The organism is Streptomyces sp. NPDC048411, assembly GCF_040704695.1.
GTDB lineage: Bacteria > Actinomycetota > Actinomycetes > Streptomycetales > Streptomycetaceae > Streptomyces.
In genome coordinates, this window is record NZ_JBEZKL010000054.1 from 1 (window position 1) to 47,796 (window position 47,796).

The window sequence follows — 47,796 nt, forward strand, 5'->3', positions numbered from 1 at the left end:
GCGTGCAGCTGCAAGGCGGAGGATTGAGACATGGCGGAGCCATGGTGATTGACGACAACGCGGCAGATGTGCGTGCCCAGCCCCGCGACGCCGCCCCCCATGTGCCGGTCGGTCTAAGCGGGAGCGGCCAGCTCCGCCCATACGGTCTTGCCGGGCTCGCCCGGCACCCGCTGGACACCCCAGTCCAGACAGAGCCGCTGCACGATGAACATGCCGTGTCCGCCGGGCCGGCCCGCCCGGTGCGGGGTGCGCGGCGCGGGCTGTCCCGCACCGCCGTCGACGACCTCCACCCGCAGCACCTTCGAGGTGCAGGCGATGCGAAGCTCCTCGGGTCCCTCCGCGTGCAGGCAGGCGTTCGTGACCAGTTCGGAGACAACCAGCAGGACGTCCTCGGCGGCTGCGCGCCGGTCGGCGCTCGACGCGGGGAGCCAGTCCCAGTCGTGGAGTGCCTGACGGGCGAAATCGCGGGCTGTCGGCACGATGCCGCTGACCTCCCGCAGGGGCAGCGTGCGCCACCGCCGGTCGACGGGCCCGGAGGAGGCTGCGTCGGCGCCGTCGCCATCGCCCTCCGGCTCCCGGCCGAGGTCGCCCGGCGGTTGCTGCCGGGTGGTGCTCATCAGCGCTTCACCTCACCGATTCACCATGTCGCCATTGAACAGTTACAGATACAGATACGGGCGCAGCTGCCGATACGGATACCGGCCGCATACAGAGTGTGCGGGCCACCCGGAGTGTGCGGGCCACCCGGGTCACAGGAGGTTCGCCGGGATGTCTCCTGCCCGGCCGTATCGTGACAACACCCACTTCACCCATGCGGAATGCGTGAGGCACGCAACACCCGGGACGGGTGAGGCGGCGCTCCGGGCCACGATCAGGTGTCCAGCGCCGATTCGAGGGAGTCATGGACGGTGAAGACCGCCTCGGCCCCGGTGATCTCGAAGACCCTCGCCACCATCGGCAGCATTCCGGCCAAATGGACCCCTCCCCCGGCCGCCTCCGCCTTGAGGCGGGCACCGAGCAGCACATTGAGCCCGGTGGAATCACAGAATTCGAGTCGCGAACAGTCGACCACCAGGCGGGCCCGTCCTTGTTCGACCGCGCTCTCCAGGGGTTCGCGAAGCAGATCGGCGGTGTGGTGATCCAGCTCACCCACCGGCGTCACTACCTCACTGCGCCCCTCGGTCCGGACCTCGACCTGAAGTCGACCCCGGTTCGCACTGCCGACCGTCTGGCGGTCCATGCCCGTCCCTCTTCGCCGTTCGTCACTGCCTGCGTCAACGTGCGCGTCACCCTCTGCGACGGCGCGTGCGGTTGCGTGTGTAGCTGTCGCTGACGTTCGTAAAACACTACGCGTTCCGTACGGCACACGGTAGCCGAAGACCTCAACAAACCGGACATATAGCCTCAATTGGCGGTTGTATCCGCACGTCAGGACCGGGTAAGGGTAGAGGGACACCCGAAACACGACCGGCTTTGGAGGCGCCGCTTCACCGCAGGAACACGCATGGGCACCGGCAGCCATATGCCGAGAATGATGGAGGAGACCATGTCACCCCGGCTCGACGGACCGCATACCCACGTCGCGACGTCAGCATGTCCTCAGGGACTGACCGAATCAGACTCCCTTGCCGCGGTCGCCGTACCCGCTCCGCGCCGCAGCACCAGCAGCACCAGCAGTGCCAAGGGCAGCGACGGTCTCGAAGGACTTCCCGAGATCCCGCCGTACGACGAAGTGGGCGCAACGGACGCCAGAGCGCTGTCGAAGACACTCTTCGCGCGGCTCGAATCCCTCGAAGAGGGCACCCACGAGTACGCGTACGTACGCAACACACTCGTCGAACTGAACCTGGCCCTGGTCAAGTTCGCCGCCTCACGGTTCCGCTCCCGCAGCGAACCGATGGAGGACATCATCCAGGTCGGCACCATCGGCCTGATCAAGGCCATCGACCGGTTCGAGCTGAGTCGGGGCGTCGAGTTCCCGACCTTCGCGATGCCGACCGTCATCGGCGAGATCAAGCGATTCTTCCGCGACACCAGTTGGTCCGTGCGCGTCCCGCGCCGACTGCAGGAGCTGCGGCTCGACCTGGCCAAGGCGGGCGACGAACTCGCCCAGCAGCTCGACCGGGCGCCCACCGTGGGCGAACTCGCCGACCGCCTCGGACTCACCGACGACGAGGTCGTCGAAGGCATGGCCGCGAGCAACGCGTACACCGCGAGCTCGCTCGACGCCAAGGCCGAGGAGGACGAGACCGAGAGCGCGCTGGCGGACCGGATCGGCTACGAGGACCACGGGCTCGAAGGCATCGAGTACGTCGAGTCCCTGAAGCCGCTGATCGCCTCGCTGCCCGGTCGCGACCGGAAGATCCTCTCGCTCCGCTTCGTCGCCAATATGACGCAGTCGGAGATCGGCGACGAACTCGGCATCTCCCAGATGCATGTCTCGCGGCTGCTCTCCCGGACGCTGGTCAAGCTCAGGAAGGGCCTGACAGTGGAGGAATGATCCCGGAGTCACCCGCGCCCTCGCGGGACCACTTGCGGAAGGACCTGCCCCGGCAAAGGGCAGGTCCTTCCGCATTGTTGACGGGTTCTCGGTGCGGGACGCGGGCGGGGAAGTGTCGCTCAGAGGGCGCGCTCGCCGCGCTGCCGGACCGCCTGGACCAGGGGGACGCCCGGCCGGTAGGCGAGGTGGACATGGCTGGGCGCGTCCAGGAGCACCAGATCGGCGCGGGCGCCCGGGGAGATGCGGCCGATGTCCGTACGGCGCAGCGCCGCCGCGCCGCCCGCGGTGGCGGACCAGAGGGCCTCGTCCGGAGTCATACCCATGTCGCGTACGGCCAGGGCGATACAGAAGGGCATGGACGAGGTGAACGACGAACCCGGGTTGCAGTCCGTGGACAGCGCGACGGTGGCGCCCGCGTCGAGGAGGCGGCGGGCGTCGGGCCAGTTCGCGCGGGTGGAGAACTCGGCGCCGGGGAGGAGTGTGGCGACGGTGTTGCCCTGGGCGAGGGCGTCGACGTCCGCGTCGGTGAGGTGCGTGCAGTGGTCGGCGGAGGCGGCGTCCAGCTCGACGGCGAGCTGAACGCCGGGGCCGTGGGTGAGCTGGTTGGCGTGGACCCGGGGGTGCAGGCCCTTGGCCATGCCCGCGGTCAGGATCGCGCGGGCCTGGTCGCCGTCGAACGCGCCCTTCTCGCAGAAAACGTCGACCCAACGGGCGTACGGGGCAGAGGCGTCGAGCATCGGCCCGGTGACCAGGTCGACGTACCCGGCGGGATCGTCGGCGTAGTCCGGGGGGACGACGTGGGCGCCGAGGTAGGTGACCTCGTCGGTGTGGCGGGCGGCGATGCGCAGGGCGCGGGCCTCGTCCTCGACGGTGAGCCCGTAGCCGGACTTGGTCTCGAACGTGGTGGTGCCCTGGCGGAGCGCCTCGGCGAGATAGCGGACGACGTTGGCGTCCAGCTCGTCGTCGGTGGCGGCGCGGGTGGCGGCGACCGTGGTGCGGATACCGCCCGCCGTGTAGGGGCGGCCGGACATCCGGGCGTTGAACTCCTCGGTGCGGTCGCCCGCGAAGAGGAGGTGGGAGTGGGAGTCGACGAATCCCGGGATCACCGCGCGGCCGCCCGCGTCGACGGCGTTGTCAGTGGCGGGTGCTTTGCTTGATTCACCGGTCCAGACGACCCGGTCGCCCTCGATGACGACGGCCGCGTCCAGGATCAGGCCCAGGGGGGAACCGTCACCGAGGGAGGGGTCGTTGGTGACCAGACTGGCGATGTTGGTGATGGCGGTCGTCGTCATCGGGGGACTGCTCTCCTTGCGAGGGTCCGGGTCAGCCGTGCAGGACGGCGATGGCCGAGGCGAGTGCTGCGGGGACGTCCTCGACGAGCGTGTGCTGCCCGTCGCGGACGATGTGCCGACCTGCCACGACCGTATGACGCACATCGGCCGCGGAGGCGGCGAATACGACTGCTTCGGCGGCCAGTCGGGGCACCGGTCCCGCTGTTCTGACGGAGTCCAGAGTGACGGTGGTGAAGTCGGCGAGCGCGCCCGGTTCCAGGGTGCCCGCGTCGGACCGGCCGAGGGCGGCGTGCCCGTCGACGGTGGCGGCGCGCAGCAGTGCGGCCGCCGTCCAGTGGCCGCGGGTATGGGTGCGCAGACGCTCGTTGAGCTCCATAGCGCGGGCCTCTTCGAAGAGGTCGATCACGGCATGGCTGTCGCTCCCGAGGGAGAGCGGCGAGCCGGCGCGCTGCAGGGCGACGGCGGGTCCGATGCCGTCGGCGAGGTCGCGTTCGGTCGTGGGGCACATGCAGGTGCCGGTGGCCGAGACGCCGAGCAGTGCGATGTCCTCACTGCTGAGGTGGGTGTTGTGGATGCCGGTGGTGCGCGGGCCGAGGACCCCGTGGTCGGCGAGGAGCCGGGTGGGGGAACAGCCGTGGGCGGCCTGGCAGGCGTCGTTCTCCGCGGTCTGTTCGGAGAGGTGGACATGGAGGGGCGCCTGTCGCTCCTCGGCCCATTTCGCCACGGTCGCGAGCTGCCCGGCGGGCACCGCGCGTACGGAGTGGACGGCCGCGCCGATCAGGGCGTGGTCGCTGCCCTTGAGCAGGGAGGCGCGTTCGGCCCAGGCGTCCGCGGTGGTGTCGGAGAAGCGCAGCTGGTGCCGGTCGGGTTCCCGGTACTGGCCGGCCCGCTGCCCGAATCCGGCGGCGAGATAGGCCGTGTCCAGCAGGGTGATCCGGATCCCGGCCGCGTCGGCGGCGGCGATCAGGGCTTCGCCCATGGCGTTGGGGTTGGTGTACGGGGCTCCGCCGGGCGCGTGGTGCAGATAGTGGAACTCACCCACCGCGGTGATGCCTGCCAGCGCCATCTCGGCGTACACGGCACGGGCCAGGTCGTAGTACGTATCGGGGGTGAGCCGGGACGCGACCTGGTACATGAGCTCGCGCCAGGTCCAGAAGGTGCCGGAGCCGACCTGGACGGTGGAGCGCAGGGCGCGGTGGAAGGCGTGCGAGTGGGTGTTGGCGAGACCGGGCACCGTGAGCCCGCGCAGCACGGTGGCGCCCGGCGGCGGGGCGTCGACGCCGGTGCGGACCCCGGCGATCCGCCCGTCGGCGACGTCCAGGGCGACGCCCGGCTCGACATGGGTGCCGAGCCAGGCGTGGGACATCCAGAACGTGGCGGTGCGGCGCGCGCCCGTCGGTGTTGTTGTCAGCTGCACGCGAGACCTTCCAGTACATCGGCGAGTGCGATCACCCCGGCGGTGCAGTCGTTCTCGGCGGCGTACTCGGCCGGCGAGTGCGAGATCCCGGTGGGGTTCCGTACGAACAGCATGGCGGTAGGGACCGAAGCGGACAAAATACCCGCGTCATGTCCGGCGCCGGTGCCGAGGACGGGCACGGCGCGGCCCGCGTCGCCGCCGCCCCGGCAGGTAAGGATCTTGCCGAGTTCGTCACGCAGGGCGTGCTGGAACTCCACGACGGGCGTGAAGGACTCCCGTACGACATCGAGATCGATGCCCGCACGCTCGGCGTGCTCCCGGGCGGCCCGCTCGATGCCGGTGACGACGGCGTCGAGGGTGTCCTGGTCGGCGGCGCGCGAATCGAGCCAGCCACGGACGAGGGAGGGGATGGCGTTGACGCCGTTCGGCTCGACGGCGATCTTCCCGAAGGTGGCGAGAGCGCCGGTGAGCTCCGCCTCGCGGCGGGCGGCCAGCACGGTCTCGGCGTACGTGAGCATCGGGTCGCGCCGGTCGACGAGCCGGGTGGTCCCCGCGTGGTTGGCCTCGCCCCGGAAGTCGAACCGCCAGCGGCCGTGAGGCCAGATCGCGGAGGCGATACCGACCGGGTCGCCGGTGAGGTCGAGGGAGCGCCCCTGCTCGACATGGAGCTCGACGAACGCGCCGATGCGGGCCAGCCGTTCGGGGTCCGGGCCGATGGCGTCGGGGTCGTACCCGGCCGCCTCCATGGCCTGCGGCAATGTGATGCCGTCGCCGTCGCTGAGCTGGTGCGCCTTCTCGACGGTCAGCTGCCCGGCGGCGAGCCGGGACCCGACACAGGCGAGCCCGAACCGGGCCCCTTCCTCGTCACCGAAGTTGGTGATGGCGAACGGCCGGGTGAACTCGGCTCCTCTGCGGCGGAGTTCGTCGAGCGCCGCGAAGGAGGAGACCACGCCGAGCGGCCCGTCGAACGCACCGCCGTCGGGCACGGAGTCGAGGTGCGACCCGGTGACGACGGCGTCGTCACCGAGCGGATCTCCGAGCCAGGCCCACTGATTACCGTTCCGGTCGACCTCGTACCCGAGCCCACGTGCTTCGGCCTGCTCCCGGAACCAGACCCGGCAGTCGGCGTCGGCACCGGTCCAGGCGTACCGCCGGTACCCACCGCTCCCGGGGTGGCGTCCGATGGGGGCAAGTTCCTTCCACATGGCCTGGAAGGACGCCTGCCCGGCCCCGCCCGGTCCCTGTGAACCATGGGGGAGGGCGGGCGCCGGGAAACCCTCGGCGCCCACGGAACCGCTTCCGCCCGGCAGGCTCACTGCCCCTCCGTCATGGGAATCCGCACGCCCTTGTCCGCGGCAACGGACTCCGCAATGTCGTACCCCGCGTCGACGTGCCGGATGACCCCCATCCCCGGGTCGTTCGTCAGCACCCGGCGGATCTTCTCGCCCGCCAGCTTCGTACCGTCGGCCACGGTCACCTGACCGGCGTGGATGGAGCGCCCCATCCCGACGCCGCCGCCGTGGTGGATGGAGACCCAGGAGGCGCCGGACGCCACGTTGACCATGGCGTTCAGCAGCGGCCAGTCCGCGATCGCGTCGGACCCGTCGAGCATCGCCTCGGTCTCGCGGTACGGGGACGCCACCGACCCGCAGTCCAGGTGGTCGCGGCCGATCGCCAGCGGTGCGGCCAGTTCGCCGGAGGCCACCATGTCGTTGAACCGCTCACCGGCGCGGTCGCGCTCGCCGTAGCCGAGCCAGCAGATCCGGGCGGGCAGCCCCTGGAAGTGGACCCGCTCGCCGGCCATCTTGATCCACCGGTGCAGCGACTCGTTCTCCGGGAAGAGTTCGAGCATCGCCTTGTCGGTCTTGTGGATGTCCGACGCCTCGCCGGACAGCGCGGCCCAGCGGAACGGGCCCTTGCCCTCGCAGAACAGCGGCCGGATGTACGCGGGGACGAACCCGGGGAAGTCGAATGCCCGGTCGTAGCCCGCGAGCTGTGCCTCGCCGCGGATCGAGTTGCCGTAGTCGAAGACCTCGGCCCCGGCGTCCATGAAGCCGACCATCGCCTCGACGTGCTTGGCCATCGCCTCGCGTGCCCGCTGCGTGAAGTCGGCGGGCTTCTCGGCGGCGTACGAGGCCATGTCGTCGAAGTCGACGCCGATCGGGAGGTACGCGAGCGGGTCGTGCGCGCTGGTCTGGTCGGTGACGATGTCGATCGGGGCGCCCTCGGCAAGCATCCGGGGCAGCAGCTCCGCCGCGTTGCCGAGCAGCCCGATGGAGAGCGGCTTGCGCGCGTCGCGCGCTTCGGTGGCGAGCTGGAGCGCGTGTTCCAGGGAGTCGGCGCGCACATCGAGGTAGCGGTGCTCGATGCGGCGCTCGATGGCGCGCGGGTCGCAGTCGATACAGATCGCCACGCCGTCGTTCATGGTCACGGCGAGCGGCTGGGCGCCGCCCATGCCGCCGAGCCCGGCGGTCAGGGTGATCGTCCCGGCCAGCGTCCCGTTGAACTTCTTGGCGGCGACGGCGGCGAACGTCTCGTACGTGCCCTGCAGGATGCCCTGCGTACCGATGTAGATCCACGACCCGGCCGTCATCTGGCCGTACATGGTGAGTCCGAGCGCCTCCAGGCGGCGGAACTCCTCCCAGTTCGCCCAGTCGCCCACCAGGTTGGAGTTGGCGATCAGGACGCGCGGCGCCCACTCGTGGGTCTGCATGACACCGACCGGGCGCCCGGACTGGACGAGCATCGTCTCGTCCTGCTTGAGCGTCTGCAGCGTGCGCACCATCGCGTCGAACGAACGCCAGTCGCGGGCCGCCTTGCCCGTACCGCCGTAGACGACGAGCTTGTCGGGGTGCTCGGCGACCTCGGGGTCGAGATTGTTCTGCAGCATGCGGAGGGCGGCTTCCTGCTGCCATCCCAGGGCGCTCAGTTCGGTACCGCGCGGTGCCCGTACGGGGCGGGATCCTGACATGGCAATGCCTCCTCGCGACTGTGTTGCTTCTATTCACATCCTGCTTCTCTGAATACTTATAGTCAACAGGCGCGCCCGAAAGACCTGCCCCGAAGACGGGATGCGACGCCGAACGCGGACAGAACATGACGCGAACAGAACATGACAGGGGCGGCAGCGGGTCCGGCCGTTTCCGGTCGCCTTCCGCATGTACCAATGGAAAATGCCAGAACTCCCACCTGGGGCGGGCACGTTGCGTAGCGTCTGGGTCACAGCCGCACGTCAGGTCGGGAGGGAGTCCGCGTGCCCGGAATCGACGAGTGCCTGCTCGAAGTCATGAGGCTGCCCGGTGCCCGCGGCGCCGCGGTGGTCGACTGGACGAGCGGTCTCGCCCTAGGCACCATCGGCGACTCGCCCAACGGCGATCACGAGGCGACCGCCGCCGAGACGGCCGAAGTGGCGCGCATGGCGGCGGAGCAGCCGGTGTTCGCCCTCTCCGTCCCGGAACCCTTAACAGGCCCGGGCGGGAACGACGTTACCGCGACGGGCGCATCGCCGCCGGTGGAAGACGTCATCGTCACCACCCGCGCCGGCTACCACATCATCCGATTCGTCGAGACGGCCTTCGACAGCAGCGTCTTCCTGCATCTGTGGCTCGACCGCTCCGACGGCAACCTGGCGCTGGCCCGGATGAGGCTGGGCGAGATGGCGGAGCGGCTGGTCCTGGCATGAGAGCCACCGCGCCCGAGAGGAGACCTCCCGAGAGGACACCTCCCGCGAGAACCTCAGCCGAGAGAACCTTCCCCGTGAGAGCAGCGCCCGCCCTCTCCCCCATGCTCCAACGTCTCGCCGCCGAGCGCGCCACCGGCGCCCTGATGCGCGACCGCGGCACGCTCTACCTCGCCGACGGCCAGGTCGTGCACGCCGAGAGCCCCTCGACACCAGGCCTCGACATCCTCCTCACCGCGAGCGGCGCCCTGCACCGCGACGGCTGGTGGGACGCGGTCGCCCAGGCGGGCGCCGGGCAGCGGGTCGGCCGCTACCTGGTGGACAGCGGGCGGATACCCGGCGGCGCCCTGGAGCTCTGCCACTTGAGTGCGCTGTACGACGCCGCCTTCTTCGCCCTCTCCCCCACCCGGACCCCGGCCCGGTTCCGTTACGGGGTCTCGCACTGGATCGGTCCCGTGCACCCCGTCCCCGTCGATGCCGTGCAGCGCGAGACGCTCCGGCGCCGGGAGCTGTTGGACCGGATCTGGCCCGACGCGGTGACCGATACCGCCCCGCTCGCCCGGGCGCCCCGTCCCGTCGACGCGCCGGTCCCGTCACGCCGGCGCCGCGTACTCGACCTGGTGGACGGAGCACGTACGGCGTCCGACATCGCCCAGCACCTGGGCCGCTCGGCGTTCCACATCCTCGTCGACCTTCGGCGGCTCACGGCCGCCGGGCTGGTCGAAGCGGTCCGGCAGACGGCGGCCCCGTCCGCCTCCGCTCCCGGCCGGGTCACGCTTCCCGAGGTCACGGCCGACCCCGACGTCGCCCTGCTGCGCCGGCTCAGAGACGCATTGGAGGCCCTGTGATACGCGCGCTCAGACAGCGTGCCGGGAGGAGACAGCTGATGGTTCCCGAGGCCGAGGTCCAGGACGTCCTGGACGAACTCCAGCGGCTACGGGCCCGGGTGCCGCTCCTCACGGGCGCGCTGGCGGCCAGCACCGACGGCCTCGTCCTGGCGCAGGACACCCCGGGAGTCGAGGCGGAGGGCGTGGCCGCGCTCACCGCGGCCGCGCTCGGCGTCGCGCTCCGGATGGCGGAGGCGACCGGCCGGGGCGGCTTCCGCGAACTGCTCGTACGTGGCGAGACCGGCTACATCGCCACGTACGCGGCGGGCTCCTCCGCCGTCCTCACACTCCTGGCCGAGGACCGGATCAACGTCGGCCGGCTCCACCTGGAAGGCCGCCGGGCGGGCACCCGGATCGGCGAACTGGTCGACGCCGCACTGAAACGCACCGCACAACCCGCGCCGACGCCGCATGCCCCGCGCCCACGGACCCCACCCCCCGGCCCCCTCCCGCACCGCACGTAGCACCAGTCACGCCACACCAGGAACGCCAGAAAACGGAGCCGGTCACCTCGGCCGGCAAGGAAAGGAAACGAGCACTCATGGCCAACACCGAAGCGTCACTCAAGGAAGCAATGACGTCCATCGAGGGCACCGTCGGTGTCGCACTCGTCGACTACACCAGCGGCATGGCGCTGGGCACCCTCGGCGGCGGCAAGGACTTCAACCTGGAGGTCGCTGCCGCGGGCAACACGGATGTCGTACGCGCCAAACTCCGCACCATGGAACATCTCGGCATCAAAGACGAGATCGAGGACATCCTGATCACCCTCGGCGCCCAGTACCACCTGATCCGGCTGCTCAAGGCGCGCGGCAACAACGGTCTCTTCCTCTACCTGGTGCTGGACAGCGGCCGCGCCAACCTGGCGATGGCCCGCCACCAGCTGAAGCGGATCGAGGCCGAACTGGAGGTCTGACCTCCGGGGGACGCCCTCAGCGACGCCGCGCCCCACCGGGCGCGGCGTCGCCCGCCACCGGCCCGGTCGTCCGGTACGCCGCGACCCGCTTGCCCGCGGGCCGCCCCCTCTCCACCCAGTCGGTCCGCACCCAGTACAGGACGTCGTCCCTCCGCTCCCGCTGCCCGATCCGGACGGACTTGGCCCAGAGGCCGGCCCCCGCACCCGCAAGCATCAGCCCACCGGCGCCGGGCAGCAGGAATCCGCCGGCGATCGCCACAAGGAACCCGCCCAGCAGCCACCACCGGTGCCCACGCCGCCAGTTGCGTACGGTCACCGCCCGGTCCTGGAGGAAGTCCGTCCGCCCGGCACGGGTGGCGGCCCTCGCCAGCTCCGCGTACCTGCGCCCGCGTGCGAGCGCCACCACAACCGCGGTGATCAGGAAGAGCGCGGCTCCGGCGAGCAGTCCGATCCGACGGCCGGTGAGCCCCGGGACGAGCGCGCTGACGGCGGCGGCGAGCAGCCCCAACCACCACAGCGGTACGGCTCCGGCCCGTACGATCACCGCCACCCTCGCCAGCGACTGCGCTCCGCGCCCCACGTCCGTACCCCTCTCGACAGCCATCGATGCTGATTCTCGGGGCGCAGGTTAACGGCCGTATCTGAGCGGTGTCTGAGAATCGGCGAGGAAGCGGACCACGGCCGGGCTTCCCTCGGCACCGGACACCCGCCAGGCCGTCCCCGGCCCCCGGCGCAGGCGGACTCGCCTGCGCGGCGCCGTTCCTGGCAGGCGAATCTCCGGGTCCGGCAGTGCCGGAAGCGATCGCGGTCCGGAGGCCGACGACCGCCCGCCCGGCCGGCCGCAGCGTCGGCGCCGGCACGACCGTCCGGTCCCCGGGTGCCCTCGACAGCCCGCGGGCGCTCACCCCGCCGGGCAGCCCGGCAGCCACATCCCGTGCGTCACGCCCTCATTCCACGAACAGCCCGCGCGCCGCCGCCCTCGCGTCGAACTCCTCCAGCCGCGCCTGTGCATCCGGCAGGTCGTCGCACATCGCCTCCAGCAGCACACGCCCCAGCAGCATCGGCGCGCACGCCGTGTCGAAGGCGAGTCCGGTGCCGACGGCCGCGGGAATCAGCAGGTCGCTGTGTTTGGCCACCGGGGCGAACGCCGAATCGGCGACCGACACCACGGCCAGTCCCTGCTCCTGCGCGTACGCGAGCGCGTCCACGACCTCCTTGGGATGGCGCGGCAGCGCGAAGCAGACGAGCGCGCTCGCCCCCGCCCGGCGCGCGGCGTCGATCCGGTCGTGCAGCATGGTGCCGCCCTCGTCGAGCACTCGCACGTCCGGATGGACCTTGGCGGCGAAATAGCCGAAGCCCCGCGCCTGCGAGGAGGCGGCGCGCAGCCCGAGCACCGGCAGCGGGCGCGACGCGGCAAGCAGCCGCCCCGCCCGCTCGACCGGAGTAGGGTCGGCGAGGAGTTCGGCGAGGTGCTGCAGGTTCTCGATCTCGGCACGGACGGCCTGCTGGTACTCGTTGTACGTGTCGGCGGCGGTGCCCGCACCTCCCTCGACGGGGCCGGGCGCGACCTCCCGCAGATACCTGCGCAGCGCCGGATACCCGTCGAACCCGAGCGCGACGGCGAACCGGGTGACGGACGGCTGGCTGACCCCGGCGAGCTCGGCCAGCTCCACACTCGACAGGAACGGGACGTCCCCGGCCCTGCGCACCATCGAGTGCGCGATCCGCCGCTGCGTGGGCGTGAGCCGGTGCCCCTCGAAGAGCTGCTGCAACCGCGCGGCCGGGCTGCTCCCGTTCATGCTGTCCCCCTAGTGCTGGTGCTGGTGCTGGTGCTGGTGAGATCGGTGTTCCACAGGTCCGTGCAGCGGTCGAGCAGCTCCCCGGCCGCTGCCTTCACATCATCGGTGAGCGGCCGGTCCGCGAACTCCCCTTCGAGCAGCGAATCGGCCAGCTCGAACGCCCGCCCGACCGGCAGGCCGGGCTCGGGCCGCAGATCGCGCAGCCGCAACGCCCTTACGGCGGAGACGAGTTCACAGGCGACGACCTGCCGGTAGGCGCCGCACACGCGCAGCGTCTGGCGGGCCGCCAGCGAGGCGAAACTCGCCTGCTCCTCCACGCCCCGGGACAGCACGGCGTGGCCGAGCGAGGCGGGCGCGGCGAACGCCCGCAGATCGCCGAGGGCGGCTCCGGCCGCGTACTCCAGGATCATCACACCCGAGGAAGCGGGTTCACCGTCGGCGAGAAAGGGCCTCAGCCGGGTGAAGGACGGCTCGTTGAGCGCCGAGAGCCGGGAGGTCGAGAGCCGCGCGACCTGCACGACAGCGAGCCTGAAGTGGTCCAGTGCCAGGGCAAGTTGGGCCATGTAGAAACCGCCGTGGTGGTAGGCGGCGGGGCTGTCGTTGAGACCGGCGTCCGGGCGGATCAGCGGGTTCTCGGCGGCGGCGTTGATCTCGATGGCGAGGACCTGTTCGAGCGCGTCGGCGGCGTCCTGCGCAGGCCCGTGGATCTGCGGCAGACAGCGGAAGCCGTACGGGTCCTGGATCCGGCCGAGCGGGGGCCCCGGACGGTCAGGGACACCGAGCAGCTGCCGCATCCGGGCCGCGACCCGGTAGGAGCCGGGGTGCGGACGGGCGGCGTGGACCGGTTCGGCGTACGCCTCGTACGAACCGTCGACCGCGAGCAGCGAGAGCGCGGCGACCACCTCGGTGGCGGTGACGAGCCGGCGCAGCTCGTCGAGCGCGAGGGCGGCCTGACCGAGGGTGAGGGCGTTGCTGCTGATCAGGGCGAGGGCGTCGTTGTTGTCGAGCGGCTGGGGTTCGGGGGCGGCGCCGGGCCCCTGCCAGGGGTGTTCCCCGGCGAGCGCGAGGCCGGCCTGGGCGAGGGCGGCGATGTCCCCAGTACCGACCGAACCGAACTCGTTGATCACCGGGTGCGCCCCCGCCTCAAGCGCCTCACAGAGCGCGGTGACGACGGTGGGCCGCAGCCCGGCGCCGCCCGCGAGCAGCTGATTGGCGCGCACGGCAAGCATCGCGCGAACCTCGCGGGCGGGCAGCGGCTCGCCGATGGCCCCGGCGTGGCTGCGCAGCAACCGCAGCCCGTGGTCGGCGGCGGCCTCGGTCGGGACCTCCTCGTTGCGATTGGCGCCTACCCCGGTGGATCGCCCATACACCCGCCCGGTCGCGGCGAGCTCCCGGGCGGCCGCCCAGGACCGGTCGACCCGCTTCATCGCCTCGGCGCCGGGCACGGGCCGGGCGGCGCCGCGGGCAATCCGGACGACATCGGCGACGGGGAGGGTCTCCCCGTCGAGCTCGACGATGGAGACGGCATGGTCCGCGGCCCAGCCACCGAAAGGCGAGGAGTCCATCATGTGGGACGACATCATGCGCGAATACTCCTCATCCGGACACTCGGTCCTGCCTTTCGGGATTCTGTCACCAGTGTTTTATCCCGAGGCATTGACAACCTATTCAGTCAACGAGAACTCTGCATGACTATATGCAGCCGGGGCAAGGGACGACTGATGATCAAATTCGACGCAGTGAACAAGCGCTTCCCGAACGGCACGACGGCAGTTCATGAGCTCAGCCTCACCATGCCGGAGGGCGGCATCACGGTCCTGGTCGGTTCGTCCGGCTGCGGCAAGACCACCACTCTCCGGATGATCAACCGGATGGTCGATCCGAGCTCCGGCACGATCACGCTCGGCGGCCGGAACATCCTCGAAGCGGACGCCGCCGAACTCCGGCGCGGCATCGGTTACGTCATCCAGCAGGCGGGACTCTTTCCGCACCGCACGATCCTCGACAACATCGCCACGGTCCCGCTGCTGCTGGGCCACGGACGCAAGCGCGCCCGAGCCCGCGCGGCCGAACTGCTGGAGACGGTCGGGCTTCCGGCCGACGCCGCCAAGCGCTACCCGCACCAGCTCTCCGGAGGCCAGCAGCAGCGCGTCGGCGTGGCCCGCGCGCTCGCCGCCGATCCGCCGGTCCTGCTGATGGACGAGCCGTTCGGCGCGGTCGACCCCGTCGTGCGGACCCAGCTCCAGGACGAGCTGCTCCGACTCCAGCAGGAGCTGAACAAGACCATCGTCTTCGTCACCCATGACATCGACGAGGCGGTACGACTCGGCGACCGGATCGCCGTCTTCCGTACCGGCGGCCATCTCGTGCAGTGCGCACCGCCCGCCGAACTCCTCGCCCGCCCGGCCGACGACTTCGTCGCCGACTTCCTGGGAGCCGAACGCGGCCTGAAACTGCTCTCGTTGAGCACGCTCGCGGACCTCCCCCGGCAACCGGCGGCAACGGTGCGGGCCGACGAAACCGCCCCCGCCGGGCGCACCGACTGGCAACTGGTCGTCTCCGCCAAGGGCGAACCCCTCGGCTGGCTCGACCCGGCAGCCAACGGGCCGGGCCGGGCGGGGGACGCCGCGCTCGTCCCCGTACGGCCGCTGCGCGACACGGACTCGCTGCTCTCCGCGCTGAACGAATCGGTCGCCTCACCGGCCGGACTGATAGCCAGGATCGACGACGCCGGCGTCCTGACCGGCGTCACCGCATGCGACGCCGTGCACGCCCGGGCGGGCGCCGCCCACTCCGCAGCGGCCGAGCCCCCTCGGCCCGCGACGGTTCCGGCCGGAAAGGGCAGCGCATGACCATCGACTGGTCGTGGATATCCGACCACGCGAGCGACCTCGCCACCCTGACCGTCTCCCACCTCCAGGCCGCCCTGACCGCCGTACTCCTCGGCCTGCTGATCTCGCTCCCGCTGGCCGTCCTCGCCCACCGGGTACGCCCCCTGCGCGGCTTCCTCCTGGGGCTGTCGAACATCCTCTTCACGATCCCGTCCATCGCGGTCTTCGTGCTCCTGCTGCCGGTCTCGGGCCTCACCCGCACCACCACGGTGATCGGCCTGACCGTCTACACACTGGTCGTCCTCCTCCGCAACACGGTCGAGGGCCTCGACTCCGTCCCGACGCGCACCCGTGAGGCCGCCAAGGCGATGGGGACCCGCCCCCTGCGCATCCTGCTCACCATCGAGCTCCCCCTCGCCCTCCCCGTGATCATGGCGGGCGTACGGATCGCCACGGTCATGTCGATCTCGCTGGTCAGCGTGGCCACGTACATCGGCGACGGCGGTCTCGGCCAACTCTTCACCGACGGGTTCCAGCGCAACTTCCCCACCCCGGTGATCGTCGGCATCGCCCTGACCCTGCTGCTCGCACTGGTCGCGGACGCCCTGCTGGTCGCCGTGCAGTACGCGCTCACCCCCTGGAAGCGGAAGAGGGCCTGACATGTACGAACTCTTCGCGGACCTCGGCACCTGGCTGACCGACGCCGAGCAGTGGCAGGGCCCGGACGGCATCGCCCACCGGCTCACCGAGCATCTCCAGTACTCGCTCCTCGCCACCCTGATCGCGACGGTGATCGCCCTCCCGATCGGTCTGCTCATCGGCCACACGGGGCGCGGCGCCTTCCTCGCCATCAACCTCTCGTCATTCGGCCGGGCGCTGCCCACGGTCGGTCTGGTGGTGCTCGTCTTCCTGGCCAGCGGGCTGTCGATGACCCCGGTGTACGTGGCACTGGTCGCGCTCGCCGTCCCGTCGATCGTCACCAACACCTATGCCGGCATGACCGCCGTCGACCCGGAGGTCAAGGACGCCGCCCGCGGCCAGGGCATGCGCGGCCACCAGATCCTGTGGCAGGTGGAACTCCCCCTTGCCCTCCCCCTGATCATGACCGGCCTGCGCCTGGCGCTGATCCAGGTCGTCGCCACCGCCACGGTCGCCGCGTACGTCAGCTTCGGCGGCCTCGGCCGGTACGTCTTCGACGGCCTGGCTCAGCGCGACCTCGTCCAGGTCCTGGGCGGCGCGGTCCTGGTGGCGGTCGTGGCCATCGTCCTGGACCTGGCCCTGTCCGGGCTGCAGCGCATCCTCTTCCGTCACCGCACCGCCTGAGGAGACCACCCATGACCCGCACTCCCCGCAGCACCACCCGCCGCTCCCTGCTGGGCGGCCTCCTCGCCGCGGCCGCAGTCCCCGCGCTCGCAGCCTGCAGCAGTGGCATCACCTCGCTGGACGGCCAGGGCGGCGGTGGCACCGGCGGCGGCTCCAGCGCCGGCGGCGTCACCATCGGGACGGCCAACTTCACCGAGAACCAAGTACTCGGCTACCTGTACGCCGAAGCCCTGCAGGCCGCCGGAGTGAAGACAAAGGTCCGCGCCAACCTGGGCACCCGCGAGATCCTCATCCCCGCCCTCGAGGGCGGCGACATCGATCTGCTCCCCGAGTACCAGGGCGCCCTCCTGCACTACCTCGACCCGAAGGCGAAGGCCACCGAGGAGGGCGAGATGCAGAACGCCCTGGCCATCGCCCTCCCCAAGGGCCTCCAGATCCTCCCGTACGGCATGGCGGAGGACTCGGACGCCTTCGTCGTCACATCGGGCACTGCCAGGAAGTACGGCCTGACCTCCCTTGCCGACCTGGCGAAGCAGAACGGCAAGCTGGTCATCGGCGCGGCCCCCGAGGTGAAGAAGCGAACGGTCGGGGCGGTCGGCCTGAAGGACGTGTACGGAGTCGAGTTCAAGGAGTTCAAGTCGCTGGACTCCTCCGGCCCGCTGGTCAAGGGAGCCCTGAAGAAGGGCGATGTGGACGTCGCCAACCTGTTCACCACCGACACGGACATCACCGCCGAGGGCTGGGTGGTCCTCACCGACCCCAAGAACCTGATCCCCGGCCAGCACGTGGTCCCCCTGATCGCGGACCGCGCGGCGGACTCCACGGTCCGCAGGGCACTGGCCCGCCTGGGCGCCACCCTCACGACAAAGGACCTCACGGAGCTGAACCGTCTGGTGGACAAGGACAAGAAGGACCCGGAGGACGTGGCGCACGACTGGGCCGCGGCGCACGGCCTGACCAAGAAGTAAGAGCAGAAGGAGCCGCCCAGTGGTGATCTGGAGGTTCGCTCCGAGCCAGAGGTGAACTGGGAGAACGCGGTGCCGTGCCGTTCGTCGTGCCGTTGCCCGCCGTCGTCGTCGCGTCGGCGATCGCCGCATACGACCCGCCCCGCATCCACACCTGCTGAGCGGCTCCGCGCTTCGAAGAGGGGGGTTAGCCCCACTGCCTCGGACCCCTCCGCTTCGTACGGTAGATACATGGAAGCCCGCGACCCGGAGCTCAAGAGTGAGCTCAATGCCACCCTGCAGGCCCGTAGCGAACTGGGGCCGGAGTACGAGTCCGCGCTCATCGACTCGTTCCTGGAGAAGGTCGACCAGCGTCTCGACGTCACGCTCGACCGGCGGGTGCGGCGGCATCTCGCCGAACAGCAGATGGTGGTCGCCCGGGGGGCCCGGGCGCCGCAGCCGCCGGTGGGGAACTTCGGTGAGCGGTTCGGGTTCGGGGTCATCTCCTTGATCCTGGCCGTCCCGCTGTCCGCGATCGGGGTCACGAACGCCGGGGTCAACGGGCTCGTCGTGGCCTGGCTGGGGATCGTCGGGGTGAATGTCGCCCATGCCGCCCGTAGCCAGCCGTTGTTCCGGCGCTCGGAGGAGCGCACGAAGTCCGACTGGGAGGACTGACGGTCTCCCCCGCGACAGGGGGAGGCCGTGAGCGGCCGGCGGCCACGCCTGCGCGTGGGATGCACGATCAGCCGACGCAGGTCGACGTGACGCGGGCGGCCGGTGGTCCCGTTGACACGATCGGCGATGTCGTCGCCGGACAGGGAGCCCAGCGCGTCGAACAGGTGGACGCGCATGGAGGTATGTCGCGGGGGCCGCCGCACCCCCGGTTTCCCAGGGGGCGGGACGACGGCGGTCCCCGCGAGGGACGCGGGTCCGGGTCAGGGCCGGGTGCGCGCGTCCTGGCGACAGTGGAGGTCCGGGAGCCGCTCCGTTGTCCGCGTCGCCGTCTTGGGTGCCGACGGGTTTCCCTGCCGACACCCACCACTGTGCCGGAGCCGTGTTAAGCCGGTGCTGCGCGTACGTGTCGTGCTCGTACCGTTTTCGCGAAGCCCCGAACTGCTCCCTACTGCTTCGGGCCCGCGTCCTGCTTCGGGCCCGCGTCCTTCGCCAGGAACGCCAGCAGGTCCTGCCTGCTCACGACGCCCTTCGGCTTGCCCTCCACCAGCACGATCGCCGCGTCGGCGCCGCCCGCGCCACCGAGCACCGACATCAGGTCCTCGACCGGTTCGCCGGAGCCGACCTGCGGCAGCGGCGGCGACATGTGCTTCTCCAACGGGTCGGTGAGCGAGGCGCGCTGCGCGAACAGTGCGTTCAGCAGTTCCCGCTCCACGACCGAACCGATGACCTCGGCGGCCATCACGTCCGGGTGGCCGGCGCCCGGCTTCACGATCGGCATCTGCGAGACGCCGTACTCGCGCAGGACGTCGATCGCCTCCCCGACGGTCTCCTCCGGGTGCATGTGGACGAGCGTCGGCAGCGGACCGTCCTTGTAGTCGAGCACGTCGCCGACGCGGGCGGACGTACCCGTGTCGTCCAGGAAGCCGTAGTCGGCCATCCACTCGTCGTTGAAGATCTTGCTCAGGTAGCCGCGGCCGCTGTCCGGGAGGAGCACGACGACCACGTCGTCCGGTCCGAGGCGCTGCGCGACCTCCAGGGCCGCCACGACCGCCATGCCGCAGGAGCCGCCCACGAGCAGCCCCTCCTCCTTGGCGAGCCGCCGGGTCATCTGGAAGGAGTCCTTGTCGGACACGGCGACGATCTCGTCCGTGACCGTCCGGTCGTACGCGGTCGGCCAGAAGTCCTCGCCGACGCCCTCGACCAGGTACGGACGACCGGAACCGCCGGAGTAGACCGAGCCCTCCGGGTCCGCGCCGACGATCTTGACCGAGCCGCCGCTGACCTCCTTCAGATAGCGGCCGGTGCCGGTGATCGTGCCACCGGTTCCCACGCCCGCCACGAAGTGGGTGATCCTGCCGTCCGTCTGCTCCCACAGCTCGGGACCGGTGGTCTCGTAGTGCGAGCGCGGGTTGTTCGGGTTCGAGTACTGGTCGGGCTTCCATGCACCCGGTGTCTCCCGGACCAGCCGGTCCGAGACGTTGTAGTACGAGTCCGGGTGCTCGGGGTCAACGGCCGTCGGGCAGACGACGACCTCCGCACCGTAGGCGCGCAGCACATTGATCTTGTCCGTGGACACCTTGTCCGGGCAGACGAAGATGCACTTGTAGCCCTTCTGCTGGGCGACGATTGCCAGGCCGACGCCCGTGTTGCCGCTCGTCGGCTCGACGATCGTGCCGCCGGGCTTCAGCTCGCCGCTCTCCTCCGCGGCCTCGATCATGCGCAGGGCGATCCGGTCCTTCACCGAACCGCCGGGGTTGAAGTACTCGACCTTGGCCAGCACCGTCGCCTGGATGCCGGCCGTGACACTGCGCAGCCTCACCAGCGGGGTATTGCCAACGAGACTGATCATCGAATCGTGAAATTGCACCGTGTTACTCCGGGGTCTCCGAGATGGTGCGGCCAGGGTATGCGTACGGGCATGAGATTGGGCGAAGCGATTGGGCGACGGTCGTTACGGGGCAGTTAGCTGTAAGTACGGCGGTACGGCAACGAGGAGGTGGACCGGACTGTGTCAAGAGCAAGGGTGGCACGGCGGATCGCAGCGGGCGCGGCCTACGGCGGCGGCAGCATCGGACTGCTCGGCGCGGCGGCGGCAGGCGTGTTGCTGGCGGAGGTCCAGCTGGCGAAGCGGCAGGTGGGAGGCGGTATCGCGCCGGTTCCGCCCAGTGCGGACGGCCGGTACGGGGTGGCGTTCACCGGGCCTGCGGAGCCGCTGCGGCTCGGGCTGCTCGGTGACTCGACGGCGGCCGGCCAGGGGGTGCGCAGGGCCGGGCAGACGCCCGGGGCGCTGCTCGCCTCGGGGCTCGCGGCGGTGTCGGAGCGGCCGGTGGATCTGCGGAACGTCGCGCAGCCAGGAGCCCGGTCGGACGATCTGGAGCGGCAGGTCTCGCTCCTGCTGGCCGACACGTCCCGTCCGCCGGACGTCTGCGTGATCATGATCGGGGCGAACGATGTGACGCACCGGATGCCCGCCACCCAGTCGGTGCGGTACCTGACCACCGCCGTGCGCAGGCTGCGCACGGCGGGTGCGGAGGTGGTCGTCGGAACCTGCCCGGATCTGGGCACGATCGAGCCGGTCTACCAGCCGCTGCGCTGGCTGGCCCGGCGGGCGAGCCGTCAGCTGGCAGCGGCGCAGACGATCGGCTCGGTGGAGCAGGGCGGGCGAACGGTGTCGCTGGGCGACCTGCTGGGGCCGGAGTTCGAGGCGAATCCGCGCGAGCTGTTCGGCCCGGACAACTACCACCCGTCGGCCGAGGGGTACGCGACGGCGGCGATGGCACTGCTGCCGACCCTGTGCGCCGTGCTGGGCCTGTGGCCGGAGTCCGACCGTCTCGACGGGTCGCGGCGTGAGGACATGCTGCCGGTGGCCAAGGCGGCGTCCCAGGCTGCCCAGGAGGCCGGTACGGAGGTCACGGGGGCGCGGGCACCCTGGGCTCTCCTCAAGCACCGCAGGCGCCGGCGTCTGCCCGCGGCCACGGAGCCGCACCCGGAGCCGGCTGTACGACACTCGGATACAGAGCACCTGGACGGCCGGCACCCGGAGGTCCAGCCACCGGAGATCCAGCACCTGGACGGGAAGCGCCCGGACGTGCCGTTGGACAGGGACCCTCGCGCAGGCGGGGACGCGGGCACGGACCCCGCGCCCCGGACCGCCTGAGCGGTCGCTTAGAAAAGAGGCCCGCATCACACAGCCTGCCGGGTGACCTCGGCGATACGTACGGGTAACTTCCCAGACAGTCCCACTGAGTCCTGCTCAGTCGGCCGAGCCTCCCGCTCGGTCCTGCTCAGCCCAGACAGCCTTCCAGCCCTCATGGAGCCGCGTGATGCCCGAAGCCGTGATCGTCTCTGCTGCCCGTTCCCCCATCGGCCGGGCCTTCAAGGGGTCGCTGAAGGACCTGCGGGCGGACGACCTGACCGCCACGATCATCCAGACCGCGCTGGCCAAGGTCCCCGAGCTGGACCCGAAGGACATCGATGACCTGATGCTCGGCTGCGGCCTCCCCGGCGGCGAGCAGGGCAACAACCTGGGCCGCATCATCGCCGTGCAGATGGGGATGGACCACCTTCCCGGCTGTACGGTCACCCGCTACTGCTCGTCCTCGCTGCAGACCAGCCGCATGGCGCTGCACGCCATCAAGGCCGGCGAGGGCGATGTCTTCATCTCCGCCGGTGTCGAGATGGTGTCCCGCTTCGTGAAGGGGAACTCGGACAGCCTGCCGGACACGCACAACCCGCTCTTCGCCGAGGCCGAGGCCCGTACGGCGGCCCGTGCCGAGCAGGGCGGCGACGACTGGCACGACCCGCGCGAGGACGGCCTGGTCCCCGACGCCTACATCGCGATGGGGCAGACCGCGGAGAACCTGGCCCGGCTCAAGGGCGTCACCCGTCAGGACATGGACGAGTTCGGCGTCCGCTCGCAGAACCTCGCCGAGGAGGCCATCAAGAACGGGTTCTGGGAGCGCGAGATCACCCCGGTCACCACTCCGGACGGCACGGTCGTCTCGAAGGACGACGGCCCGCGCGCGGGCGTCACCCTGGAGGGCGTGCAGGGCCTGAAACCGGTCTTCCGCCCCGACGGCCGGGTCACCGCGGGCAACTGCTGCCCGCTCAACGACGGCGCCGCGGCGCTCGTGATCATGTCGGACACCAAGGCGCGCGAGCTGGGCCTGACCCCGCTGGCCCGGATCGTCTCGACCGGTGTCTCCGGCCTCTCCCCCGAGATCATGGGGTACGGACCGGTGGAGGCGAGCAAGCAGGCGCTGAAGCGTGCCGGCCTCACCGTCGACGACATCGACCTGGCCGAGATCAACGAGGCGTTCGCCGCCCAGGTGATCCCCTCCTACCGCGACCTCGGCCTGCCGCTGGAGAAGGTCAACGTCAACGGTGGCGCCATCGCCGTCGGCCACCCCTTCGGCATGACCGGCGCCCGGATCACCGGCACGCTGATCAACAGCCTGCAGTTCCACGACAAGCAGTTCGGTCTGGAGACCATGTGCGTGGGCGGCGGCCAGGGCATGGCAATGGTCATCGAGCGGCTGAGCTGAGCTGCAGCGGAGGATGGGCAACTGCTCGCCGAGGAGGGCGCACGAGGTCGGTCTAAGGGGGCGCCTGAGGCATCAGGCCCGACCGGCTGAGCCGATCGCCGCCCGGAAGCACTGAGCCGGCCTCTTCCACCGGCGACATTGCCGGTTCCGAGCCCCGACCGTGACCGAATCTCCCCCAGGATGTGACTTATCTCCTGGGGGAGAGCCATTTCTGCAGGTCACACCCGCATCAGGGCTAAACCCCAGGCACAAAGACCTGTCCAATTCGTGACGTAATGCACTGACACCGGGCGCAGCTAGAGGACAAGCTGATGTAGGAAGTCGGGGGATCGATTGAAACCGGGAGTATGTCAGTGAGCGCCATGCCTCTTGCCCTGTTGCTGACCGCCGCCGCTGCCACGGCCGTGGGTGCTGCTGCTCTGCACGCTGCTCACGGGCTGCGCAAGCAGGTCATGGCTCTGCGGATGGAGCTGGCCGCCGGCCCCGCCCGTACCGCCGCCGTGCCCCAGCAGGTCCGCAGCACCGCCACCCCCGCCGCCGAGATACGTGCGGCCGTGGCCGAGGCACTCGCCGAGGAGCGTGAGCGCGAGCTCGCCGAGGCGCGGGCGTTCTGGGCCTCTCAGGAGGCGCGCGACGCCGCGGACGCCCCGTCCCTGCTGGGCGGCCTGTCCGGGATCGGTGAGGACGCGTCGTTCTTCTTGCCGCGCCAGGCGGACTTCGCGGGCCTTGAGGCGATGGACCTCGACGCCGCCGAGGCGCTCGAGGAGCTGACGGAACTGGCCGAGTCGGCCGACACAACCGAGTTTCCGGAGACGGTGGAGTTCGCCGAGGACTCCCCCGAGCTGGCGGCGGCCCGTCGCCGTCACCCCTCGCACCCCGACTTCGTACCGGTACAGACCCCGGTCGTCACCGACCACGAGCGCACCGTGAGCCGGCTGGAGGAGCTCGCCGACAGCCGGACCGAGCTCGCCGACGTCCGCCCCGGCCCGCTCGGCACACTCGATGTCTACGTCTTCGCCGACGGCACCACGCTCTGTATGACCCCCGGCCATCGCGAGACGGCCGAGCGGCTCGCCGAGGCGCTGCTGGCGGGTGAGCACCCGGTGCTGCTGGGCGGTTCCGGTGTCTCCGGCGCGTACGCCCTGACCTTCTCCTGCGGCAAGGAGAACGTCTACATTCTCGCAGACCGCGTCATCGCCTCGCTCTGACCTGCGGGAGCCCCCCGGTTCCCGCGCAGCGGCCGTCGTCGGCCGCTACGCGAAAGCCCGGGTGGTCGCTTCCTCGACGAATCGCACGGCCTCGTCCAGTTCGACGGACGGGGCCCTTTCCAATGCGACCGCCAGGTCCCGGCCCGCGACCGCGACCTGGTCGCCGACCGCGAACATGCCCGCGTCCGGCATGATGCGGGGCTCGCGGCCCGGTGACTCGATGCGCTGGGCCCGTACGGCCAATTCCCTGGCCGCGGCCAGTCCCTCGGCAGCCGCTCCGTGCTGGAGCCTGCTCTGCGGGGCGGCGCGCAGCCGGTCGGCGAATCGGTCCACGACGGTGACCAGCGGGGTCGTATCGAGCATGCCGCGACCCTACGCGCCCTCCCGTGATGGTTGCCAACGGGCCGACGCTCAGGCACGGTGTCGGGAAGGACCAGCAACGCGCAATGCGTCGGAGGCGCCGATGACCCATGTCTTCTCCGAAGAGACCCATCGCAATCTGCTCTCCAGAATCCCTCACTGCACCGGTCGTGAAGTCTCCGACTGGCTCCGCACCGTCGAAGACGGCCCTGCCCTCCGGTTCGACGAGAAGGTCAGCTGGCTGCGGAGCGAACACGACCTCGCCTACGGACACGCGAAGGCGCTCGTCCACGAGTACGACCTGAGGCGGGCGGCGCGGAAGCTGCTCTAGGGCGTGTTTCGACAAACATTGCCGGTCACAGCACTGGGCAAGCGGCACCCGGACCGACAGAAACGGCCCGCAGGCGGTGAGCCTGCGGGCCGTTTCATTGGGCGGAGCGTGCGTACGGTCAGTCGTCGCCGCTCAGGATGGAGAGCAGGCGCAGCATCTCCAGGTAGATCCACACCAGGGTCATGGTGAGGCCGAAGGCCGCCAGCCACGACTCCTCGCGCGGGGCGCCGAACGCGATACCGTCCTCGACCTGCTTGAAGTCCAGGGCCAGGAAGCATGCGCCGAGGATGATCCCGATGACGCCGAAGAGGATGCCGAGACCGCCGCTGCGGAAGCCCAGGCCGTCACCTCCGCCGAAGACGGAGAACAGCAGGTTGACCACCATCAGGAGCATGAAGCCCACAGCGGCGGCCATCACGAAACCGTAGAAGCGACGGGTGACGCGGATCCAGCGCATCTTGTACGCGACGAGCACACCGGCGAAGACACACATGGTGCCCAGCACCGCCTGCATCACGACACCCGGCCCGATGTACGTGCTGACCGCGCTGGAGATCACTCCGAGGAAGACACCCTCGAAGGCCGCGTACGCGACGATCAGCGCCGGGACCGGCTTGCGCTTGAAGGACTGGACGAGCGACAGGACGAACGCCACCAGGGCGGCGCCGATCGCGATGCCGTAGGACTTGCCGAGATTGGCCTCGTCGACGGGCAGCAGGGCCCAGGCGAGCGCCGCGCCGAGCACCACGGTGCCGAGCGTGATCGCGGTGCGCGTGACGACATCGTCGATCGTCATCGCGCCGGTGCGCGCGGGCGCCTGCGGGGCGCCGTACTGGGCGTCCGGCTGGGCGTAGGGATTGGTGGCGTACGGGTTGGTGGCGGTGCCCTGGGCGTACGGGTTGCCGTTCGCGGTAGCGGCCCCGGCCTGCGGCGCCGCGTTGAAGCCCGCGTAGCCGTTGTCGCGGCTGAACCCCCGTCGCGAGAAGACCGGGTTGCTGCTCCTCATCTCACTCCTTCATGGCCACCCTGCGTGGCCTTGCCACAAGAGTAATGGGTAGGCAAAGGGATCACCCTAGTGCCAGAGGAGGATCTTTATGGAGGTCGATCGCTGAAGTGACGTCCGGCCGATCGGCACCGTCACTGAACGTCGCAGTGGTGCCCGGAGCCGGACTCGAACCGGCACGCCCCCGAGGGGCAGCGAGGTTTAAGCTCGCCGTGTCTGCATTCCACCATCCGGGCCTTGGCGCGCGGCTCCGCGTTGGCACCTGACCCTATCCGGGGGTATCCCCCGATCAGCGGAACAGTGGCGCGATGTTGTCTTATTTTATTGACAGTTTGAGGGGCCGTCAGCGCAGGATGTAAGGCATAGTCACATACCTGGGCGGGGCGGTGGGCACCCGGACCCGCAATCGGGAATGACGGAAACTCGCCTCCCCGGCACGGCCCTGCGCGCCATGGGCCCGCCACCCGCCGGGCAACGGCCTCACCGGCACTTCTCGCTCCCGGAGTGGACTCCGGCACTCATGGGGCCGAGGACACGCACGTGTCACCTGGATCACAGCGCCGGCCCCGGATCCGCGACGCACCTCCTGCCCCGTCCGCCCCGTCGGGCGGAATCAGCCGATCGAGCGACGCAGTCATGCGTCGGCACAGTCGTGCGAGGGGTGAGCGGGGCGCCGCGTCCGGTCAGCCCGACCGTCACTCTGTGTGATCTTGGATCCGGGTGTGCGCGCCGCGGAGGAACCGGGTGCGGGCGCCGCGAAGGAACCGGTTCGACGTACGACCGGCTCAGGGTCGGTGTCATACCCGAGGAGGACGAATCGCCCCTCCGGTGCGACTCAAGTGGCCCTCCGGAACGGGCACGGGGGCTGACGACCGGCATCGGATCAGCGCCGACGATGGAGTAGTCCGCTTCCGGACCCCCGAACCGAAGCCCTGAACAGGAGTGTCCCCGTGACCATCACCTCCACCGCTCACCGCGCCACCGCGGTGGCTGCCCGCGCCACGGATCTGTCCAAGGTCTACGGACAGGGCGAGACCCAGGTGAAGGCCCTGGACCGGGTCACCGTGGACTTCCCGCAGGGCGAGTTCACCGCGATCATGGGCCCGTCCGGCTCCGGCAAGTCCACCCTCATGCACTGCGTGGCCGGTCTCGACAGCTTCAGCAGCGGTTCGGTACGGATCGGCGAGACGGAACTCGGTTCCCTCAAGGACAAGCAGCTCACCCAGCTCCGCCGGGACAAGATCGGTTTCATCTTCCAGGCGTTCAACCTGCTGCCCACGCTGACCGCGGCGGAGAACATCACGCTGCCGATGGACATCGCGGGCCGCAAGCCCGACGCCGAGTGGCTGCGCAAGGTCATCGAGATGGTGGGGCTCTCCGACCGGCTGAAGCACCGGCCCACCGAACTCTCCGGCGGCCAGCAGCAGCGTGTCGCGGTGGCCCGCGCCCTGGCCTCGCAGCCGGAGATCATCTTCGGTGACGAGCCCACCGGCAACCTGGACTCCCGCTCCGGCTCCGAGGTGCTGGGCTTCCTGCGCAACTCCGTGCGCGAGCTGGGGCAGACCGTGGTGATGGTGACCCACGACCCGGTGGCCGCCTCCTACGCGGACCGGGTGATCTTCCTGGCGGACGGGGCGATCGTCGACCAGATGCTGCGCCCCACCGCGGACGGGGTCCTCGACCGGATGAAGGCGTTCGACGCCAAGGGCCGTACCAGCTGAGCCCGCCCGGCCGCCCCCGATCCCGCTTCCGGAACCCATCCCAGGACTGACAGACATGTTCCGTACCGCCCTGCGCAATGTGCTCGCGCACAAGGCCAGGCTGCTGATGACCGTTCTCGCCGTGATGCTCGGCGTGGCCTTCGTCTCCGGCACCCTGGTCTTCACCGACACCCTCGGCAACGCCTTCCGCAACCAGTCGGCGAAGAGTTACGACCACACCGCCGTCGCCGTCACCACCCACGCGGACCAGCGCGACAACAAGACCTCCGGCATCGACGCCGCCACGCTCAAGAAGATCCAGGGCCTGGACGGGGTGGCCACCGCCACCGGCCGGGTCTCCGGTTTCGCCGGGGTCGCCGACCCGCACGGCAAGCTGATCGGCAACGGCTGGTCCAACACCGGCGCCAACTTCTTCCCCGGCCCGAACGGCAAGGACGCCTCGTACACCTTCGTCGACGGCACGGGTCCGGCCGGCGACGACCGGATCGCGCTCGACAAGGAGACGGCGAAGAAGGGCGAGTACAAGGTCGGCGACCGGGTACGGGTCGCCACGAACGGCCCGGTGAAGGAGTACACCCTCTCCGGTGTCTTCACCACCGAGGACGGCGCGGTCAACGCGGGCGGCAGCCTGGTCCTCTTCGACACCCCGGTCGCCCAGCAGCTCTACCTCAGGCCCGGCTGGTTCCAGGACGTCACCGTCACCGCGGCGGCCGGCGCCTCCGACCGGAAGCTGCTGGACGCGGTGGAGCCCCTGCTGCCCAAGGACGCCAACGCCCAGACCGGCAAGGCCCTCGCCGATGACCAGGCGAAGCAGATCGAGAGCAGCCTGAGCAACCTCAACACGATGCTGCTCGCGTTCGCGGCCATCGCCCTGTTCGTCGGCATCTTCCTGATCGCCAACACGTTCACCATGCTGGTCGCCCAGCGCACCAAGGAACTGGCGCTGATGCGCGCCGTCGGCGCCTCCCGCCGGCAGGTCAAGCGCTCCGTACTCCTCGAAGCGGCCGTGGTCGGCGCGCTCGCCTCCGTGATCGGCTTCCTGCTCGGTCTCGGTCTCGCCACCGGACTGCGCTCGGCGATGAGCCTGATCGGCGGGAAGATCCCGGCCGGACCGCTGGTGATCTCCCCCGTCGCGGTCGGCGCCGCGTTCGGCGTCGGCATCCTGATCACCGTGCTGGCCGCCTGGCTGCCGGCCCGCCGCGCCGCGAAGATCGCGCCGGTTGCCGCGATGAGCAGCGTCCACGCGGTGGCCACCACCAAGTCACTGGTCGTGCGGAACTCGATCGGCGGGGTGCTCACCCTGCTCGGTGCGGCCGGGATTCTCGCGGGTGCGGCGACCGGTTCGGACGGCCGGACGATGATCGGGATCGGTGCCTTCGTGGCGCTGATCGGTGTCATCGTGCTGATCCCGCTGCTGTCGCGGCCGGTCATCGCCCTGGTGCGGCCGTTGCTGCTGAAGCTGTTCGGGGTCTCGGGCAAGCTGGCTGCACAGAACGCGGTCCGTAACCCGCGGCGTACCGGGGCAACCGCCTCCGCTCTCGCGATCGGTCTCACCCTGGTCACCGGCATCTCGGTGCTGGGCGTCACGCTCGGCCAGGCCGTCGACCGGATGACGACGGACAACATCAAGGCCGACTACATGATCTCGATGGCGAGCGGCGACTCGCTCGACAAGTCGGCGCTCACCGCCCTGGAGAAGTCCGACGTCGTCGTCGCGGTCTCGCCCCAGCAGGCCGCCACCATCAAGGTCAAGGGCACGTACCACTCGGTCTCCGGGGTCACGCCGGGCGATGTGCAGAAGGTCTTCTCCGTGAAGACGGTCTCCGGTTCGCTGGACTCGCTGGGCGACGGCGAGATCGCCGTCGGCGACAAGACCGCGAAGTCGAACGGCTGGAAGCCCGGCACCTCCCTCCCGGTGACGTACGACGACGACAAGAAGGGCACCCTGACGGTCGGCGCGGTCTACGAGGAGAACGGGTTCCTCTCACCGGTCCTGATGCCGAGGAACATCCTGACCGCGCATCAGAGCCACCCGGACATCCGCGAGATCTGGCTGAAGACGGACGGCGGCGCGTCGAAGGCCAACGAGCAGGCCGTGGTCGACGCCCTGGGTGACAACCCGGCGATGTCCGTCATGGACCGGCAGGACATCCGGGACCGGTTCGGCGGCTTCATCAGCATGGCGCTGAACATCATGTACGGGCTGCTGGCGATGGCCCTGATCATCGCGGTGCTCGGGGTCATCAACACCCTGGCGATGTCGGTCTTCGAGCGTCAGCAGGAAATCGGCATGCTGCGGGCGATCGGTCTGGACCGGCGCAGGGTCAAGCGCATGATCCGGCTGGAGGCCGTGGTCATCTCGGTCTTCGGTGCGGTGATCGGGGTCGCGCTCGGTACGTTCCTCGGCTGGGCGGTCGGCCGGACGCTGGCCTCCGACATCCCGGACTACGCCCTGGTGATCCCGTGGGACCGGATCGCGGTCTTCCTGGTACTGGCGGCGCTGGTGGGCGTGCTGGCCTCGCTCTGGCCGGCCCGCAGCGCGGCGAAGCTGAACATGCTGACGGCGATCAAGACCGAGTGACGAGTAAGAGGCCGCGGCATTGAGCCCCTGATACGGAGGGCCGGTACCCGCAAGCTGGAGCTGCGGGTACCGGCCCTCTCTGCGCTCGTACGTGTTCAGCCGGCCGCGGACGCCTTCCAGTCGCGGGCCCGCAGCGGCATACGGGCGGCCCCGCCCCCTGCCGGGCGCACCGCGAGGATCTGGTTGACCCCGATCCTGTTGTGCTCGAAGGAGAGGGCGGAGGCGGCCATGTAGAGGCGCCAGACCCTGGCCCGGCCGGGCGAGGTCATCGTGACCGCCCGGTCCCAGTGCTTCTCCAGATTGGCGACCCAGCGGCGCAGGGTCAGTGCGTAGTGCTCACGGATCGACTCGACGTCACGGGCCTCGAAGCCGGCTTCCTCGAGGGTGGCGACGGTCCGGCCCAACGGGGCGAGTTCGCCGTCGGGGAAGACGTACGCGTCGATGAACTCGTCCACGTGGTAAGCGGACTCGTCCCGTTCCGGGCGACGGGCGATCTGGTGGTTGAGCAGCCGGCCGCCCGGCTTCAGAAGGGCGTAGAGGTCGTCGGCGTACTCGCGGTAGCGGACCGAGCCGACGTGCTCGGCCATGCCGATCGACGAGATGGCGTCGTACGGGCCGTCCCTGACGTCCCGGTAGTCCTGGACCCGGATCTCGATCCGGTCGGTCAGACCTTCCTCGGCGATGCGCTTGCGGGCGTATGCGGCCTGTTCGACGGAGAGGGTCACCCCGGTGACCTGGGCGCCGTACTCGCGGGCCGCGTGGATGGCCATGGAGCCCCAGCCGCAGCCGACATCGAGGAGGCGGTCGCCCTCCTTCAGCGCGAGCTTGCGGCAGACCAGGTCGAGCTTGTCCCGCTGGGCGTCCTCCAGGCTTCCGTCGTCCTCCCAGTAGGCGCAGGAGTAGACCATGGACGGGCCGAGGACCAGTTCGTAGAAGTCGTTGCCCACGTCGTAGTGGTGGCTGATGGCCTCCTTGTCGCGGCGCTTGGTGTGGAGGGGGCCGGTGCGGCGGCGGACCTCCTCGGCGGGCGGGGACGGCGGCGGCCAGGGTCCCGCCAGATGCAGCAGACTCCGGGCGGCGGCCCGGAGCTGTGGGTTCCGGATCGGGTGGACAGTGTCCTTCGCATCCACGCCGCGCTCCCAGAGCAGTCCGGCCATCAGATCCAGCGTCTCGTAGAGATCGCCGTCGATGTCGAGTTCGCCGGCCACCCAGGCGCGGGCCAGGCCCAGTTCGCCCGGCTTCCAGAGCAGCCGGCGCAACGCCCGGCGGTTCCGGATGACGAGAACGGGGGCGCCGGGCGGTCCGGATTCGCTGCCGTCCCAGGCCCGGATCCGGACCGGCAGGGGTTCTCCCAGCAACTCCTCGGCGAGAGCGGTCAGCCGCAACGCGGCGTCTGCCATGGCGTACACCTCCGTGATGGTGTTTCCCAACGAGCCCAAACATGCCCAAACATGCCTCGAACCACGCCGTGTACCCGTGGTGCCACGACGAGGTACACCGCCGTCAACACTCTCCGGCGCCAACGCCATCCCGCAGTGGCGCAACGGAACGGCGCAATGCCTGCGCACCACACATATGTGCTGGGGGGTCACTCCCGGGCCCGGACACGCCGAAGGGGCCGCCCGCACCACGGATGGCGGGCGGCCCCTTCGGGCGTCGTACGGAGAGGATCCGGCGGACCGGAGCCCGGGCTAGGAGGCCTTGGCCTTCTCGCCCTCGGTCTTGGCGGCGGCCGGAGCCGGGGCCGGCTTGGCGGCCTCGTAGAACTCCTCGCGCGGCGTCTCCATGGCGCCGAGCGAGACGACCTCGCGCTTGAGGAACATCGCAAGGGTCCAGTCGGCGAAGATCCGGATCTTACGATTCCAGGTCGGCATCGCCATGCCGTGGTAGCCACGGTGCATGTACCAGGCGAGACGGCCCTTGAGCTTGATCTTCATCTTGCCCATGACGATCATCGCGACGCCCTTGTGCAGGCCGAGACCGGCGACCGCACCCTTGTTGGCGTGGCTGTATTCCTTCTGCGGGAAGCCGCGCATCCCGGAGATGACGTTGTCGCCGAGGACCTTGGCCTGACGCAGCGCGTGCTGCGCGTTCGGCGGGCACCAGGCGTTCGGGTTACCGGCCCTGCGGCCGACCATGTCCGGAACCTGGGCGTTGTCGCCCGCGGCCCAGATGTAGTCGGTGCCCTGCACCTGGAGCTTCTCGGACGTGTCCACGTGACCGCGCGGACCGAGCGGCAGGCCGAAGCGGGCCAGCGCCGGGTTCGGCTTCACGCCGGCCGTCCACACGATGGTGTTGGAGTCGACCTCGAGGCCGTTCTTCAGGACGACGTGACCGTCGACGCAGGAGTCCATGGAGGTCGAGAGGAAGACCTCGACGCCACGGGACTCCAGGTGCTCACGGCCCCAGGTGCCCAGCTTCGGGCCGACCTCGGGAAGGATCTTGTCGGCGGCGTCGACGAGGATGAAGCGCATGTCCTCGCGCTTCACGTTCGTGTAGTACTTCGCCGCGTCGCGGGCCATGTCCTCGACCTCGCCGATGGTCTCCGCACCGGCGAAGCCGCCGCCCACGAAGACGAACGTCAACGCCCTGCGGCGGACGTCCTCATCGGTCGTCGAGTCGGCCTTGTCCAGCTGCTCGAGAACGTGGTTGCGCAGGCCGATGGCCTCCTCGATGCCCTTCATGCCGATGCCCTGTTCGGCCAGGCCGGGGATCGGGAAGGTACGGGAGACGGCGCCCATCGCGATGACGAGGTAGTCGAAGGGCAGCTCGTAGGCCTCGCCGACCAGCGGCGCGACCGTGGCGACCTTGCGGTCCTGGTCGATGGTCGTGACGCGGCCGGTGAGAACCTCGGCCTTCGGCAGTACGCGTCGCAGCGGGACGACGACATGCCGCGGCGAGATGCTGCCTGCGGCGGCTTCGGGGAGGAAAGGCTGGTAGGTCATGTACGACCGGGGGTCGACGACCGTGACGGTCGCCTCTCCGTAGCGCATCTTCTTCAGAATGCGCCGAGCTGCGTACAGGCCTACGTACCCACCGCCTACTACGAGGATCCTGGGACGCTCCGTGGTGCTCATGCCATCGAGTATCCACCCCCCTCGGGGGGCATGCTCGTGAGCCCCTTCACAAGGTATCGCCCACCCTCTGCTACACTTCGCCGCCCACGTGAGCGAGGTCATGGCGTCACAGGGGAACCACGGTGCAGCAGCGAACGTTGTTCACCGCTTGTGAGCTGGCTCTTGAGCCCCGCGAGCGGGGTGAAGCACCCCTTCGGCCAACACCGCGGCAACACGTCCGGAACCCTCCCACACACGCAGCGAGCGCGTCCGCGGACGGTCCCGGGGCCCCGTACGGAGCAGAAGTGCGCATCGAGGGAACGAATTCCTTGTGAAGAAGTTCACGAACTTCGTCGCGGAGTGTCTCCCGAAGAGGTCCCGGAGGGGCTCCCGACGACTCAAAGGTGCAGGCGGGAGTGCGCCTGAGCGCCTTTTCGGCGCCTCTTGCCGCACCCCCGCGAACAGCCTTTCGAGCGGGCTGCCGACGGCCTCCGGCTACGCGATGGACCAGGCGATCCCGTCGAGAATGTCGTGCTCGCTGACGACGATCTCGCGGGCCCCGGTCCGCTTCATCACACCCAGCAGGACGAGCGCCCCGGCGGTGATCACGTCGACCCGCCCTGGATGCATCGCGGGGATCGCGGCTCGCTCGGCGTGGGTCGAGGTGACGAGCCGTCCGGTGATCTCCTGGACCTGCTCGAAGGAGATCCGGGAGTGGTGGATCGCCTCGGAGTCGTACTCCTCCAGTCCCAGCGCGATCGCGGCCACAGTGGTGACGGTGCCGGCGAGGCCGACGAGCGTGGCGGCTTCGGTGAGCGGGACGGTCTCCTCGGCCAGATCGAGGGCGGCGTCGATGTCCGCGCGGATCGCGGTGATCTGACCCGGTGTGGGAGGGTCGGTGACGACACCGTCGCGTACAAGATGGCGCTCGGTCATCCGTACGCAGCCGATGTCCACCGACCGCGCGGCCAGGACCCGGTCGTCGCCGACGACGAACTCGGTGGATCCGCCGCCGATGTCCACCACCAGGTAGGGCTTCGGCAGGTGTTCGCTGCCCGCGAGCTCCTTGGTGGCGCCGTCGAAGGAGAACTCGGCCTCCTGGTCGCCGCTGATCACCTCGGGCTCGACGCCGAGGATGTCCAGCACGCCGCGGACGAACTCGTCCCTGTTCTCCGCGTCGCGGGAGGCGGAGGTAGCGACGAAGCGGATCTTCTCCGCGCCGTACTCCTTGATCACCTCCGCGTACTGGCGGCAGGCGGCGAAGGTCCGCTCCAGGGCCTCGGGCGCGAGCCGGCCGGTGCGGTCCACGCCCTGGCCGAGGCGGACGATCTCCATCCGCCGGTCGAGCTCGGTGAGCTCACCCGTGGCGGGGTCGGCGTCGGCGACGAGCAGTCGGATGGAGTTGGTTCCGCAGTCGATGGCGGCAACGCGGGTCATGGGTGCTCCTAGAAATCAAGCCCCTCCGGCGATTGAGGAGCGGGGGTCCGGGGGCGGAGCCCCCGGGGGAACGGTCAGCCCTCGTCCGGCGCCCCGTCGGCCGGCCGGAACGCGACGTACCCGCCCTCCGACGTCTCGACGGTCAGGCCGTCCTTCTCCTCCGGCGCGCCGCACGGCGTCACGCAGGGCCCCTTGCGCCACCACTCCGGCAGCATCGCAATCGCCTCGTCGCCCAGCGGGTTCACGCCCGGCCCCGCCGCCAGCGAGTGCCCCACCAGCACGTGCAGGCACTTCACCCGGTCCGGCATGCCGCCCGCGCTGGGAAAGCCCTCCAGCACCTCGATCGCGTCACGCCGGGCGATGTAGTCCTCGTGCGCGGCACGGTAGGCAGCCGCCAGCTCCGGGTCCGTGGCCAGACGGTCCGTCATCTCCTTCATGACGCCGTTCGCCTCCAGCGTGCCGATCGCGGAAGCCGCGCGCGGGCACGTCAGGTAGTACGTCGTCGGGAACGGCGTACCGTCCTCCAGCCGCGGGGACGTCTCGACCACGTCCGGGTTGCCGCACGGGCAGCGGTGCGCGATCGCACGCAGCCCGCGCGGCGGGCGGCCGAGCTGCTGCTGGAACGCGGCGATGTCCGCCTCGGTGGGTGGGGTGGACTCGGTCTGGGGAGGGGGCGTTTCCATGCCTGCCTTGGATCTACTCGGATGCGTGAACTACGGCTCCGCACAGTGCTGCGGAGACGAGGTGAACAAGGGAATGAGAAGTCAGTTGCGGTCGGCGCTGTCCACGCCGTCCCACAGGTTGGAGTGCCACGGCCGGTCGGTCTCCTTCGCCCCTCCGCTGCGTTCCTTCGCCGCGTCGGGGTCGATCACCGTGTAGCTGGTCTCCCCGGGACTCACGTAGTGCAGGTGCTCCCGGGCCAGCCGCCGGACGTACGCGTCGTCCTGGAGGCGCGCCTTCTCGTCGCGCAGCTCCTCGGTGCGCTTCTCGGCCTCCTGCGCCAGCCGCTCCTGGTCGGCGATGTCGTCGCGCTGCGACACGTACTGCCGCATCGGGTACGCGAGCGCCACCACCAGGGAGCAGACGACCAGGGCGAGGAACGCGGCCCGGCCGGTGAGCCGGGAGCGGCGGGCCTGGCGGCGGTTCTGGGACCGGTAGACGCGGGCGGCGGTCTGCTCACCGAGCAGTCGCAGCCGGGTCGCGGTGGAGAACCGGTCCCGGTCCTTCGCGGCCATGTCTCCGCCTCCCCACTACGCACGTCCGTCCCCGCACACGGTACGGGACCGAGTGCGGGGACGGACGGAGGCCGTGGCCTTTGCCCGGTACCGGGCCTGCGATCAGCCCTTGCCGTGCTGATCAGTCAGCGGAGCGCTGTGCTGATCAGTTCGCAGAGCGCTGTGCTGATCAGTTCGCAGAGCGCTGTGCTGATCAGTTCGCAGAGCGAAACCGCGGGAACGCGGAGCGGCCCGCGTACACCGCCGCGTCGTCGAGGATCTCCTCGATGCGCAGCAGCTGGTTGTACTTGGCGACGCGGTCCGAGCGGGCCGGGGCGCCGGTCTTGATCTGGCCGCAGTTCACCGCGACGGCGAGGTCGGCGATGGTGACGTCCTCGGTCTCGCCGGAGCGGTGGGACATCATGCACTTGAAGCCGTTGCGCTGGGCCAGCTCGACGGCGTCCAGGGTCTCGGTCAGCGAACCGATCTGGTTGACCTTGACGAGCAGGGCGTTGGCGGAGCCCTCCTCGATGCCGCGGGCCAGGCGCTCCGGGTTGGTGACGAACAGGTCGTCGCCGACGATCTGCACCTTGGCGCCGAGCTTCTGGGTGATGACGTTCCAGCCGGCCCAGTCGTCCTCGTACAGCGGGTCCTCGATGGAGACCAACGGGTACGCGGAGACGAGCTCCTCGTAGTACTCGGTCATCTCGGCGGCCGAGCGGGACTTGCCCTCGAACTCGTACGTGCCGTCCTTGTAGAACTCCGAGGCGGCGACGTCGAGCGCGAGCGCGATGTCCTTGCCCGGGGCGTAACCGGCTTCCTTGATGGCCTCGATGATGAGGTCCAGGGCGGCGCGGTTCGACTCCAGGTTCGGCGCGAAGCCGCCCTCGTCGCCGAGACCGGTCGACAGGCCCTTGGTCTTCAGGACCTTCTTCAGCGTGTGGTAGACCTCGGCGCCCCAGCGCAGGGCCTCGGAGAAGGACTCCGCGCCGATCGGCGCGATCATGAACTCCTGGATGTCCACGTTGGAGTCGGCGTGCGACCCACCGTTGAGGATGTTCATCATCGGGACGGGCAGCAGGTGCGCGTTCGGGCCACCGAGGTAGCGGAACAGCGGCAGGTCCGAGGCCTCGGACGCGGCGTGCGCGACGGCCAGCGAGACGCCGAGGATGGCGTTGGCGCCGAGCGAGCCCTTGTTCTCGGTGGCGTCCAGGTCGAACATGGCCTGGTCGATCAGCCGCTGCTCGGTGGCGTCGTAGCCGACGAGCTCCGGGCCGATCTGCTCGATCACGGCGAGGACGGCCTTCTCGACGCCCTTGCCCTGGTAGCGGTTGGGGTCACCGTCGCGAAGCTCAATGGCCTCGAACGCACCGGTGGAGGCGCCGGACGGCACAGCAGCACGGCCCGTGCTGCCGTCGTCGAGGCCAACCTCGACCTCGACCGTGGGGTTTCCGCGGGAGTCGAGGATTTCCCGGGCTACGACGACGTCGATGGACGGCACGAGGCATCTCCTTCTGGGATATGACGCTGGTTGTGCAGGGTCGCTTTGGCCTTGCGACAAGAGCCTAACCGGCTGGGCCGCCTCGGTCCGCCGACCGCCCGCCCCCTGGGACGAAAAAGGACCCAAGGGCACTCGTAGCAGGGCAAAGGTCCAGATTTCTACTGGACGGTAACGACAACGGTTGAACAGTGAATACGAAAAACCCCGACCCGGCACGTACGGGGGAATCCGCGCCGGGTCGGGGTGCTCGGGGAGGAGAGAGCCCGTGTCTACGGGGAGCCCGTGTCCACGGAGCGCCCGTCCTACTTCGTCAGGTGGAGCTGCTGACCCGGGTAGATCAGGTCGGCGTCCTGGACGATGTCCTTGTTCAGCTTGAAGAGCTGCTGCCAGCCGCCCTTCACCTTGTGCTGCGCGGCGATCTTGCTGAGCGAGTCGCCGGACTTCACCGTGTACTCGCCGTCGCCCTTGGCGACCTTCTCGCCGGTCGGCGTGGTGACGGTCTTCTTGGGGGCGGTGCCGCGGTCCGCGCGGGAGGCGGCGGGGGCCTCGGTGCGCTCGGCCGGCTTCGGCGCGGCCTGCTTCGGCGCGGCCTGCTTCGACTGCTGCGCCGGGGCGTTCTGCTGCGCGGTGGAACCGGTGTCGACACCCGGGTCGACACCATCGTTGGTGAGGCGACCGGCGCCGGCACAGCCCCAGGCACCCGGGCCCTGCATGGCGAGGAGCTTCTCGGCGGTGGCGATCTGCTGAGCCTTGGTGGCGAGGTCGGCACGCGGGGCGTACTGCGTACCACCGGCGGCGGCCCAGCTGGACTGCGAGAACTGCAGGCCGCCGTAGTAGCCGTTGCCGGTGTTGATGGACCAGTTGCCACCGGACTCGCACTGGGCGACGGCGTCCCACGTGGCGACGGAGGCGGCGGAGGCACCGGTCGCACCCATCAGAGGAGCGGCGATGGCGGCACCGGTGACACCGGCGAGCGTGGCGACACGGACGGCCTTGGACGGGCGACGGTGCTTGCCCTTGCTGTTCAGCAGCATGGAACTTCTCCTCACCGACGCCTACGAGGTGAGCTGTCGGGTTCGGGCCAAGTGAGTTGCCCGGTCGCATGTCCTAGCACGCGACTTCACCCCGAGCCGGTCCTGACGGTCTTTCGACCATCGGGCCCGGCGGCTTACCTGGGTCCCCCGCTCCTGCCTACGGCGCTTTACGCGTCTGTTCCCTTCGACCGACGGCAGGATTCGGCGTGACGGTCGACGGGGCCCGCGGTGCGAGCGGTTCCGACCGTAAACGTATGCAACCTCGACATTCAAAGATGGGCATAACGGACAATCAGTCCTTACCTGCATCCGAATGCGCAGCGTTTTCGCAGGTGAGGGGCGATGCGGACAGACCCGGCAGGCGCGACACGCCAATTGACGCAAAGAGACCCATGTCTCACTTACGCATAAGCGGACATAGGTCCCTGAACTACCCCGGTTTCTGGGGTGCTTTTAGCCGTTTATCAGACTGCTCTCACTTCGACTTCACGCCGAGATCGAGGCTCTGGCCAGGCAGGATGAGGTCCGGGTCGCCGCCGACCGCACCCTTGTTCGCCTTGTAGAGAGCGGGCCATCCGCCGGGAACCTTCTGTGCGTCAGCAATCGCCGAGAGGTTGTCGCCCGGCCGGACGGTGTAATCGCCGTCGGCCGCCACCGCGCGCGTGTCGCGCCCCTCACTGTTGCCGCGGGAAGCATGCCGGCCCGAGTCCCGGCCACCGCCCCTGCCCGCACCCTGACTCACCTCGGAGGCCGGCGCGCCACGGTGCTTGCCACCCGCCTCATTTCCGGGGACGTCGGACTTCTGGGGCGAGTCAGACGAATCAGACTTCTTGGACGGTGATGTGGCTGACGGCTCTGCCGACGGCTTGTGCGACGCGTTGCCCGACGCCTTGTGCGACGCCTTGTGCGACGCCTTGGCGGACGGCGCCTCGGACGCGTCCCCGCCCTTCGCCGGTTCGGCCGACGGCACGACTCCCGGGTCGACCCCCGGCAACACCCCGTCCTCCGTGAGCCCGGAGATGCCCGCACAGCTGGGCCACGCCTTCGGCCCCTGGTCCTCCAGGACCTTCTCGGCGACCGCTATCTGCTGTGAGCGGCTGGCGAGGTCCGCGCGCGCGGCGTACGCCTCACCGCCGTACGACTTCCAGGCATCCTGCGAGAACTGAAGACCGCCGTAGAAACCGTTGCCGAGGTCGGCGCTCCACATCCCGCCGCTCTCGCACTCCGCGACCCGGTCCCAGGTCGTGGCGTCGGCGGCGTGCGCACCGGCCGCACCGAGCAGGGGAATAGCGATGGCCGAACCGGTCACGCCTGCGGCGACGACGATCGCGGGTGCCTGGCGAGGGCGACGGTGCCTGCCGTTCGCGGAGCCCATGGGATTGCCTTCCGTGTGACTGACAAGTGACTGGTGAGTCGAACGGTGAACGTAGCGGCACTCGAACGCTTGTCACAAGTCGATGCAGCGCAGATCACGTGAAAGTCACAGAGTTGACAGAGTGTCACCCTCATCGGAACGCCGGCCGGGACCGAACTCCACCGGAAGCGTGCGCAGACCACGCATGATGAGTCCGCCACGCCAGCGCACATCGGCAGGTTCCACCGCAAGCCGCACATCCGGGAGGCGCCTCAACAGCGTGGCCAGGGCAGCCTGTCCCTCCAGTCGCGCAAGCGGTGCTCCCAGGCAGTAATGGATGCCGTGCCCGTATCCAAGGTGCTGATTGTCACGCCGCGCGAGGTCAAGGGTGTCCGGGTTCGCGAACCGTTCCGGGTCCCGGTCGGCGGCGGCGAGCACCACCAGTACGGGGTCACCCGCCACGATCCGCTGCCCGCCGAGGATCAGCGGCTCGGTGGCGAACCGCCAGGTCGCCAGCTCCACCGGACCGTCGTACCGCAGCAGCTCCTCGATACCGGTCTCCAGCAGCCCTGTCTCCCCCGCGTCGAGCGAGCGCTGCAGCCGCTCCCGCTGCTCCGGATTGCGCAGCAGGGCGTACATCCCGTTGCCGATCAGGTTGACCGTCGTCTCGAATCCCGCGAAGAGGAGGATGAAGGCCATGGCGGCGGCCTCGTTCTCGGTGAGGTGCTCGCCGTGGTCACTGGCCCGGATCAGTCCCGAGATCAGGTCCTCCCCCGGGTTCTCCCGCTTCCGGTGGATGAGCTCCGCGAGATAGCCGCGCATCTTCTTCACCGACCGGGCCACCCCGCCGCGCGGACCGCCGCCGTGGCGGATCATCATCCCCGCCCAGTCCCGGAAGTCGTCCTGGTCCTCGCGCGGGACGCCGAGCAGGTCGCAGATCGCATAGATGGGGAGCGGGAACGCGAAGTCGTGAATGAGGTCCGCGGATCCCTCCTCGATGAAGTTGTCGATGAGGCGGTCCGTCAGCTCCTGCACGCGCGGGGCGAACTCAGCGACCCGGCGCGGCGTGAACGCCTTCGAGACCAGTCGGCGCAGCCTGGTGTGGTCGGGCGGGTCGATGTTCAGCAGATGCGTCATCAGCTCCGCCTTGCGCTCGCCCGGGATGCCGGTCTTCCCCTTGGCGTGCGCCGGTTCGTCGTGGTGCGCGGGGTTCTTGGAGAGCCGGGCGTCGGCGAGGGCCTGGCGGGCGTCCTCGTACCGCGTCACGAGCCATGCCTCGACCCCGCTGGGCAGCGTGGTGCGGTGCACGGGGCTGTGCTCGCGCAGCCAGGCGTAGGCCGGGTACGGGTCGGTGGCGAACTCCCAGGTGAAGAGTTCGGGGGCGTCGGCGGGGCTGTCGTTCACCCCCTGACGTTATCCGTTGGCCTCGGCGGCGAGGATCGCGTCCCGGTAGGCGCGGCCCGCAGCGCGCAGGGCGGCCTCGGGGTCCGTGCCGTCCTGTTCCGCGCGTACGGCCAGGGCGAGGAGCTCGTAACCGATGCTGTCGCCCGACGGGAGCGGCACATCGAGTCCGGCGGCACGGACCCGGCTCGCCAGCTTCGCGGCCAGCGCCAGTCCGGGCTGCCCGAGCGGGACGCCGTCCGTGACCGAGTCGCGCTGCTTCTCGATGGCCTTGGTACGCAGCCAGTGCGCGTGGACGTCCTCCGGGGTCTCGGCGGTCTCGTCACCGAAGACATGCGGATGGCGGTGGATCAGCTTCTCGACGAGGGTCGCGGCGACATCGTCGACGGAGAACGGCTCGTCCGTGTCCTCCTCCGCGATCCGGGCGTGGAAGACGACCTGGAGAAGGACGTCCCCGAGCTCCTCGCGCAGTTCGTCGCGGTCGCCGTCCTCGATCGCCTCGACGAGTTCGTACGCCTCCTCGATGGCGTACTTGGCAAGCCCCTCATGGGTCTTCTGCGAGGTCCACGGGCATTCGCCCCTGATCCGGTCCATGACCTGGACGAGGTCGAGAAGGCGGGCGCCGGGCAGATCGTACGAACCGGGCAGCAGCTCCAGGTTCGGCATCTGCACCCGGCCCGAGCCGGCCAGCCGGGCCAGCCCGTCCGTCAGCGGCTGATTGCCCTCACCACCGGTCACGACCACAACGGTCCGGCCGCCCGCGCAGGCGTCGACGAGTTCCTGCGCGGTGGGCGCGGTGTGCTCGACGGTGACGCCCGCCTCGCGCAGGTACGGCAGCTGGGGCTGGTCGGACTCGGCGCAGAGCACCCGGTCGGCGGCGTGCAGCGTCTGCCAGGCGGGCCAGGACAGCAGTCCGGGCGCGACCCGGTGGCTGGCGGTGAGCAGGACGATACGACCGGGGTCTTCAGCGTTCACCCCACCAACCTACTCGTGCCGTGACCGGCAGTGTTGTGCCGGGAGGGGCACCAGGGGGTGGGCGACCGGCCCGACCGGCCGGACGCCTCTCGTTCGCATCATGCCGGGCCCGCGGGGTCCGGCACGATCCGAACGGAAGACCCTAGGCGCCGGCCGGGGCGTCCTGCTGGGCCGGCTTGGTGACCTGGGTGATCCACGGGGCCTTGTAGTCGGCGAGCTGGGTCTGCTTGTTGTCCCAGGTGCCGAAGCGCGGGTTGACGTCGATGTGGAGCGACTTCGACGCCGCACTGAGCGCATCGCCGACGGCCTTCTGCCCGGCGGGCTGCTGCAGGTCGGCACCGAGCGCCTGGGCGAGCTTCGACAGCTGGACCTGCTCGCGCAGGACGGCATCGATCTGGTTCGGGGCGACCCAGCTCTGCTGCAGCATCATCGCCCGCAGCTGATCCTCTCCCCCGGACTGGGAGACCGCCGACTGCCGCATCTCCTGGACCTCCTTGCGGCTGACCGTGACTCCCGCGTCCGCGGCAGCCTTGTCCAGGATCCGGTCGAAGATCATCCCGTGCAGCTTGGCCCGGCTGAGCTGCCCGGACTTGTTGATGAGCTGGACGGACTGGTCGGACTCGTTCTGCGCGGTGCGTACGTCCGCCACCTGGGCCTGCACGGTGGACACCTCGATGCGGTCTCCGCCGACCACGGCTGCGGCACCTGGGTGGGCCTGGTTGCCGCAGGCGGAGAGAAGCGGCGCCGCGACGAGCATGGCGGCGGAGACGACGAGCGCGGTGCGACGGCGGCGGTGCAAAGGAGCCTCCCGGGGAGATTGCGACAGCAGGTGCGGCGCGCCGCGCCCCTTTGAGGGGTGGTGGTCGGGCGACGGGCGGGCGCACAAGACCTTGCGGTGATCGATGTTAGGCAGTGGGCGTGATCCCGGCCACTGATTCGACCAACGATTCGGGAGGAGTTGGGGATGTGGGCCTGTTCACCGCCCCTCCATGGCCGTTTCCGGCCGCAGCATGATCGCGCGGGACACCACGAACGTGATCGGGATGGCCGCCACCGCCGCGACCAGCGGTGCGTAGCGGCTGCTGAATCCGGCGAGGTCGACCAGCAGCCAGACGCCCCCGGTCGTGACGGTGAAATTGGCGGCGTTGGTCAGCGGGAAGAGCAGGAACTTCCGCCAAGTGGGGCGGGTCCGGTAGGTGAAGTACGAGTTCAGCAGGAACGAGCCGGTCATGCTCGACGCGAACGCGATCACATGCGCGGCCAGATACGGCAGCCTGGTCAGCAGGGCCAGATAGCAGCCGTAGTACGTACCGGTATTCACGACGCCGACGAGTGCGAAGCGGATCATCTGCGCCCGGACCGTCATCGGCGTACGAACTCCCGGGCCTGCTGATTCGGTACGGCGGTATTGTCGGCCTTCACCAGGAAGTGCGGTCGCCGCTTCACCTCGTAGTAGATGCGGCCGACGTACTCACCGACCACACCCACTATCACCATCTGCACCCCGGCAAGAGCCGTGACCACGACGATGAGCGTGACATAGCCGGGCGTGTCCACGCCTTTCACCAGGGCGAATCCGACGATCCAGGTGGCATAGACGAGGGCGACGGACATCAGCACCATGCCCAGGTATAACGCGGCGCGCAGTGGCTTGTTGTTGAACGAGAGCAGCCCGTCGAGTCCGTAGTTGAGGAGCTTCCCGAAGGTCCAGGCGGAGCTGCCCTGCTCGCGGACGGCGTTCTCGTAACCGAAGGTCGTCGTCGGGAATCCGACCCAGGCGAACAGTCCCTTGGAGAACCGGTTGCACTCGGTGAGTTCGAGGACGGCGTCGACGGTACGCCGGGACAGCAGCCGGAAGTCGCCGACGCCGTCGACCAGTTCCACGTCCACCAGGCGATTGATCAGCCAGTAGTAGGCGCGGGCGCCGAGGGTGCGGGTGAGACGGTCACCCTTGCGGGTGCGGCGGGCGATGACCTGGTCGTAGCCGTCGGCGTGCTCGTCCAGCATGCGGCCGATGAGTTCCGGCGGGTGCTGGAGGTCGGCGTCCATGATGACGACCGCGTCGCCGTCGGCGTGCTGGAGGCCGGCGAGCATGGCGGCCTCCTTGCCGAAGTTCCGGCTGAAGGAGAGGTAGCGGATCCGCGGGTCGGCGGCGGCCAGTTCCTCCAGAACCGGAAGCGTGCGGTCCGCGCTGCCGTCATCGACGTAGACCAGCTGGAAATCATGCCCCAGCCGCGTCATCTGCTCCGTGACACGCGCATGGAAGCGTCCGAGGATCTCCTCCTCGTTGAAACAAGGCACCACCAGCGAGACCAGCACGGAAGTATCTCACCCTGTCGTTCCGTCAGACATATATGCGTCACATGGATAGTGAGCAACCATTGCGTGAATTGAACTATGGAGGAAACATTTCGACACGGTTCACTCGCCCGTGGCTGCCATATTCCTCCGTATGCCGACCTTCCGCCCCCGCTCGGCCGCGGCCGGGCTCGCCGCACTGATCACTGCCGTCACCGTGTGCGCGGGCGATGCGGCGGCCCGCAGCTTTCCGTTCGGGCCACACACGAGGAGTGTCAATGACCTCGGAAATCAGTTCGTTCCGTTCCACACCCGGCTCTGGGACCTGCTGCACAAAAACGCCGACGGCGGGCTGTTCCTGAATTGGTCGTCCGGATACGGGACCAGCTTCCTGCCGGACCTCGGCACCTATCTGACCAGCCCGTTCGCGCTGCTCGTCGGGGTCTTTCCGCGGGACCGCATCGACCTCGCGGTGTACGTGCTGACGGTCCTGAAGATGGCGTCGGCCGCGGCGGCGATGGCGTGGCTGCTTCCGGTGCTGCGGAGCGGGCGCTGGTGGGTGGCGGGGGTGCTCGGATCCGCGTACGCGTTGTGCGGCTGGTCGGTCGTCGAGGCGTCGTACAACCCGATGTGGCTGGACGGGCTGATCGCCCTGCCGCTGCTCTGCCTGGCCGGTGAATGGGCCCGGACCGGGCGCCACCGGGTGGTGGCGCCGCTGCTCGTCGCGGTGGTGTGGACCGCCAACTTCTATACGGCGTACATGGCGACCTTGGGGGCCGCTCTGGTCCTGGTGGTGCGCCTCGTGACTGAGGGCGACAAGGGGAGGGCGGCGGTACGGGGGCTGGCGCTGGCGGTCGGGACCGTGCTGCTGGGGGTCGCTCTCGCGGCGCCCCTGCTGCTTCCCGTCTACCTGGGCACGAAACACGCCTACCCCGGCTGGGTTCGGACGTTCCGGCCCGCGCCCTGGCCCGATGTGCTCGCCCGGCTGCTCCCCACCACATACAGCTTCTTCACCCCCGCCCTCTTCCTGGCCACGGTCGCGCTGCTCCCGGCCTGCGCCCTCGTCTTCCATGGGCGGGTGCCGGGGCGCGAACGGTGGGCGTGGGCGGGGCTGGTGGCGGGGGTCGGGCTGTCCCTGCAGTGGGGGCCGACCCATCTCGTCTGGCACGCGTTCGCGACACCCAACGGCAGTCCGTACCGGCAAACGTTCGTGTTCGCCGGTCTGGTCGTGATGGCCGCCTGGATCTCCCTCTCGTACGGACGGCCCGGACGCCGCGCCCTGATCGCCGGGTGCGGGGTGCTGGCGCTGGTCGCGGCGGGAGCGGCCTTCAGCACCCAGGTCGAGGTCACGCACCTGTCGTACCTGCTGTTCGCGGTCGGTCTGGTGGCGACGGCCGCCGCGCTGGCTCTGCCCGGCCGGGGCCGCTGGGCGCCGGTCGCCACCATGCTGCTGGCCGGGGCGCTGGTGGGGCAGGCGGCGGCGACCACCGCGTTCGCCGACCGTCAGCGCGTGGCGAGGCTCGACGACTATGCGCCGTGGGGCGAGCGGCAGCGGGTGGAGGCCGCCGCAGTGGCCGGCGCGGACGGCTGGCCCGACTACCGGACCGACCCCGGCGGGGAACTGAGCACCTCCAACGATCCGCTGCTCGTGGGCGGTCAGGGCGCCGCGTACTACAGCAGCCACACACCGGACGTGCTGGCCCGCACGTTCGCCGCCCTCGGCGCCGGCTGGACGTCCAACGGCCGGGCCATGCACAGCCTGAACAACCCCGTCACCGACGCGATCTTCTCGGTCGGCGCGCGGGTGTACGGGCCACGCGACCCGCACCAGCGGCCGAACATGCCGCCGGACGACCGGCCGGTGACGGTGACGCGGCAGGAGGTGCCGCCGCTGGTGACCGTGCGACAGCCGGGCGCGGCACCGTCGTTCGGCCGGTCGCCGTTCCGTAACCAGGAGGCGCTGCTGGGCTCGCAGGTCTATACGGTGCCGCAGCCGACACTCCGGAGGGTGAGCGGTGCTCCGGTCGAGGAGCAGGGCTCGTACACGCACCGGGTGGGGCTCGGCACGTACCAGCTGACCGCCCTCTGTCCGGCGGGCAGCGAGGCGTACCTGTGGGCGCCCGGGCTGTTCGGCTCGGCTCGGCTGGATGATCAGCCGGGCGCGGAAGAAGCCGAGATCCGGGGGTTGTTGCCGTCCCGGCGCGCGGCAATGGAATCGCTGGGACGCGTGGCGGGTGGTGACGGGCAGGCCGTGGCCGGGAGCGTGCCGGTCGTGGTCACACTGACGTCCGCCCACACGGGAACCGTGCCGCACGAGCCCCTCGGCTGCCTGGACCGGGGCCGACTGGCGAAGGCCGTGACCGGGCTGCAGCGCACAGGCGCGACATCCGTCCACGTCACCGATGACGGCGTACGGGCCGAACTGCCGCCCGGCAGCCACGGCACCGTCGTGCTCGCCGCACCCAGGATCGCGGGCTGGAGCTGCCAGGGGCGCCCCGCCGACTCGTATCTGGGCCTGGTCGCGGTCCCGGTCCCCGCCCACACGTCCACGGTCGACTGCACGTTCCGGCCGCCCGGTCTGCGGGCGGGATCGGCGGCCGCGGCGGGCGGGCTGCTCGTCCTGATCGGGATGGGAGTGCGGGGAGCGCTGCTGCGCCGGCACGCCAGGCGGCGGGAGCTGGTACTGACGGGTCCGGACTGACGGGCCTGCGGGAGCCTCTGCGCGGTCGGTCGCGCAGGTCAGGAGTGGTTCGCCGGTCCGTTCAAGTGCGCTGGTGTGCGTTGCTGTCAGGGGCCGGTTGCCGTCAGCGTTGCCGTCAGCGCCCTGTGCCTCGCGACGTTACTTCAGGTGCTCGTCAAGCTCGTCGACGGTCCAGTCTGCCTGACGGAGGATGGAACGAAGGGTGCCGGGCGCAAGACCGCGGTGAAGGGGGACGATGACGGTTCGCTCACCGTTGCGGTACTTGGCGTGACTACCGCGGGTGGAGATGCGCTCGAACCCACCGTGTTCGAGGGCCTTGGCCACGGCCGCACCGGAGAGGCCTGTGGGGACAGCAGGGCTCATGCGACGCGCCGCACTTCGACGGGGGCGGTGATCACGTCGGTGACCTCGGGAGCGGGGGCGTCCTCGAAGTAAAGCTCCAGTGCCTCGCGCAGGTTCTCCAGAGACTTTTCGATGGTCTCTCCCTGGGAGGTGACCTCGACCTGGAGGCAGCGAGCCACGTACCACTCGCCCTCGTGGGTGATCGCGGCGGTCAGGTGCAATGCGTCAGCCGTCATGCCGTCAGTCTGGCACGCGCCCACCCCGCCGGACAGCGGCTTCCCCTGCTGTCACCCGCCCGTTCTTGCGTCGACCTGACGAAAGCCGATCCGTGTCGTCCTTCTTGGCCCTCCTCGGCGCCCAGCGTGACCTGCCCTTCGACGGGCGATCCCACCACAAGGTGCCCCTGTCAAAGCCGGTGGGACCCTTCAGCCACGCCTTGATTTGCTCGCCGGCGCTCGGGCAAGCCTGCATC

At 70.0% G+C, this 47,796-nt stretch carries 44 protein-coding genes, 1 tRNA gene and 1 riboswitch; of the genes, 17 read left to right on the forward strand and 28 right to left on the reverse strand.

Features of this window, described 5'->3' with window-relative positions:
- Positions 1-113 precede the first annotated feature (113 nt).
- Together AB0915_RS20165 and AB0915_RS20170 are read right to left on the reverse strand one after the other, a co-directional pair.
- Positions 114-617, reverse strand: a complete 504-nt coding sequence (locus AB0915_RS20165; protein WP_366692383.1) for an ATP-binding protein — start codon at positions 615-617, stop codon at positions 114-116.
- A 254-nt stretch (positions 618-871) separates the two neighbouring features.
- Positions 872-1,240 carry an STAS domain-containing protein gene (locus AB0915_RS20170; protein WP_366692384.1) on the reverse strand — a complete coding sequence of 123 codons (369 nt, stop codon included), beginning with the start codon at positions 1,238-1,240 and terminating at the stop codon, positions 872-874.
- A 306-nt stretch (positions 1,241-1,546) separates the two neighbouring features.
- On the opposite strand from AB0915_RS20170, the gene AB0915_RS20175 reads away from it, so the two are divergent.
- Positions 1,547-2,500, forward strand: a complete 954-nt coding sequence (locus AB0915_RS20175; protein WP_366692421.1) for an RNA polymerase sigma factor SigF — start codon at positions 1,547-1,549, stop codon at positions 2,498-2,500.
- A gap of 119 nt (positions 2,501-2,619) precedes the next feature.
- On the opposite strand, the gene hutI is transcribed toward AB0915_RS20175, so the two are convergent.
- The 4 genes from hutI to hutU all read right to left on the reverse strand — a co-directional run bounded on the left by hutI (position 2,620) and on the right by hutU (position 8,180).
- A complete protein-coding gene (hutI, locus tag AB0915_RS20180; protein WP_366692385.1) occupies positions 2,620-3,792 on the reverse strand; it encodes an imidazolonepropionase in 1,173 nt (390 codons plus the stop codon).
- A 31-nt stretch (positions 3,793-3,823) separates the two neighbouring features.
- Positions 3,824-5,209 carry a formimidoylglutamate deiminase gene (locus AB0915_RS20185; RefSeq protein WP_366692386.1) on the reverse strand — a complete coding sequence of 462 codons (1,386 nt, stop codon included), beginning with the start codon at positions 5,207-5,209 and terminating at the stop codon, positions 3,824-3,826.
- Complete coding sequence (locus tag AB0915_RS20190; RefSeq protein ID WP_366692422.1) at positions 5,200-6,414, reverse strand: allantoate amidohydrolase; 1,215 nt, start codon at positions 6,412-6,414, stop codon at positions 5,200-5,202. The genes AB0915_RS20185 and AB0915_RS20190 overlap by 10 nt, the downstream gene beginning before the upstream one ends.
- A 107-nt stretch (positions 6,415-6,521) precedes the next feature.
- On the reverse strand, positions 6,522-8,180 hold the full coding sequence (gene hutU, locus AB0915_RS20195) for a urocanate hydratase (RefSeq protein ID WP_366692387.1): 1,659 nt from the start codon (positions 8,178-8,180) through the stop codon (positions 6,522-6,524).
- 282 nt (positions 8,181-8,462) lie between these two features.
- Here hutU and AB0915_RS20200 point away from each other — a divergent pair, with 282 nt between their 5' ends.
- The 4 genes from AB0915_RS20200 (at position 8,463) to AB0915_RS20215 (ending at position 10,691) form a co-directional block, all read left to right on the forward strand.
- Positions 8,463-8,891, forward strand: a complete 429-nt coding sequence (locus tag AB0915_RS20200; RefSeq protein ID WP_366692388.1) for a hypothetical protein — start codon at positions 8,463-8,465, stop codon at positions 8,889-8,891.
- Between the two features lie 101 nt (positions 8,892-8,992).
- Complete coding sequence (locus AB0915_RS20205; RefSeq protein WP_366692389.1) at positions 8,993-9,736, forward strand: transcriptional regulator; 744 nt, start codon at positions 8,993-8,995, stop codon at positions 9,734-9,736.
- A gap of 38 nt (positions 9,737-9,774) precedes the next feature.
- Positions 9,775-10,239, forward strand: coding sequence for a roadblock/LC7 domain-containing protein (locus AB0915_RS20210; RefSeq protein ID WP_366692390.1), 465 nt, complete (start codon positions 9,775-9,777; stop codon positions 10,237-10,239).
- Between the two features lie 77 nt (positions 10,240-10,316).
- Positions 10,317-10,691, forward strand: coding sequence for a hypothetical protein (locus AB0915_RS20215; RefSeq protein WP_366692391.1), 375 nt, complete (start codon positions 10,317-10,319; stop codon positions 10,689-10,691).
- Positions 10,692-10,707: 16 nt separating this feature from the next.
- On the opposite strand, the gene AB0915_RS20220 is transcribed toward AB0915_RS20215, so the two are convergent.
- The 3 genes from AB0915_RS20220 to AB0915_RS20230 all read right to left on the reverse strand — a co-directional run bounded on the left by AB0915_RS20220 (position 10,708) and on the right by AB0915_RS20230 (position 14,055).
- A complete protein-coding gene (locus AB0915_RS20220) occupies positions 10,708-11,295 on the reverse strand; it encodes a hypothetical protein (protein WP_366692392.1) in 588 nt (195 codons plus the stop codon).
- A 343-nt stretch (positions 11,296-11,638) separates the two neighbouring features.
- Positions 11,639-12,490, reverse strand: a complete 852-nt coding sequence (locus AB0915_RS20225; protein WP_366692393.1) for a MurR/RpiR family transcriptional regulator — start codon at positions 12,488-12,490, stop codon at positions 11,639-11,641.
- Positions 12,487-14,055 carry an aromatic amino acid ammonia-lyase gene (locus tag AB0915_RS20230; RefSeq protein WP_366692423.1) on the reverse strand — a complete coding sequence of 523 codons (1,569 nt, stop codon included), beginning with the start codon at positions 14,053-14,055 and terminating at the stop codon, positions 12,487-12,489. Before AB0915_RS20230 ends, AB0915_RS20225 begins: the two co-directional genes overlap by 4 nt.
- A 156-nt stretch (positions 14,056-14,211) precedes the next feature.
- Here AB0915_RS20230 and AB0915_RS20235 point away from each other — a divergent pair, with 156 nt between their 5' ends.
- From AB0915_RS20235 to AB0915_RS20255, 5 genes are all read left to right on the forward strand, one after another.
- The gene (locus AB0915_RS20235) at positions 14,212-15,342 is read left to right on the forward strand and encodes an ABC transporter ATP-binding protein (RefSeq protein WP_366692424.1); all 1,131 of its coding nucleotides are present in this window, start codon (positions 14,212-14,214) and stop codon (positions 15,340-15,342) included.
- The gene (locus AB0915_RS20240) at positions 15,339-15,980 is read left to right on the forward strand and encodes an ABC transporter permease (protein ID WP_366692394.1); all 642 of its coding nucleotides are present in this window, start codon (positions 15,339-15,341) and stop codon (positions 15,978-15,980) included. The genes AB0915_RS20235 and AB0915_RS20240 overlap by 4 nt, the downstream gene beginning before the upstream one ends.
- A gap of 1 nt (position 15,981) precedes the next feature.
- Entirely contained in the window at positions 15,982-16,644 is a 663-nt protein-coding gene (locus tag AB0915_RS20245; protein ID WP_366692395.1) for an ABC transporter permease, read from the forward strand.
- A gap of 11 nt (positions 16,645-16,655) precedes the next feature.
- A complete protein-coding gene (locus AB0915_RS20250; RefSeq protein ID WP_366692396.1) occupies positions 16,656-17,612 on the forward strand; it encodes an ABC transporter substrate-binding protein in 957 nt (318 codons plus the stop codon).
- Positions 17,613-17,840: 228 nt separating this feature from the next.
- Positions 17,841-18,263, forward strand: a complete 423-nt coding sequence (locus AB0915_RS20255) for a hypothetical protein (protein WP_366692397.1) — start codon at positions 17,841-17,843, stop codon at positions 18,261-18,263.
- 445 nt (positions 18,264-18,708) lie between these two features.
- Here the strand turns inward: AB0915_RS20255 and AB0915_RS20260 are convergent, their stop codons facing one another.
- Positions 18,709-20,130 (reverse strand): cystathionine beta-synthase, encoded by a 1,422-nt coding sequence (locus AB0915_RS20260; protein ID WP_366692398.1) that lies wholly within the window; start codon positions 20,128-20,130, stop codon positions 18,709-18,711.
- 156 nt (positions 20,131-20,286) lie between these two features.
- Between AB0915_RS20260 and AB0915_RS20265 the strand changes: the two genes are divergently transcribed.
- The 3 genes from AB0915_RS20265 (at position 20,287) to AB0915_RS20275 (ending at position 24,015) form a co-directional block, all read left to right on the forward strand.
- Entirely contained in the window at positions 20,287-21,420 is a 1,134-nt protein-coding gene (locus AB0915_RS20265) for an SGNH/GDSL hydrolase family protein (RefSeq protein WP_366692399.1), read from the forward strand.
- Positions 21,421-21,586: 166 nt separating this feature from the next.
- Positions 21,587-22,807, forward strand: a complete 1,221-nt coding sequence (locus AB0915_RS20270) for an acetyl-CoA C-acetyltransferase (protein WP_366692400.1) — start codon at positions 21,587-21,589, stop codon at positions 22,805-22,807.
- Positions 22,808-23,154: 347 nt separating this feature from the next.
- A complete protein-coding gene (locus AB0915_RS20275) occupies positions 23,155-24,015 on the forward strand; it encodes a hypothetical protein (protein WP_366692401.1) in 861 nt (286 codons plus the stop codon).
- Positions 24,016-24,060: 45 nt separating this feature from the next.
- Here AB0915_RS20275 and AB0915_RS20280 read toward each other — a convergent pair whose 3' ends face one another.
- Entirely contained in the window at positions 24,061-24,378 is a 318-nt protein-coding gene (locus tag AB0915_RS20280) for a hypothetical protein (protein ID WP_366692402.1), read from the reverse strand.
- Between the two features lie 100 nt (positions 24,379-24,478).
- On the opposite strand from AB0915_RS20280, the gene AB0915_RS20285 reads away from it, so the two are divergent.
- A complete protein-coding gene (locus tag AB0915_RS20285) occupies positions 24,479-24,706 on the forward strand; it encodes a DUF4287 domain-containing protein (protein WP_037697864.1) in 228 nt (75 codons plus the stop codon).
- Between the two features lie 118 nt (positions 24,707-24,824).
- On the opposite strand, the gene AB0915_RS20290 is transcribed toward AB0915_RS20285, so the two are convergent.
- The gene (locus AB0915_RS20290; protein WP_366692403.1) at positions 24,825-25,712 is read right to left on the reverse strand and encodes a Bax inhibitor-1/YccA family protein; all 888 of its coding nucleotides are present in this window, start codon (positions 25,710-25,712) and stop codon (positions 24,825-24,827) included.
- Positions 25,713-25,859: 147 nt separating this feature from the next.
- Positions 25,860-25,945 (reverse strand) — tRNA-Leu (locus tag AB0915_RS20295).
- Positions 25,946-26,659: 714 nt separating this feature from the next.
- Between AB0915_RS20295 and AB0915_RS20300 the strand changes: the two genes are divergently transcribed.
- Together AB0915_RS20300 and AB0915_RS20305 are read left to right on the forward strand one after the other, a co-directional pair.
- Complete coding sequence (locus AB0915_RS20300; protein ID WP_366692404.1) at positions 26,660-27,430, forward strand: ABC transporter ATP-binding protein; 771 nt, start codon at positions 26,660-26,662, stop codon at positions 27,428-27,430.
- A 55-nt stretch (positions 27,431-27,485) separates the two neighbouring features.
- Positions 27,486-30,011, forward strand: a complete 2,526-nt coding sequence (locus AB0915_RS20305; protein ID WP_366692405.1) for an FtsX-like permease family protein — start codon at positions 27,486-27,488, stop codon at positions 30,009-30,011.
- 95 nt (positions 30,012-30,106) lie between these two features.
- Here the strand turns inward: AB0915_RS20305 and AB0915_RS20310 are convergent, their stop codons facing one another.
- The 13 genes from AB0915_RS20310 to AB0915_RS20370 all read right to left on the reverse strand — a co-directional run bounded on the left by AB0915_RS20310 (position 30,107) and on the right by AB0915_RS20370 (position 44,302).
- Positions 30,107-31,411 (reverse strand): cyclopropane-fatty-acyl-phospholipid synthase family protein, encoded by a 1,305-nt coding sequence (locus AB0915_RS20310; RefSeq protein ID WP_366692406.1) that lies wholly within the window; start codon positions 31,409-31,411, stop codon positions 30,107-30,109.
- 291 nt (positions 31,412-31,702) lie between these two features.
- Positions 31,703-33,088, reverse strand: coding sequence for an NAD(P)/FAD-dependent oxidoreductase (locus AB0915_RS20315; protein ID WP_366692407.1), 1,386 nt, complete (start codon positions 33,086-33,088; stop codon positions 31,703-31,705).
- A 474-nt stretch (positions 33,089-33,562) separates the two neighbouring features.
- On the reverse strand, positions 33,563-34,504 hold the full coding sequence (locus AB0915_RS20320; RefSeq protein ID WP_366692408.1) for a Ppx/GppA phosphatase family protein: 942 nt from the start codon (positions 34,502-34,504) through the stop codon (positions 33,563-33,565).
- A gap of 74 nt (positions 34,505-34,578) precedes the next feature.
- Positions 34,579-35,187 carry a DUF501 domain-containing protein gene (locus AB0915_RS20325; RefSeq protein ID WP_366692409.1) on the reverse strand — a complete coding sequence of 203 codons (609 nt, stop codon included), beginning with the start codon at positions 35,185-35,187 and terminating at the stop codon, positions 34,579-34,581.
- Positions 35,188-35,268: 81 nt separating this feature from the next.
- Positions 35,269-35,739 (reverse strand): septum formation initiator family protein, encoded by a 471-nt coding sequence (locus AB0915_RS20330; RefSeq protein ID WP_366692410.1) that lies wholly within the window; start codon positions 35,737-35,739, stop codon positions 35,269-35,271.
- A 193-nt stretch (positions 35,740-35,932) separates the two neighbouring features.
- Positions 35,933-37,219, reverse strand: a complete 1,287-nt coding sequence (gene eno, locus AB0915_RS20335; RefSeq protein WP_366692411.1) for a phosphopyruvate hydratase — start codon at positions 37,217-37,219, stop codon at positions 35,933-35,935.
- A 302-nt stretch (positions 37,220-37,521) separates the two neighbouring features.
- A complete protein-coding gene (locus tag AB0915_RS20340; RefSeq protein WP_366692412.1) occupies positions 37,522-38,253 on the reverse strand; it encodes a transglycosylase family protein in 732 nt (243 codons plus the stop codon).
- Positions 38,254-38,256: 3 nt separating this feature from the next.
- Positions 38,257-38,428, reverse strand: a riboswitch (cyclic di-AMP (ydaO/yuaA leader).
- A gap of 300 nt (positions 38,429-38,728) precedes the next feature.
- Entirely contained in the window at positions 38,729-39,628 is a 900-nt protein-coding gene (locus AB0915_RS20345; RefSeq protein ID WP_366692413.1) for a transglycosylase family protein, read from the reverse strand.
- Positions 39,629-39,733: 105 nt separating this feature from the next.
- Positions 39,734-41,011: a cytochrome P450 gene (locus tag AB0915_RS20350; RefSeq protein WP_366692414.1), complete on the reverse strand. Its 1,278-nt coding sequence runs from the start codon at positions 41,009-41,011 to the stop codon at positions 39,734-39,736.
- Positions 41,012-41,020: 9 nt separating this feature from the next.
- Positions 41,021-41,983, reverse strand: coding sequence for a nucleoside triphosphate pyrophosphohydrolase (locus AB0915_RS20355; protein ID WP_366692415.1), 963 nt, complete (start codon positions 41,981-41,983; stop codon positions 41,021-41,023).
- A gap of 142 nt (positions 41,984-42,125) precedes the next feature.
- Positions 42,126-42,782 carry a SurA N-terminal domain-containing protein gene (locus AB0915_RS20360; RefSeq protein WP_366692416.1) on the reverse strand — a complete coding sequence of 219 codons (657 nt, stop codon included), beginning with the start codon at positions 42,780-42,782 and terminating at the stop codon, positions 42,126-42,128.
- 177 nt (positions 42,783-42,959) lie between these two features.
- Positions 42,960-43,349, reverse strand: a complete 390-nt coding sequence (locus AB0915_RS20365) for a GtrA family protein (RefSeq protein ID WP_366692417.1) — start codon at positions 43,347-43,349, stop codon at positions 42,960-42,962.
- Positions 43,346-44,302 (reverse strand): glycosyltransferase family 2 protein, encoded by a 957-nt coding sequence (locus AB0915_RS20370; protein WP_366692418.1) that lies wholly within the window; start codon positions 44,300-44,302, stop codon positions 43,346-43,348. The genes AB0915_RS20365 and AB0915_RS20370 overlap by 4 nt, the downstream gene beginning before the upstream one ends.
- Positions 44,303-44,435: 133 nt before the next feature.
- Here AB0915_RS20370 and AB0915_RS20375 point away from each other — a divergent pair, with 133 nt between their 5' ends.
- Positions 44,436-46,982, forward strand: coding sequence for a YfhO family protein (locus AB0915_RS20375; protein ID WP_366692425.1), 2,547 nt, complete (start codon positions 44,436-44,438; stop codon positions 46,980-46,982).
- A gap of 138 nt (positions 46,983-47,120) precedes the next feature.
- On the opposite strand, the gene AB0915_RS20380 is transcribed toward AB0915_RS20375, so the two are convergent.
- Positions 47,121-47,345 (reverse strand): type II toxin-antitoxin system HicA family toxin, encoded by a 225-nt coding sequence (locus AB0915_RS20380; RefSeq protein ID WP_366692419.1) that lies wholly within the window; start codon positions 47,343-47,345, stop codon positions 47,121-47,123.
- Positions 47,342-47,560 carry a type II toxin-antitoxin system HicB family antitoxin gene (locus tag AB0915_RS20385; RefSeq protein ID WP_366692420.1) on the reverse strand — a complete coding sequence of 73 codons (219 nt, stop codon included), beginning with the start codon at positions 47,558-47,560 and terminating at the stop codon, positions 47,342-47,344. The genes AB0915_RS20380 and AB0915_RS20385 overlap by 4 nt, the downstream gene beginning before the upstream one ends.
- Positions 47,561-47,796 lie beyond the last annotated feature (236 nt).

What these genes read in the sequence shown, in the direction of transcription:
- AB0915_RS20230 (WP_366692423.1), bottom strand. Translation starts at nt 14,055, where the DNA reads ATGGACTCCTCGCCTTTCGGTGGCTGGGCCGCGGACCATGCCGTCTCC.
- AB0915_RS20305 (WP_366692405.1), top strand. Translation starts at nt 27,486, where the DNA reads ATGTTCCGTACCGCCCTGCGCAATGTGCTCGCGCACAAGGCCAGGCTG.
- AB0915_RS20225 (WP_366692393.1), bottom strand. Translation starts at nt 12,490, where the DNA reads ATGAACGGGAGCAGCCCGGCCGCGCGGTTGCAGCAGCTCTTCGAGGGG.
- AB0915_RS20290 (WP_366692403.1), bottom strand. Translation starts at nt 25,712, where the DNA reads ATGAGGAGCAGCAACCCGGTCTTCTCGCGACGGGGGTTCAGCCGCGAC.
- AB0915_RS20210 (WP_366692390.1), top strand. Translation starts at nt 9,775, where the DNA reads ATGGTTCCCGAGGCCGAGGTCCAGGACGTCCTGGACGAACTCCAGCGG.
- AB0915_RS20310 (WP_366692406.1), bottom strand. Translation starts at nt 31,411, where the DNA reads ATGGCAGACGCCGCGTTGCGGCTGACCGCTCTCGCCGAGGAGTTGCTG.
- hutU (WP_366692387.1), bottom strand. Translation starts at nt 8,180, where the DNA reads ATGTCAGGATCCCGCCCCGTACGGGCACCGCGCGGTACCGAACTGAGC.
- AB0915_RS20315 (WP_366692407.1), bottom strand. Translation starts at nt 33,088, where the DNA reads ATGAGCACCACGGAGCGTCCCAGGATCCTCGTAGTAGGCGGTGGGTAC.
- AB0915_RS20270 (WP_366692400.1), top strand. Translation starts at nt 21,587, where the DNA reads ATGCCCGAAGCCGTGATCGTCTCTGCTGCCCGTTCCCCCATCGGCCGG.
- AB0915_RS20235 (WP_366692424.1), top strand. Translation starts at nt 14,212, where the DNA reads ATGATCAAATTCGACGCAGTGAACAAGCGCTTCCCGAACGGCACGACG.
- AB0915_RS20345 (WP_366692413.1), bottom strand. Translation starts at nt 39,628, where the DNA reads ATGGGCTCCGCGAACGGCAGGCACCGTCGCCCTCGCCAGGCACCCGCG.
- AB0915_RS20340 (WP_366692412.1), bottom strand. Translation starts at nt 38,253, where the DNA reads ATGCTGCTGAACAGCAAGGGCAAGCACCGTCGCCCGTCCAAGGCCGTC.
- AB0915_RS20365 (WP_366692417.1), bottom strand. Translation starts at nt 43,349, where the DNA reads ATGACGGTCCGGGCGCAGATGATCCGCTTCGCACTCGTCGGCGTCGTG.
- AB0915_RS20380 (WP_366692419.1), bottom strand. Translation starts at nt 47,345, where the DNA reads ATGAGCCCTGCTGTCCCCACAGGCCTCTCCGGTGCGGCCGTGGCCAAG.
- AB0915_RS20175 (WP_366692421.1), top strand. Translation starts at nt 1,547, where the DNA reads ATGTCACCCCGGCTCGACGGACCGCATACCCACGTCGCGACGTCAGCA.
- AB0915_RS20190 (WP_366692422.1), bottom strand. Translation starts at nt 6,414, where the DNA reads ATGTGGAAGGAACTTGCCCCCATCGGACGCCACCCCGGGAGCGGTGGG.
- AB0915_RS20255 (WP_366692397.1), top strand. Translation starts at nt 17,841, where the DNA reads ATGGAAGCCCGCGACCCGGAGCTCAAGAGTGAGCTCAATGCCACCCTG.
- AB0915_RS20275 (WP_366692401.1), top strand. Translation starts at nt 23,155, where the DNA reads ATGTCAGTGAGCGCCATGCCTCTTGCCCTGTTGCTGACCGCCGCCGCT.
- AB0915_RS20215 (WP_366692391.1), top strand. Translation starts at nt 10,317, where the DNA reads ATGGCCAACACCGAAGCGTCACTCAAGGAAGCAATGACGTCCATCGAG.
- AB0915_RS20245 (WP_366692395.1), top strand. Translation starts at nt 15,982, where the DNA reads ATGTACGAACTCTTCGCGGACCTCGGCACCTGGCTGACCGACGCCGAG.
- hutI (WP_366692385.1), bottom strand. Translation starts at nt 3,792, where the DNA reads ATGACGACGACCGCCATCACCAACATCGCCAGTCTGGTCACCAACGAC.
- AB0915_RS20385 (WP_366692420.1), bottom strand. Translation starts at nt 47,560, where the DNA reads ATGACGGCTGACGCATTGCACCTGACCGCCGCGATCACCCACGAGGGC.
- AB0915_RS20165 (WP_366692383.1), bottom strand. Translation starts at nt 617, where the DNA reads ATGAGCACCACCCGGCAGCAACCGCCGGGCGACCTCGGCCGGGAGCCG.
- AB0915_RS20285 (WP_037697864.1), top strand. Translation starts at nt 24,479, where the DNA reads ATGACCCATGTCTTCTCCGAAGAGACCCATCGCAATCTGCTCTCCAGA.
- AB0915_RS20280 (WP_366692402.1), bottom strand. Translation starts at nt 24,378, where the DNA reads ATGCTCGATACGACCCCGCTGGTCACCGTCGTGGACCGATTCGCCGAC.
- AB0915_RS20375 (WP_366692425.1), top strand. Translation starts at nt 44,436, where the DNA reads ATGCCGACCTTCCGCCCCCGCTCGGCCGCGGCCGGGCTCGCCGCACTG.
- AB0915_RS20330 (WP_366692410.1), bottom strand. Translation starts at nt 35,739, where the DNA reads ATGGCCGCGAAGGACCGGGACCGGTTCTCCACCGCGACCCGGCTGCGA.
- AB0915_RS20240 (WP_366692394.1), top strand. Translation starts at nt 15,339, where the DNA reads ATGACCATCGACTGGTCGTGGATATCCGACCACGCGAGCGACCTCGCC.
- AB0915_RS20220 (WP_366692392.1), bottom strand. Translation starts at nt 11,295, where the DNA reads ATGGCTGTCGAGAGGGGTACGGACGTGGGGCGCGGAGCGCAGTCGCTG.
- AB0915_RS20320 (WP_366692408.1), bottom strand. Translation starts at nt 34,504, where the DNA reads ATGACCCGCGTTGCCGCCATCGACTGCGGAACCAACTCCATCCGACTG.
- AB0915_RS20250 (WP_366692396.1), top strand. Translation starts at nt 16,656, where the DNA reads ATGACCCGCACTCCCCGCAGCACCACCCGCCGCTCCCTGCTGGGCGGC.
- AB0915_RS20325 (WP_366692409.1), bottom strand. Translation starts at nt 35,187, where the DNA reads ATGGAAACGCCCCCTCCCCAGACCGAGTCCACCCCACCCACCGAGGCG.
- AB0915_RS20170 (WP_366692384.1), bottom strand. Translation starts at nt 1,240, where the DNA reads ATGGACCGCCAGACGGTCGGCAGTGCGAACCGGGGTCGACTTCAGGTC.
- AB0915_RS20205 (WP_366692389.1), top strand. Translation starts at nt 8,993, where the DNA reads ATGCTCCAACGTCTCGCCGCCGAGCGCGCCACCGGCGCCCTGATGCGC.